The sequence below is a fragment of the Mycobacterium sp. 852002-30065_SCH5024008 genome (assembly GCF_001665645.1).
GTDB classification, from domain to species: Bacteria; Actinomycetota; Actinomycetes; order Mycobacteriales; family Mycobacteriaceae; genus Mycobacterium; species Mycobacterium paraffinicum.
Genome location: NZ_LZSZ01000057.1, coordinates 1 through 47,410 on the forward strand (window position 1 = coordinate 1; position 47,410 = coordinate 47,410).

Genomic DNA, 47,410 nt, shown 5'->3' on the forward strand with positions numbered 1-47,410 from the left:
ATGCGATCGTCGGCAGCGTCAGATGTGTATAAGAGACAGCTCTCGCATTGATTCTGTGCGAATCGCGGACCGCTTACTCTTTCGCGCAAGTGGCCTGCCTCACAAACCGAGCGCAGACCGAGCTATTTCACTTCGCACTAGCTCCTGTTCTGCTCGCGTGTCCTATATGCGTCAAATAGTGCCGCGAAAGATCGAGACTTTCGCGAATTGATTTCGTTAAGGATTCGCAATTCCCGGGTCGCCGGCCGGCGGCATTTCGGGCGCCGGCGGGGCCGGGGGTGCGGGCGGCGCGGGAGCCGTAGCGTCGACCAGCACGGGCGAAGCCTCCGGCGGTGGCGGCCGCGGTCGGGCGAGGCGCAGTATCCAGGAGCGAGCAAGGCGGGGACCGCAATGATCTTCATCGTCGTGAAGTTCGAGACGAAGCCCGAATGGACGGATCGCTGGCCAGAACTCGTCGCATCCTTCACGGCCGCCACTCGTGCCGAGGAAGGCAACCTCTGGTTCGAGTGGTCGCGCAGCCTGGACAACCCGGCGGAGTACGTCTTGGTGGAGGCCTTCCGTGACGGTGAGGCGGGCGGTGTCCACGTCAACAGCGACCACTTCCAGCGGGCGATGCAAGAACTCCCGCAGGCACTGACGTCCACCCCGAAAATCATCAACCAGACCATCGAGGCGACGGGATGGTCCGAACTGGGTGAGATGTCGGTCGACTAGCCGGCTCCGCTTACCGCGACGGCGATTTCCTCGCCCAGCTGATAGCCCGGCGCCAGCGGAAGCGTGTCGCCGCTCCAGAACTTGCCCGGGTCAAACCAATTGGTGTCCTTGTCCGTGTTCAGCAATCCCATTTCCTCGTAGGTGATCGCCACCGTCTCCGCGCAATAGGCCGTGGCGAGGCTCATCGTGCGCTGTTCCCGACGGCGCCGGGTCTGCTCGCGAACTTTGGTGTCCACCACGGGGATTCCACGCACCCAGTCATTGATGGTCGGGAGCCGGCCGCGGAACCAGCGACCGGTCAGCCGCGCGGTGGTGGGAAACGCGGTGCCGTCCATCCGGGCGATCACCCGCAGGAGCTTGTTCTCCTGCTCGCGGGTGGGGTGGGGTGTCAGCTGACGTAGCCAACACCGCTGGTCGTAACGCTGCGTCCACTGCAAGACCGCCTGGTGCAGGTCATTGAGCTGCACGCCGCGGTGGTTGGTTCCGGTCCACAAGTCTTCGAGCTTGTCGCCCAGTTCGGCATGCCAGATCAATGGCGGCAGGTCGTCGATGGCCACCGTCATGCCGACATGATTCACCGGCGCGTTCGTCAACGTCTGAATCGCGCGGTCGGGCCGGGAACGGCCGCGAAACAGCCAGAGATCGCCCGTGCGAGTTTCGTTCAGCGCTTGATCGAGGGTGAGCATTATGAGGAGAGTACTTCGCGTCTGTCGTGTACACGTCCAGCCCTTGGGCTTCGGAGCTGCAAGAGCACACAAGTTAATCGCAGCGCGAATACCCTGGGGTCATGCGGAATGTGTGGAAATGGCTTGGGCTGGCCGGCGTCGCCGGTGTCGTCGCTGGAGGCGCGCTGGTGGTTCGCGACCAACGCAAACGACGCGCCTACACGGCCGACGAGGTCCGGTCCCGCCTGCACCAGCGGCTGGCCGAATACGACGGCGAGGGCTTTCAGTCCGAATCGGGATCGGCCGGGGCCTCGACGGCGAACAAGCGATAGTCGCCCGAAAATCCCTTCAGCTCGACGTCACGGCCCTCGTCGAAGCGGATGTCGTCACAGTCGGAAAGGGCATCTCGCACCGGCTGACTCACCAAGATCTGGCCACCGACGGCCTGCGCTGCCACCCGTGCCGCCATCGCGACGTTGCGGCCGAACAGATCTTCGCCGCGCCGCACCGAGCGGCCCATGTGGATGCCGATCCGAACGCGAATTTCCTCGTGCCGCTTGCGCTTTGCGTCCCTGCGTAGCGCGCGCTGCAGGTCGATGCCGCACCGCACCGCTTGGTCGGCGCGGGCGAAGGCGACCATGAAACCATCGCCCTGGCTCTTCACCACGTGACCGGACCGCCGCTGCACGAGGTCGGACACCAGCTTGTCGTGTGCTGCAATGAGCTTCACGAAGGCCCGGTCACCGATGCGCTCGTTGAGCGCGGTGGATTCCTCGATGTCGGAGAACAGGATGACCACCCGGCCGTCCGGCGTGACGCGCGCCAGGTCGGGACGCTCCACCTCCGCCCAGTCGGCAAGGTCTTCGATGGAACTGCGTATGGCGCCACCGAAACCTTCTTTGCGCACCAGGTTTGCGGTTTGCCACACGGTCTTGACGGCCTCGCGCCCGCCCGACAGCAACCAATTGCGGGTGTCGGCGCGGTGCCGCAACTCGTCGATTTCCTGACGGCCGCGGACCAGTAGCCGCGCCAGCACGGCGAGCGCGATGGCCTCGATCGCGGCTACGCCGGCCAGGACGTAGACCGTGATATGCAGCGCGTCACCCACGCAAGCATCCTGTCAAAGGTCGCCATGGCTTGAGGTTGTCGGGTCTGTGTGCGGTGTCTAGTGTTAGGTCCGACCGCCGCGGGTAGTGAGTCTGGAAGAGCCGATGACTTTCGGAGGTGCGGGCTTGGCTGACGGCGGGGACAACTCTTCGAACAAGCTGGTGATTTTCGGCATCACCGGGGACCTGGCGCGCAAGATGACGTACCGGGCCTTGTACCGGCTCGAGGCGCGCGGCATGTTGGACATCCCGATCGTCGGCGTGGCCAGCGACGACATCCCCCTCGAGAAGCTGGTCGAGCGCGCCCGCGACGCCATCAAGGCGTCGGGTGAGAAGTTCGACGACGCGGTGTTCGACCGGCTCGCGGGCCGGCTCTCCTATCTGCACGGCGACGTCACCGACGACAAGCTCTACGGCCAGCTCGCCGAGAAGATCGGCAAAGACTGTCGGCCGCTGTACTACCTGGAAATGCCGCCGTCCCTGTTCGCGCCGATCGTGGAAAACCTCGCCAAGGCCGACCTGTTGGAGTGCGCACGCGTCGCGGTGGAGAAGCCGTTCGGCCACGACCTGGCCTCGGCGCGCGACCTGAACGCCCGGCTGCGCGCGGTGCTCGACGAGGATCAGATCCTGCGGGTGGACCACTTCCTGGGCAAGCAACCCGTCGAAGAGCTGCAGTACCTGCGCTTCGCCAACAACGCCCTGGCCAAGCTGTGGGACCGCGACAGCATTTCCGAAATCCACATCACCATGGCCGAGGATTTCGGCATCGAGGACCGCGGCAAGTTCTACGACGCGGTGGGCGCCCTGCGCGACGTCGTGCAGAACCACCTGCTCCAGGTGCTCGCGCTGGTCGCGATGGAGCCCCCGGTCGGTCCCAGCGCCGATGACCTGAACGACAAGAAGGCCGAGGTGTTCCGCGCGATGCCGGCGCTGGATCCCGAGCGCTGCGTGCGTGGCCAGTACCGCGGCTATACCGACGTGGACGGGGTGGCCAAGGATTCCCAAACCGAGACCTATATCGCGCTGCGGACCGAGATCGACAACTGGCGCTGGGCGGGTGTCCCGATCTTCTTGCGCGCAGGAAAAGCGTTGCCAGAGAAGGTCACCGAGGTACGGATGTTCCTCCACCACGTTCCCGGATTTTCGTTCCTGCCCAACCGTCGGCCGCCCGCGCCCAACCAGATCGTGCTCCGCATCGATCCCGATCCGGGGATGCGGCTGCAGTTGTCCGCCCAAGTCGGCGACGAATGGCACGACGTACACATGGACTCGTCGTTCGCCGAGGATCTCGGGGAAGCGGTGCGTCCCTACGAACGGCTCCTTTACGCCGCGCTCACCGGGGACCGCCAGTTGTTCGCCCGGGAAGACGCGATCGAGGAGACATGGCGGATCGTGCAGCCCGTGCTGGACAAGCCGGGCCGGATCCATCATTACGACCAGGGCTCCTGGGGACCCGATGCCGCGCAGTCGCTGCTGCACGGTCACCGCAGCTGGCACGAGCCGTGGCTGCCAAAGCAGACGTCACAGTAAGGAGAACACGAAGAGATGCAGCTCGGGATGATCGGCCTCGGCCGGATGGGCGCGAACATCGTCCGCCGCGTCGCCAAGGACGGACACGAATGCGTGGTCTACGACCACAACCCCGACGCGGTCAAGGCGATGGCGGGGGAGGAGCGGACCACCGGGGCGTCGTCCCTGCAGGAGCTCGCAGAAAAGCTAAACGCTCCGCGGGTCGTCTGGGTGATGGTGCCGGCTGGAACCATCACGACGGGCGTCATCGAGGAGCTTGCCGAGACACTGGACTCCGGCGACATCGTCATCGACGGCGGCAACTCGTACTACCGCGACGACATCAGACACGCGAAGACGCTGTCGGAGAAGGGCATTCACCTACTCGACTGCGGCACCAGCGGCGGCGTGTGGGGCCGGGAACGCGGCTACTGCCTGATGATCGGCGGCGACGACGAGGCTTTCCTGCACGCCGAGCCGATCTTCGCCAGCGTCGCGCCCGGCGTCGACGCGGCGCCGCGCACTCCCGGCCGCGACGGCGAGGTCGCGCGGTCGGAAAAGGGTTACCTGCACTGCGGGCCGTCCGGCGCCGGGCACTTCGTCAAGATGGTGCACAACGGCATCGAGTACGGGATGATGGCCTCGCTCGCCGAGGGGCTGAACATCCTGCGCGGTGCCGACATCGGCAAGCAGGTGCAAGAGGGCGACGCCGAAACGGCGCCGCTGTCGAATCCGGAGTTCTACCAATACGACTTCGACATCCCCGAGGTCGCCGAGGTCTGGCGCCGCGGCAGCGTCATCGGCTCCTGGCTGTTGGACCTGACCGCGATCGCGCTGCACGATTCGCCCGATCTGACGGAGTTCTCCGGGCGGGTCTCCGACTCCGGGGAGGGCCGGTGGACCGCGATCGCGGCGATCGACGAGGGCGTCCCTTCGCCGGTGCTGACGACCGCGCTGCAGTCCCGCTTCGCCTCGCGCTCACTCGATGACTTCGCCAACAAGGCGCTGTCGGCGATGCGCAAGCAGTTCGGCGGGCACGCCGAGAAGCCGGCTAACTAGCGGCGATCGCAAGCGCGGCGTAGCCGGGACGAGCGGGTCGCCGCCAATCAGTGCCGCTTGACGAACTTCACCACGGCGTCGCTGAACGCGTCGTTGTCGTCGCCGGCCGCGGTGTGCCCGGCGTTGGACAGCTCGACGAACTCCGCGCGGGGCACGCTGGCCAGGAAATGCCGGACGCCTTCGGGGCTTACCACGTCGGACAGCTTTCCGCGGATCAGCAGGACAGGAATCGAGAGGCTCTTCGCGGCCTGCTCGAACTTCTCGGTGCGCAACTCGGGATCGTCGCCGGGCTTGGTCATGAAAGCCGGGTCCCAGTGCCAGTACCAGCGGCCGTTGTCACGCAGGCGCAGGTTCTTCTTCAGGCCCTCGGGGCTGCGCGGCTTGTCCCGGTACGGGAGATAGTCGGCAACGGCGTCGGCGGCCTCCTCCAGCGAGTCGAAACCGTCGAGGCCGCTGATCATGAAATCGCGAATACGGGCGCTGCCGCCCTTCTCGAATCGGGGCACCACGTCGACGAGGACCAGCCGGGTCACCACCGCGGGCCCCGCCCGGTGGGCGGCGAGGATGCCGGTCAGCCCGCCCATGCTCGCACCGATGATCATCACCGGCCGGCCGATCGCCTCGATCACCTTCAAGACATCGGCGGTCAGGGTCTCGACGTCGTAGTCGGCATTGGGTGCGCGATCGCTGTCACCGTGTCCGCGGCTGTCGAGCGCGACGACGTGCAAGCCCTGGTCGGCAAGCGTTTGGCCGGTGTTTTTCCAGGAATGCCGGTTTTGGCCGCCACCGTGCAGCATGAGGACGCTCGGCCGTCCCGCGCCGTCGGTCCCGCCATTCCATTCGTCGGCGACCAGGGTGATGCCGCCGACGCCGGAAAACTCGACCGTCTGGGGGATGCTGCTGACGGTGCTCATGCGACCTGACGTTACATAGGGGGCTTAAGCACCGTCTCGCGGGTCGACGACGCGATGAGTTTTCACCCTGGCCGCGGTCTATCCAGTGACAACACCAACCAGCCCATGAGGAGCGGCCAATGCCATCGATCACCCCGTCGCTGTGGTTCGACCACGATCTGGAGGAGGCGGCCAGGTTCTACACCTCGATTTTCCCGAACTCGCACATCGAGGGCCTCAACCGAACCACGGAGGCCGGGCCGGGCGAGCCGGGTACCGTCCTGTCCGGCAGCTTCGTGCTGGACGGCACCCGGTTCATCGGCATCAACGGTGGCCCGCACTTCCACTTCACCGAAGCGGTGTCCTTCACCATCCACTGCAAGGACCAGGACGAGGTCGACTACTACTGGGAGCGGTTGACCGACGGCGGCGAGGAATCGCAGTGCGGTTGGTGTAAGGACCGCTTCGGCCTGAGCTGGCAGATCGTCCCGGACCGGCTCTACGAGCTGATCAGCGACCCCGACCGGGTACGCGCGGCGGCAGCCACCCAAGCGATGTATGGCATGCGAAAGATCATCATCGCCGACCTGGATCGGGCCGCCGCGCGGGTGTAACGAAACTCCCTGTCGCAGCACCGCTTTGACCGCTTAGGGCATGTGGTCTGTGCGTCTTCGGCCCGCACGCGTTAGGTTGGTCCGTGCGGACGCGCCGAGCAGGGAGTCGATATGGGTGAACCAGGCTGGATCGACGTGCCCAGCCCTGCGGGGGACCTGAAGGCACTCACCTGGGGACCGCGCGGTGGCCCCATCGCCTTGTGCCTGCACGGCTTCCCCGACACCCCCTACGGGTTTCGCAAGATCGCTCCGCGGCTCGTCGAGTCCGGCTGGCGGGTGGTGGCGCCCTTCATGCGCGGATACGCGCCGTCGTCGATCCCGGCCGACGGCAGCTATCACGTCGGCGCGATGATGGACGATGCCTTGCGGGTGCGCTCGGCAGCGGGCGGCACCGACGGTGACGTGGTGATCGGCCACGACTGGGGTGCGATCGCCACCACCGGTCTGGCCGCCATGCCCGACAGCCCATTCACCAAGGCCGTGATCATGTCCGTGCCGCCGTCGTCGGCCTTCCGTCGCAAGGCTGGCGCGGCGGAGCGAGGGCGGCTGGCCGGCCATCTGGCGCGCCAACTGCTGCGCAGCTGGTACATCATGTATTTCCAATTGCCCTTGCTGCCAGAACATTCCGCGTCCTGGGTGCTGCCGCTGCTGTGGCGGCGGTGGTCACCGGGCTATCGCGCCGACGAGGATCTACGCCACGTCGACGCGGCGATCGGGACGCCGGAGAGCTGGCGTGCGGCACTGGGACCGTACCGCGCCACGATCCGCAACACCCGGCCGCCGGCGCAGTATGCCGAACTGAACGAGCTGTGGACCGAAGAGCCGGTGTGGCCGTGCCTGTACCTGCATGGCCGCGACGACGGCTGCATGACACCGGCTTTCGCCCGCTGGGCGGAGAAGGTGTTGCCGCCGGGCAGCGAGATGGCCATCGTGGATCACGCGGGGCACTTCCTGCAGCTCGAGCAGCCCGACAAGGTCGCCGACCTGATCCTCGGGTTCATCGGCTCGCCCGGCTGAATGGCCCCGCAGCGGTTGGCCGCTGTCGATGCGCAGTTCTACTGGATGTCGGCCAAGATTCCCAACGACGAGTTCTTGCTCTATGCGTTCGACGGCGAGCCCGCCGACTACGCCCATGTCATCGAGCAACTCCGCCGGCGGGCCAACCAGGACCCGGAGCTTGCGCTGCGAGTGCGGGATCGCGGACCGCTGGTCTACCCGCAGTGGGTTCCGGCGGCCGTCACGGCCGACCAGGTCGTCCGCCACGACCTCGACGACCACAGCTGGGCCGGCTGCCTGGCCGCCGTCGTCGCCCTTGCCGGTGACCAGCTGGACGTGTGCCGGATGCCCTGGCGGCTGCACGTCTTCAGCGCGGTGCTGGGCATCCCGGGCGTGACCGGGCCGGGGAGCGTGGCGGTGATGCAGGTCGCGCACGCGTTGGCCGACGGGGCCCGTGCATCCGCGATGGCGGGTTGGCTGTTCGGCCGGCCGGATCCCGTGCCCGGGGTGCGACGGCTACGGGCCGGGTTCTTGCCGTGGCGAGCCGCGCAGGCCGCTCGCGCCCATCGTCAGCTGGAGCGCGACACCCGCGCGGGGCTGCTGGCCCCTAGGGCCGGTCCCCGGCCCCTACTGCCGACGAATGCGCGCCCCGGCGCGTCCCGCTCGGTGCGCACGCTGGTGCGACACCGCTCGCAGCTGCGCGGCCCTACCGTCACAGTGGGAGTGCTGACCGCGATCTCCGCGGCGCTCTCCGAGTTACTGGGCGACGCCGCCGATACGCTGGGCGCCGAGGTTCCGATGGCTAAACCCGGTGTCGCGCATGCCTATAACCACTTCGGCAACGTCACCGTGGGTCTGTATCCAAAGCTGGGGTGGGACGCCCGCGCCGAACGGATCGCGGCGGAGCTGGCCGGCGGCCGGCGCCGCTTCGCGCATCCGGCTACGCGCTACGCCGACCGAGCTTTTGCGGCGGTGCCCGCAGTCCTATTGCGTTGGGGAGTAGCCCAATTCGATTTCGATGTTCGCCCCGAGCAGGTGTCCGGCAACACCGTGGTGTCCAGCGTTTACCGCGGGCCGGCCGACCTCAGCTTCGGGGGGGCCCGGGTGGTCCTGACAGCCGGCTACCCGGGGCTGTCGCCGGTGATGGGGCTGACGCACGGCGTGCACGGCATCGGGGACACCATCGCGGTCAGCGTGTACGCGGCCGAGTCGGCCGTTCCTGACATCGACGCTTATGTGCGGCTCCTCGACGCGGTGTTGTAGCTACTGCGCATCGCCGGATCGGGCCGCTTCCTCCCGCGTGAGACCGACGGCCAAGATCAGCTCCTCGTGCAGCTCGAACCACACCGTATGGTAGGAGTCGATGAGCGGCCTGGTCAGCCACGCGGTCTCGCCTGCCCGCACTTTGCCCAGGGCCGCAACCAATTTCGCCGGGTACGCGTTCAGCCTCGGCAGCTGCGCCGCGACCGACTCGATGATGGGCAGCACCCGCGCATGCACATTTGCGAGGCGGGCCAGCACCGCGGCGTCGTATTCCGCGTCATCGTGCGCGTTCGGGGTGCCGCCGGGGCCGCCCTTCAGCTGCCAATCCGTGACCAGGGATTTGAATTCGGTGTTGACGGGCCGAAAGTCGTCGTAGGCGGCGGCCAGCGCCGCCCGGTCCGCGCCGCTACGCTCCTCGTCGAGCAGCGCCGCGAGCCGCTCGCGCCCGGCGGGGGTGATCCGCACGGTCGCACCGTCGACCAGTAGGCCTGCCGCGGTCAGCCGTCCGACGATAGTCGTCACGTCGGCAATGTCCTCGTTCAGTGTCCCGGCAAGCTCGGCGGGACGCAGCCGGCCCTTCAGCCGAACCGCTTGCAACACTGCCAATTCGGTCATGACGTGGTCTCACCCGCGAGCCGCAGTGCGGTCAGCATGACGATAAGAGGGGTGGCCGAGACGACGTCGGTGTGTCCGCGTTTCATCGCCTCCGCCACCGCGTCCTCCGTGGCGTCGTCCAGCCGCAGGTGGCCGCCGGAGGTGTGTGCACGCAGCGGGCTGAGCCTTCGCGCGATGTCGGCCAGCTCCCGCAGTTCGGGTGTATCGCTCTCCGACCATGCGGACAGGCTCAGGTTGCCCTCGCGCACTTCGCCTTCGGCGCCGTCGACGGTGATCAGCTTGCCGGCCAGGGATGCGGCGACTCCGTGTCCGCACCCCACTACGGCCACGCGGCCGAGTTCGCGGCTGACTACTGCCGCGTGGCTGGCCGCCCCTCCGACCTCGGTGACGATGCCTTGCGCGGCAAGCATGCCGGAGACGTCTTCCGGCCGGGTGTGATCGCGCACCAGGATCACCGACTCGCCTCGCTCCGCGGCATCGAGCGCCTCGTCGACGTCGGTGTATGCCCTACCCGATGCGACGCCCGGGCATGCCGGCAATCCCTTGGCCAGAAGATTTGCCGCCAAACGTATTTCGGGCTGCAACGCCGGTAACAGTAGGGTCTGTACGTGCGCCGGGGTCACCCGTCGCAGCGTCTCGGCGTCGTCGATGAGCCCCTCGTGCCGCAGCTGTAACGCGAGGCGCACCGCTGCCTGCGCCGACCGCTCCGCGCCCCGTGTCTGCAGCAGCCAGAGTTTGCCGTGTTCGACGGTGAACTCGATCTCTTGAACGTCGGACCCGAGGCGCTCCAATTTGTGGGCGGTGTCCATCAACTCGTCGTAGACGGCCGGCTGCTCGTCGCGCAGGGCGGTGACCGGCTCGACGTCGACCGATCCGGATACCACGTCGTCCCCCTGTCCTCCGGGCAGCCATTCGCCGAACGGTGCGCGGTCGCCGGTGACGGGATTGCGCGAAACAAGAACGCCCGCACCCGAATCGGGGCCGTGGTTGCCGAACACCATCGCCTGCACGACGACCGCCGTGCCGCTCTGATCGTCGGCGCCGCCGGAATGGGCGCGGTAGGCGACCGCGCGGGGTGAGTTCCACGAGGCGAACACCGCCTCGATGCCGGCGCGTAGCTGCGCATGGGGGTCGGCGGGCGGCGATTCGTGGTCGTCCAACCCAACGATGCGCCGGTACATGCGGTCGAACCGCTGGCGCGTGTCGCGGGCGAACGCCGTGTCGGCCGCGGCCAGCGCTTGCTCGACATCAGGGTTCATACCGAGGTCCAAGATCGTGTCCATCATCCCCGGCATCGACTGGGTGGCCCCCGAGCGCACGCTGACCAGCAGGGGACGCGGACCCCGACCGAACGTGCGCGAAGTCTGCACCTCCAGCCAGCTCATCCGGTCCAGCACGTCGTCCCAGATCGCGTCGATCGTTGACCCGGGGTCGGCGAGGTACCGCAGCCCCACCTCGGTGGTGATGCAGAAGGCGGGCGGCACCGGCAGGCCGTGACGGCGCATCATCTCGATGCCGTGGCCCTTGTTGCCCAGCAGCGCCCGCGGATGACTCGCCGTGCCGTCGAGTAACACCACGCAATGCCCGTCAGGCGAGGCCCCGGACGCGCTACAGGGAGCGCCGCTGCCTCGTGCGATACGAGCCGTGGTGCACCCCCTTCTGGTCAGCGGCTGATTGGCCAACGTCGGAACGTCCGCAATGTTCCCACACGCGCCACGGGAGTTAGCTGCTCGGCGGTCCTGTTATCCGGTCCGCCCGATGATCTAGGTTTGCAGGTATGACTCCCTACGACGTCGGGTTACTGATCTTGCGGCTGGTGTTGGGCGTGACGTTGGCCGCGCATGGCTATAACAAGTTCTTCGGCGGCGGCCGCATCCCGGGCACCGCGCGGTGGTTCGAAAGCATCGGGATGAAGCCGGGCAAGTTCCACGCCACCGTGGCCGCGACGACTGAGATGGCCGCCGGGCTCGGCTTGGCCGCCGGTCTGCTGACCCCAATCCCCGCCGCCGGCTTCGTGTCGTTGATGCTGGTCGCGGCCTGGACCGTGCATCGCGCCAACGGCTTCTTCATCGTCAAGGAGGGCTGGGAGTACAACCTGGTCCTGGCGGTCAGCGCCATCGCCGTGGCCACCCTGGGCGCCGGGAAGCTGAGCCTGGACTACGTGGTGTTCGGGCACAACTGGATGGACGGCTGGCGCGGCTTGTTGATCTCGGTGGTGCTCGGGATCGCCGGCGCGATCGGTCAGCTGGTGATCTTCTACCGGCCTCCCGTTAAGCAGACTGGTTAGCTGGGGTCGTCGTCCTACTCCGCCGTCTCTTCGCTCTGGCGACGGTAAGCGCGGCGCACACCACCAGCACGCCAGTGGACACGGCTTCGGCGATCAACACACGGGAGTTCAGCACTTCCCGGTCCGATACCAGAGATATGCCCAACTCGTGCTTGGCATCGCCGGCCAGTACCGCCGGATACACCAAACACAAGACAGCGCTGACGAATGCGACGACAGCGAATCCGCACGCGACGAGTCCGAGCACCCGCACTCGGCTCGCGCCAAGCAGCGCGCCGCCGGCGGCAATCGAGGCAATCAGCACGACCCAGCCCGGCGTGCTGTTGACCAGTCCGGTGAACAGACCACCATAGTGTTCGCCGTGCTCGCCGATGTAGATGCCCAGACCGTTCCAGCGAATGGGCAAGCCCAACGGGCTCAGATCGATCCACGGTAGAAGAGTCAATGCGGCTGACGCGATGGTCGCCACGACGGTCACTACTCCGATTGCCCTGGCGCGCACCCGGTTTCCTCTCGATCCGTTCGTCAGCCAAGGAGCTCGGCTAACGCAACACACATGTACCTGCCTGCCGGGTTTATGACGATTCCGCCGTGCCCCTGTTCGCGTGCCATGTCCACCACCCGCTTGATCGTTAGCGACAACGCCGCATCGGCAGGGCTAGAGGCCAAGACCTCTGGCGCGCGGCGGTGTGCTGGTCTGCCGGCCAGCACGACGTTACATCCAAACTCATGGTCTGCGGCTATCCGGCTTAAGCCGCTAAAGGCCGGTAGGAGTTTTGTGCCGGATTCGCTAACGCTGCAGGGCGGGCTCGCGGCCGACACCAAAGCCGCGCACAAGGGATTTGATCAGGCGACCGCGGCGGTCTCGGCCTCCCGCACTTCGGTCGCCGCGCGCTCACCGGAGCGGATCGCTCCGTCGATCCACCCGCACATCTCGGCCGAGCTTTCCGTCCCCGCCCAGTGGATGCGACCGCAGGGCTCGCGCAGGGTGTAACCGAACTCGGTCAGCACGCCGGTCGGGGCGTGGCTGATCATCCCGCCGCCGGAGTAGCGCTCGATGGTCCAGTTCTGCTCGTGGTATTCCTGCGGCGTTCTGGCCTTCTCGCCAAACCGGTCGACCAGCTCGCCGACGAGCGCCGCCCTGCGTTCGGCCTCGTTGAGCCTCGTCAGCCGACGCGCCGCGGGTCCTTCGGTGATGACGCACATGACGCCGGGGTCGCCGGTGTCCGTGCAGGCGTCGATCGTCAGGGTGGCCGGGGTTCCCGGTGCGGCCGATTGGCCGGACAGCCCGTCGGCGCGCCAGAACGGCTCGTCGTAGATGATCGACGTCTTGATGGCCGCGCCGCTCGGCATGCGCTGGTGCAGCATCGCCCGATCCACCGGCAGCAATGGCTCGTAGACGATCGACGCGGCGATCGCCAGCGGGATCGCCACGATGACCCGCCGGGCGCGCACCGTCAGGTCGGCGGCGCTCACCGTCACACCGTCGGCGTCCTGGGCGATTTGCCTGACTGGTTGCGAAAGGTGCACGGAATCAGCCAGTTCGGCCGTGATGGGACCGTAAATGGCGCCCATCCCCCCGACCGGCCGGGCATCCTGCGAGCCGCCCTGGCCCGAAATCGCGAACGTCAGTCCGCCTGCCGACGCCGTCTGCAACAACCCCCACAGCAACGACGTCTCTGACGCCGCCGAGGTGTAGAGGCCGGCAAAGGCCATGTCCAGCATTTCGCGGGCCTGCTTGGACATGGTGTTCTGCTCGATCCATTCGCCCACGCTGATGCGGTCCCATTCGTCGGCGTGTTTGGCGTCCCACGGCGCTTCGCGCGGAAGCGATTTCGCCATTTTCTCGATCGACAGCAAACCGACGCCGAGGTTGGCGACCGCCCATGGGCTCATCGTCCAGGGGATGGTGCCGCCATAGCGGTGCTTCCTGCCGTCGACGATCATCATGGCGTCGCCGTCGTTGTGCTGCTTGTACTCGGGGACACCGAACTCGTCCATCATCGCGTAGATCCGGTCCTGGCCCGGTCCGATCCACGCACCGCCGCGATCGATCCATGTCCCGTCGGGTCGGTACTCGGTGAAGGTCCGGCCGCCGACCCTGTCACGCGCCTCCAGCAAGGCCACCGAATGACCCGCCTGTTTCAACCGCAGGGCGGCCGTCAAACCCGCGAATCCTGCTCCGACCACGCAATAGTCGACCTCTGACATGGCTGGCTCCTCAACCTAGGCACCGCCCCAGCAGCAAACTACACCTCGGCCGGTACCGGTGGCGGTGGGTTAACGGACATTTCTGCACGCGTTGGTCATAGGGTGCGGATTGTGTTGATGCATACGGTTCGGGCGCGGCGCAGCTCCGACGACTTTCCCCGTCGCGAACACCTGGCCGCCAAGGTCGCCGAAGTCGCCGCCGACCCGGTTGCCGTCGAAGCGGAAACCGCGGAGATGGTGGCGAACCGGATCATCGACAACGCGGCGGTAAGTGCCGCCGCCGTGCTGCGCCGGCCGGTCACGGTGGCGCGGCAACAGGCGCTGGCCCATCCCGCGCGGCGCGGGGCCAGGGTTTTCGGCGTCGACGGGACCTATTCGGCTGAGTGGGTGGCCTGGGCGAACTGCGTCGCGGTGCGCGAACTCGACTTCCACGACACATATTTGGCCGCCGAGTACTCCCACCCGGGTGACAACATCCCCCCGCTGGTCGCGGTCGCCCAGCAGCTGGGCCTGCCGGGGTCCGACCTGATCCGCGGCCTGGCCACCGCCTACGAGATCCAAATCGATCTGGCCCGCGGAATCTGCCTGCACGAGTATAAGATTGACCATGTCGCGCATCTGGGGCCGTCCGTGGCGGCCGGCATCGGGACCATGCTGAGGTTGGACACCGAGACGATCTACCAGGCGGTCGGGCAGGCGCTGCACCTGACCACCAGCACCCGCCAATCCCGCAAGGGGCTGATCTCCAGTTGGAAGGCCTTCGCCCCGGCGCACGCTGGCAAGGTCGCCGTCGAGGCGGTCGATCGGGCGATGCGCGGCGAAAGATCTCCGGCGCCCATCTGGGAGGGCGAGGACGGGGTGATCGCCTGGCTGCTGGGCGGGCCCGAGCGCGAATACCGCGTGCCGCTGCCCGCTCCCGGCGAGCCGAAGCGCGCGATTCTGGACAGCTACACCAAGGAGCACTCGGCCGAATACCAGAGCCAGGCGCCGATCGACCTGGCCCGGCGGCTACGCGAGCGCATCGGCGACCTCGGTGAGATCGCGACCGTCGTGCTGCACACCAGCCACCACACCCACGTCGTCATCGGAACGGGCTCCGGGGATCCGCAGAAGTTCGACCCCGACGCGTCGCGGGAAACGCTCGACCACTCGCTGCCCTACATTTTCGCCGTTGCGCTGCAGGACGGCAGCTGGCACCACGAACGCTCCTACGCTCCCGAGCGGGCCCACCGGCCCGACACCGTCGAACTGTGGCACAAGATCTCGACGGTGGAGGATCCGGAGTGGACCCGCCGCTACCACTCGACGGATCCGGCCGAGAAGGCGTTTGGGGCGCGCGCCGAGGTCACGCTGAAGAGCGGGGAACTGATCGTCGACGAGCTGGCCGTCGCAGACGCGCATCCCTTGGGCGCCCGGCCCTTCCGGCGTCCGCAATACGTCGAAAAGTTCACCGAGCTCGCCGGCGACGTCGTGGAACCGGCTGAGCGGGAACGGTTTCTCTCCGCCGTGGACGCGCTCGCCGATCTGCGGGCGGGCCGCCTCGACGCACTCAACGTGATGGTTGACCCGCGGGCACTCGAGCGGGCGCCGGTGATTCCGCCGGGAATCTGGCCGTGAGTGAAATTGCGTGTGCGCTCACGGCTTTGAGTGTGCATCCAGGGCGGAAATTTTCCGGATCTCTCGCCCGCAGCTCACACTGAAAGCCCTCAGCTCACACTTGGACGCGTGCGACCGCGGCTTAGCCGGGCCCGCCGTATTGCCACACCAGGTCGTGGGTGCCCGTCATTGTGGGGTTGCACCACATCGTCCTGTTGTTGGCATCCTGGGTGGTCGCATGCAAGACCTTGCAGGCATCGCCCGGCGCGGGCGCGTCGGCCCTGGCGACGGGCGAGGCAGTGGCGAACGCCGCCAGCGCCGCGGCCGATATGAGAATTTGAAACCTGTTCATGGTGGACGCCTCCTAGGGACCGCGCCGATCCGGTTTCACGCTATCCGGCGGCGTGGTCGCAGGCAAAGCTTTCTTGCCGGGCTTAAGCCCCGTGCGCCTAGAACACGTTCTAATCTGACCACCATGGGATTTCTCAAGCCCGAGCTGCCGCAGCTCGACATGGCCGAGTGGAACAAGGGCACCCGTAGCGAAAAGATCCGTCCGATGGCCAAGCACTGGGCCGAGGTGGGCTTCGGCACGCCGGTCGTGCTGCACCTGTTCTATGTCGTCAAAATCCTGCTCTACATCCTGGGCGCGTGGCTGTTCGCCTCGGCCACCAGTGGCCTCGGTGGGTTCACCCACGTCGCGTCGTGGTGGTCGGAGCCGATCGTGTTCGAGAAGGTCGTGCTCTACACGATGCTGTTCGAGGTGATCGGGCTGGGTTGCGGCTTCGGGCCGCTGAACAACCGGTTCTTCCCGCCGATGGGTTCGATCCTGTACTGGATGCGGTTCGGCACGATCCGGCTGCCACCCTGGCCGGACCGGGTCCCGCTCGCCCGGGGCACCAAGCGCAAGCCGGTCGACGTCGCGCTGTACGCGCTGTTCCTGCTGGTGACGTTCGCGGCGCTGTTCGCCGACGGCACCGGACCGATGCCCGACTTGGGCACCAGGATCGGGCTGCTGCCCGAGTGGAAGATCGTGTTCATCTTGCTGTTGCTCGGCGTGCTCGGGCTGCGCGACAAGGTGATCTTCCTGGCCGCCCGCGGCGAGGTGTACGCGACCATGGCGGTCACGTTCCTCTTCGGTGCGCCAGACATGATCGTCGGGTCCAAGGTGGTGTTCCTGGTCATCTGGATGGGCGCCGCCACGTCGAAGCTCAACAAGCATTTCCCGTTCGTGATCTCGACGATGATGTCCAACAACCCGCTGGTGCGGCCGCGGTGGCTGAAGCGGCAGTTCTTCGAGAAGTTCCCGGAGGACCTGCGGCCCGGCCGGCTGTCGCGGTGGCTGGCGCATATCAGTACCGCCATCGAGATGCTGGTGCCGCTGCCGCTGTTCTTCTGCCACAGCGGCTGGCCCATCACGGTTGCCGCCATCGTCATGGTCTGCTTCCACCTGGGCATCCTCGTGTCGATCCCCATGGGCGTGCCGCTGGAGTGGAACGTCTTCATGATATTCGGGGTGCTGTCCTTGTTCGTCGCGCACGCCCGCATCGGTCTCCGTGACCTGAGGCATCCGGTGGTGGTGGCGATCTTGTTCGTCGTCATCGCGGGAATCGTCTTGCTGGGCAACATGTTTCCGCGCAAGATTTCCTTCCTGCCGGGGATGCGGTATTACGCCGGCAACTGGGACACCACGCTGTGGTGCATCAAGCCCTCGGCCACCGACAAGATCACCCGGGGCATCGTGGCGATCGCGAGCATGCCGCAGGCCCAGTTGGAGCGGTTCTACGGCAGCCCGGAGGCCGCGCAGATCCCGCTCTACATGGGATATGCGTTCCGCGGGTTCAACACTCACGGCCGGGCGTTGTTCACGCTCGCGCACCGCGCGATGGCGGGCCAGAACGAGGATGACTATGTCCTCACCGACGGCGAGCGCATCTGCAGCACCGCCATCGGCTGGAATTTCGGCGACGGCCACATGCACAACGAGCAGCTGATCGCCGCCCTGCAGGAGCGCTGCCACTTCGAGCCGGGGGAGGTGCGGGTGGTCCTGCTCGACGCGCAGCCCATCCACAAGCAGACTCAGGCCTATCGGCTGGTGGACGCGGCGACGGGCGAGTTCGAGCGCGGCATCGTCCGGGTCGCCGACATGGTGACCCGGCAGCCGTGGGCCGACGACGTCCCCGTCGAGGTGCTGTCCGAGAACGCGCCGAATGTGACGCCAGAGTGACGGCCAGCCGCGCCACCTAGGCGCTCGCCCGCACCTCCTGCGCCGCGGCGACCATGTTCTTCAGCGACGCGGTGACCTCGTCGGAGTTGCGAGTCTTCAGCCCACAGTCGGGGTTGACCCAAAGCCGTTCCGCTGGAACGGCTCTCAGCGCCGCGCGCAAGGACTCCGCCATCTCGGTCGTGCTCGGCACCCGCGGCGAGTGGATGTCGTAGACGCCGGGGCCGACGCTGTTGGAAAAGCCGATCGAGTTGAGGTCGTCCAGCACCTCCATGTGTGAACGTGCCGCCTCGATGGACGTCACGTCCGCGTCCAAGTCGGCGATCGCCCCGATCACCTCACCGAACTCCGAATAGCACAGGTGGGTGTGGATTTGCGTGGAGTCGGCCACGCCGGAGGTAGCCAACCGGAAAGACCCTACGGCCCAACGCAAGTAATCCTCCTGATCGGCGCGGCGCAGCGGTAGCAGCTCGCGCAGCGCCGGCTCGTCGACCTGGATGACCGCGATGCCGGCGGACTCCAGGTCCACGGTCTCGTCCCGGATGGCGAGCGCAACCTGGTTGGCGGTGTCGGCCAGCGGCTGATCGTCGCGGACGAACGACCAAGCGAGGATGGTGACCGGGCCGGTCAGCATGCCCTTAACCGGCTTGTCGGTCAACGACTGCGCGTACTTGATCCACTCGACGGTCATCGGGTGGGTGCGAATCACGTCGCCGTACAGGATCGGTGGGCGCACGCAGCGGCTGCCGTAGGACTGCACCCATCCGTTCTGCGTGGCGAAGAAGCCCTCGAGCTGCTCGGCGAAGTACTGCACCATGTCGTTGCGCTCCGGCTCGCCGTGCACCAGCACGTCGAGCCCGAGCTCCTCCTGCAGCTTGATGACGTCGGCGATTTCCTTCTTCATCCGGTTCTCGTATTCCGCCTGATCGATCTCGCCGGCCCGGAGTGCGGCGCGCGCCTTGCGGATCGCGGAGGTCTGCGGGTAGGAGCCGATCGTCGTGGTGGGCAGCGGCGGCAGGTGCAGCCGCTCCTCCTGGCTGGCGCGGCGCCCCGCGGCGTCACCACGATGGGTGCCCGACGCGACGATCGAGGCGATGCGGTCGCGTAGCCGGTCGTTGTGCAGCCGCGGATCGCTTTTGCGGGAGGCCACCGCGGCATTGGACGCCGCGATCGCGTCGGCGACGGCATCGCGTCCGTCGCGCAGTGCGCGCGCGAGCGTCACCACCTCGGCGACCTTCTCCTGGCCGAACGCCAGCCAGCTGCGCAGCGCGTCGTCCAGATCGGTTTCCGGTTCCAGGGAGTACGGCACGTGCATCGTGGAGCAGGAGGTCGAGACCGCCACTGTCGCAGCGGAATTCCGAAGCGTGGCCAACTTGCCGAGCGTCGACTCCAGATCGGTGCGCCAGATGTTGCGCCCGTCGACGACGCCGGCCACCAGGGTCTTGTCGGCCAACTCCGGAATGCCCGCCAGCGCGGTGTCGGCGCCGTACACCAGGTCGACGCCGATCGCCTCGACCGGCGTGCGGGCCAGCCCGGCCAGGGAGGCGCCGGGATCACCGAAATAGGTGGCGACGTAGATGGCCGGCCGGTTGCTGACCTTGCCCAGCACGTTGTAGACGGCCTCGGCCAGCGCCGGGGCGTCGGGGGAGATGTCGGTCACCAGCGCCGGCTCGTCGAACTGCACCCACTGCGCGCCGTTATCGGCGAGCTGGCACAACAACTCCGAGTAGATTCCCACCAGCTCCTGGAGCCGCTCGATCGGCGCACCACCGCCGTTCACCGCCTTGCTCAACAGCAGGAAGGTGATCGGTCCGATCACGACCGGGCGGGCGGGAATCCCTTGCCCGAGCGCCTCTTTGAGTTCGGAGAGCACCTTGTCGGGGTTGAGCGAGAACGTGGTCGCGGGCTCGATCTCGGGAACCAGGTAGTGGTAGTTGGTGTCGAACCACTTGGTCATCTCCAGCGGCGCGACGTCGGAGTTGCCCCGCGCGGCGGCGAAGTAGCGATCCAGGTCGTCGGGGACCTGCGCGGCGCGCGCGGGCAGGGCGCCCAGCAGCACCGCGGTGTCCAGCATCTGGTCGTAATAGGAGAACGTGTTCACGGGTACCGAGTCCAGACCGGCGGCGGCGAGGCCCGCCCACATGTCTCGGCGCAGCGTGGCGGCAACGGATTCCAGCTCCGATCGGCTGGTGCGCCCGGCCCAGTAGCCCTCGGTGGCGCGCTTGAGTTCGCGTTTTGGCCCGATACGGGGGGAGCCGGTGACGGTGGCGGTGAATGGTTGAGCGGTCACTGTCTGGTCCTATCAATCAGCGGGGTGGTCACCGCCGGAGGACGTTTAGCCGATCCGCCGCGGCATGCACCTTGCGCACAACCGCAACGCGTTCAGCCAAGCGCCCATTCCACGAGGCGATGAGCCGCCGGACGCGGCGCGCCCGGCACAGCTGGCAGGTCTTCGGACTCGCAGGCACGCACCCGGTGGTGCTCCTAATGGCCGTCGCTTCCCAGTCTTGCGACCAGTGCTTGTGTGACGGCGGTCGTTCCTGCATACCGCTGCGGGACAGTCCCGGGCTCTCACCGGGTTCCCTCTCGCGAAGCGTTACTAACCCGCCTCGCTCGATGCCGAAGTCGCGTGGTGCGGCGACGGCAGACCAGCTGCGTAGTGGACTTTACCCTCGGCCGGCCAGGGCGTCGGCGATGGGGACATCGCCGTTGTTGAAGTCGATGGTTCGGCGGATCGTGGCATCTTCCGCTAGTGCGGCGGCTATGACGAGTGCGACGTCCGCACGTGAGACTTCCCCTTTGCCCTGCCCGAGCGTGATGTGGCCGGTGGCCGGATCGAGGGTGAGCCGGCCCGGTCCCAGCACGGTCCAGTCCAGATCGCTGGCGCGCAGGTGGGCGTCCGCCGCCGCCTTGGACTCCGCGTAGGGGAAGAACGAATTATCCTGCGATACACCGTGATCCGGCCCCGCGCCGAAGTAGGAGACCATCACGAACCGCTTGACACCCGCCCGCGCGGCGGCATCGATCACGCGGATGGCGGCGTCGCGGTCGACGGCGTAGCTCCGCGCCGGGTTGCCGCCGCCGGCTCCCGCCGAGAAGACGACCGCGTCGTGCCCGGCCACCAACCCGGCCAGCGCATCGATGTCGAGCTGTTCGATATCGGCCACCACCGGCTTGGCCCCGGTGGCCGCGACGTCATCGAAGTGGTCGGGGTTGCGGAACACCGAACTCACCTGGTCGCCGCGTTCGGTCAGGATGCGGGCCAGTTGCAGCGCGACCTTGCCGTGGCCGCCGATGACGATGATCCGTGCCATGCCCCCGACGGTAGCTTCCGAGCCGAGCGCCCGGCCAGCCGGGCGGTGGCGGCCCGGCGCCCGGCCAGCCGGGCGGTGGCGACCCGCTAGAGCTTTACCCGCCCCATGATGATGTCGATGATCGGCTTGCCGGGCGGATAGGCGTTGGTGAGCGAGGCCATCGTGTGTCCGTAATCCACCAGCAACGTGATCCCGCTGATGCCGAAGGCGGCGGCGCTGTTCAGGAACGCCATCACGTCGCCCATCTGCTCCGGGGTGTGCACCTTCGAACCGGTCTCTTCGCGATAGTCCTGCGCGAAGGTGAGCCAGAGGTCGGCGTTGGCCTGCGCCAGCGGGGTGTCGGTGGGACCGGGGCAGATCGCGTTGATCCGAATGCCCTTCTTCAGCAGCGGATAGCCCTGGGTCGCGACGTAGGCGTTGACGACCTTCTTGGAAAAGCCGTAATGGATGATGCCTTCCGACTCGTGGGCCTTGACCCACTCTTGCGCCGAGGCGAAGTCCGGCGTGGCGAGGAACTCCGTCAGCAGCTCCAGGTCGTTTTCCCAGCCCATGCCGGCGACCGAGGAGATGAAGCAGATCGCCGAGCCCGACGGCAGCTGATTCTTCTCGAGCAGCCGGTCGATGAGATGGCGGTGGCCGATGAAGTTGATCGCCATCAGGTCGGTTGTGCCGTCGGCGATGCCGGCTGCCGAGAACAGGGCGTGGACCGGACCGTCCAACTGCTCGAGCGCGGCGTCGATCGACTCGGGATCGCGCAGGTCCACCTGGATGGACTTGGCGACGTCGTAGTTGACCGGCGCGTAATCCATCACGATCACTTCGGCGCCCAGCTCGGCGGCCGACTTGGCCGCCGCCGCACCCATGCCGGTGGCGCCGCCAACGACGAGAGCCCGCTTGCCGTCGTAACGCAACCGATCGACAACAGTCATGGAAATCCCCTTCTCATTCACCGCCAACGCGATTCTAATCGCCCAACTGTATGGGTAACAGTTTTTTGGTTCAACACCTACCCGGCGCGAACCGCGACACCACGCAAAACCGTGTCCCGCACGTGCACCAACGCGGCGCGCTTGCCGACCTCGGCAAGGATGTTCTCCGGTATCCACTGCAAGCCGATGACGCAGCGCGCAAGCATCGCGGTGGACGCGCCGTCCACACTGATCTCGCCCGATCGGATGCCCTCGGAAAGGAGCGTTTTCATCTGCCGGAGTCGGGTCGCGTACAACCACCCCGGGTTGGGGGTGTCCGGCGGCGATTGACGCATCCAGGCGAGCTGAATCCGGAACTCGTCGGAAAACCGATCGAGCGCATTGACGTTGACCCAGCTCAGTGCGTCCAGCTTCTCGACGGGCGTGGCATCCGAGCGCAGGACGTTGACCCAGCCCGCCTCGACCTTCCGGCCGAACGATTCCATGATCGATGCGAGTAGCTCGTCCTTCGACCCGATCATCCGGTAGACGGTCCCGGTGCCAAGACCGGCAGCGGACGCGATGTCCCTGATGGTGGTGGCCTCGTAGCCTTTTCGGCCGAATTCGGTTCGCGCCACCGCACGAACGTGCGCCGCTTTGTCGCTGGGATCGGCGTCGCTGTCGTCCGACCAGGTCTCGATGACGTCCCTGGCGGCCGCGAAGGCGTTGGACCCGTCGAGCTCTGAGTCGGTAGGTGGCCGGGTTGCCAATCCCTCCAACATGATTCGGCATAGCAGCGCGGCCACCTGGTCGGCGGGCGACTTATGGCGCATGACGTCGAGGCCAACCTGCAGCATGGTCTGGCAAATCCGGTCGGCCAACGTGGGCAGATCGATATCGGGTTTGATGTAGCCGCTCCACCTGCCCGCGCGCAGGGTTTGCAGCATCGCCTCCTGAATCGCCACGGGCCGCTGCTGCGTCAGCTTCATCAGCTCCGGATCCGTGCTCGGCCCCTCGTAGAACGACATCTGCAGCGCCGCCCGATGCCGCACGGCGCAGTCCGCGATCGCCGAGCCCAGTTCGACGACCTGCTCGGGAACCGGTCGGGGGTCGGGCTTGTCCAACTTCGCTTGCGCGGCTTGCCCGATCCGATCCAGATCGTCCTGATAGCGGCGGATCAACTCGATGAGGATCGCCTCTTTGGACTCGAAATGGTGGTAGAGGCTGCCGGGAAGGATCCCCGCCGCGTCGGCGATCTCCTGCAACGAGGTCCGCAATCCCGACTGCGCGATCAACGAGGCGGCGGTGGTGAGGATCTCGGTTCGCCGGGTACCCAATTCAACTGGGGCGCTGGCTCGCAATGGCTCCGCTCTCGGCATGATCAGCGGTGCGCACATCCGGACGACTGCGGACCGGCAAACATACGCATTCGTCCCTCTCGCGAACCAAATCTTTGTTAGAGGCTATCAGACCCGAGCCCGCGAATGCGCTGCATAACAGGGGTGACGGGACCCATTCTAGGCGTCTGGACACCGATGCGCAGGCACTCCCGAGCGTCTTGCGCACCGATCGGATCGCGGCGGCGGGTCGTCGGTACCATCATCTCTTCGCAAGGCGCGCACCGAGTTCGGTGAGGTAGTGGTCGGGACCACCGAGGAACGCGCTCCAGCTCAGCAGACGCTTGAGGTACAGGTGCGCGTCGTGCTCCCAGGTGTAACCGATCCCGCCGAACACCTGGATGGCCGTATCACCCACGGTGGCCAGCCGCCCAGCGAACGCTTTTGCGCGCAGCGCGGCAAGATGCCGCTCGTCGGGGTCGGCGTTGTCGGCGGCCCACAGGGCGTGGATCACCCCGCTCCGGGCCAACTCGACGGTCTCGAACATGTCGACGCACAGATGCTGGACCGCCTGGAACGAGCCGATCGGCTGACCGAATTGCGTTCGGGTTTTGGCATATTCGACGGCGATATGCATGACCGCGCGCGCGGCGCCGAGAGCGTCCGCGGCAGTAGCGATCAGCACGTCGTCGAACACCGCCGCCACGTCCTCGGGAGACGCCGCGGCCAGTCGCTGCGCGGGCGCCGCCTCGAAAGAGACACGGAACTGCTTGCGGGTCTGGTCGATACCGCGCTCGGGCGTGACCGAAACGCCCGGCGCGTCGGTCCGCACCGCGAAAAGCCCTGGGCCGCGGTCATCCTCGGCGAACGCCAACAACACGTCCGCCGCGGCGGCGTCGGGCACCGCGCCGATCTCGCCCCGCAGCTCGACGTCGGGGCCCCGTGGGCTCGCGGCAACCTCGGCATCCGGGAAGCAGACCGTGGCGACCGTGGTGCCATCGGCGATTCCGCTCAACAGCCCGGCCGCGGTGTCGGTGGCGCCGAGCCGCGTCAGCGCTCGCGCGGCGGCGACCGCGGTCGACAACCACGGCCCCGGATGCAGGGCGGCGCCTAGCTCTTCGGCCACGATGCCGGCCTCGACCATGGTCATGCCGGCGCCGCCGTAGCCCTCCGGTACCAGCAGACCGGTCGTTCCCAGATCGGCAAGGCCAAGCCACACCGGTTCATTGGTGCCAATCGGATCGTCGAGCAGCGGCCGAACGTGACCCGAGATCGGGGCCTTCTCGGCCAGAAAGCGCCGGGTGGTGTCGCGCAGTGCGACCTGCTCGTCGGTGAACTCGAGATTCATTTGCGCGGCAACCCGAGTACCCGTTGGGCGGTGATGTTCTTGTTGATCTGCGTCGTCCCTCCCGCGATGGTGAGCGAGCGCGACGTCAGCCGGTAGTTCGCCCATTGCGCACCGGCGCCGCGGGTGCCCAGCACGTCGAACGCCAGGGCGGCCATATCCTGCCCGAGCTCGCCCCACACGGTCTTGGCGAGGCTTGCCGAGGCGAACGCTGTAGTTTCGGAGCCGCCGTGCAGCGTCGCCGAGATCGACCGCTGGCACAGGACCTCGAGATACTTGATGCGGAGCGCGATTTCGCCGAGGCGCCGCAGCGTGACCGGGTCCTCGAGCGCGTCGGTGTACGCGGCGATGTCGTCGACCAGTTCTTCGAGCCGTACCTGCATTTCGGCGTATAGCCGGGCGGCGCCGGCGCGCTCGTGGCTGAGCGTCGTGGTGGCCACTTGCCAGCCCGCATTCAACGGTCCGAGCAACGCGTCCGCCGGGACCCGCACGTCGTGGAAGAACACCTCGGCGAAATCGGCGTCGCCGTTGAGCGTCACCAGCGGGCGGACGTCGATGCCCGGCAGCGTCATGTCGACAATCAGGCAGGAGATGCCCTTGTGCTTGGGCGCGTCGGGATCGGTGCGCACGTACAGCTGGCACCAGTCCGCCCGATGTCCCAGCGAGGTCCAGATCTTTTGGCCGTTGACGACGAAGTCGTCACCGTCACGCACCGCGCGGGTTCGCAGTGCCGCGAGATCGGACCCCGCTTCGGGTTCCGACATCCCTTGGCACCAGATGTCGTCGGCCCGCATCATGCGGGGGAGCAGCGTGAGCTTCTGCTCTTCGGTGCCATACTGCATGATGGCGGGGGCGATATTGTTGAGCCCAATAACGTTGAGCGGCATCGGGGCTCGAGCGCGCGTGGTTTCCTCGGTGTAGACCAGCTGCTCGAGAACCGTCGCGCCGCGGCCGCCGTACTCACGAGGCCAGGAGACCGCGGCCCAACCCGCGTCGGCCATCGTCGCGCTCCACGCGCGCAGCATCTCGATGGCGGCGTCGTCGCGTCCGGCGGGTCGACGGGCGGCCACCAACTCGTCGGTCAGGTTCTGCGACAGCCAGTCGCGCAGCTCGATGCGGAACTGTTCCACTTCCGCCGGGTATGAGAAGTCCACGTTTGCTTGTCTTAAACCCTTCAACTGCGACCAAGCCGGACTTTACGGTTGGGCAGATCTTTGGTCAATGTTCAGGGAAGGCGACCTCGGCGTTGCCCGGCATCGCGCTGACGCCGCGTCGCTCACACACTTCCAGCACCTCGTCCACGATCGAGGTGGGCACGATGAACTCTTCCGTCGACGAGATCGCGGGGTTGTCGACCGAATCGTAGGAGGCGATGGCGGTGCCGCCGCCCTTCCTGATCTCGTCGACCACGTCGTCGGCCACGTCGGAGCCCGCGCCCTCACCGTGCATCGAGCCGCCGACGTCGTTGACCACCACTGCGACCCGGCCGGTGAAGTCAATCACTGCTCCTTGCCAACGTGCATCGTGTCGATTGACTGGGGTGGCACCGGACTTTACGGTGGAACAGATATTTGGTCAACGAAGTCCAAACGGTTCGGAGAGTGAGCGTGTCCACCGACGTTCGCGGTGACCGGCTGCCGGGCCTCGGCATGCTTGCGTCCGCGCTTGCGGGCCGCGCCGTGGCGGTGGTCGAGCTGCCACCGGGTGAACGTTCCTGGACCGACGGCCAGACCAGTGTCACGTCATTGGGCCCGTCGGTGATAGGGGTCGATGCGGGATGGGGCCTGGCCATTGACGGGCGGTCAGAAGGCGATGGTGTTTGCGGCACGTGTCCTGCCGCAGCCGCTACTACAGCGCTTGGCCGCGCTGGCGGCGAAGCGCCGCAAGGGAAAGGAATTCACCTTCGACTATCCGAGTCAGATCATCGCGGGCCTGCTGGGCCTTCCGGAGGAGGACTATCCCCAGTTCCAGCGGTGGTCCATCTCGTTGCTGAGCTGGATCCTGAATCCCGAACGCGGGCTTGCCGCATCGGCCGCGCTGTGCGACTACTTCGCGCCGATCCTCGCATCCCGCCGCGCCGAACCCAAGGACGATCTGATCAGCGCGCTGGCCGAGGCGGAGATCGACGGGGAGAAGCTCGCAGACGAGGAGATCTACTCGTTCCTCCGCCTGCTGCTCCCGGCCGGGGTGGAAACGACGTACCGGTCCCTCGGCAGCCTGCTGCTCGCGCTGCTGTCCGATCCCGCGCAGCTGGATGCCATCCGCGCGGACCGGTCGCTGCTGCCGCAAGCCATCGAGGAGGGCGTGCGGTGGGAACCGCCCCTGCTGACCATCACCCGGGTGGCCACCCGGGACACCGAACTCGGCGGGGTGCCGATACCCGCAGGCTCGACGGTGATGCCGATGCTGGGATCCGCCAACCGGCAGGAAGACCGCTACCCCGATCCGGACACGTTCGACATCTTCCGGCAAGCCAGGGCACACCTGGGCTGGGGGCACGGCGTGCACGTCTGCCTCGGCATGCACCTGGCCCGGCTGGAAATGCGCACCGCCATCAACCTTTTGCTCGACCGGCTACCGAACCTGCGGCTGGACCCCGACGCGGACGACCCGCATATCCGCGGGCAGATTTTCCGCTCACCGACGTCGGTACCGGTGCTGTTCGACCCCCAATAACCAGCCCCGAAAAGGTTGCGCCTTGCCAATCGGCTAGTTTCCGGTAAGGCTCTCCATAGCCCCTCCGCGATTCAAAAGAGAGTGACAGATATGACTGAGGCTGTAAAGGTTCGTTTTGAGCCGAAGATGATGATCGACGGCAAGCTCGTCGACGGGCAAGCCGGCACCTTCACGAACATCAACCCGGCGACCGAGGAGCCGCTCGGGGAGGTCGCCGACGCATCCAAGGAGGACATGCACCGGGCCATCGACGCCGCCCGGCGCGCCTTCGACGAGAGCGACTGGTCGACCAACCGGGAGCTGCGGAAGCGCTGCCTATTGCAGCTGCACGAGGCGATCGAATCGGAAAAGGAAGAGCTGCGCGAGGAGCTCATCCTGGAGGTGGGCTCGCCCCGGGCGATCACGTTCGGCCCGCAGCTGGACGCCCCACTGGAAGACGGCTTGAAGTACCCCGCCAGGCTGATCGACGAGTACGCCTGGGAAACCGACCTGGGTGACAAGGTGATCAGCCTGACCGGCACGCTGACCACCCGCAAGGTCTGGCGCGAACCGGTGGGCGTGGTCGGCGCCATCGTGCCGTGGAACTTCCCCTTCGAGGTCACCCTCAACAAGCTCGGTCAGGCGCTCGGCACCGGTAACACCGTGGTGCTCAAGCCCGCGCCGAACACCCCGTTCAACGCCACCCGGCTGGGACGGCTGATCGCCGAGAAAACCGACATTCCCGCTGGCGTCGTGAACGTCGTCACCGCGTCGGATCACTTTGTGGGCGAGGAGCTCACGCTGTCGCCGAAGGTGGACCTGATCTCGTTCACCGGGTCGACCGTGGTCGGACAGCGGATCATGGAAAAGGGCGCGGCCACCATGAAGCGGCTTTTCCTGGAGCTCGGCGGTAAGTCGGCCACCATCGTCTTGGAGGACGCCGATTTCGGGATGGCGTGCGCAATCGGCATCGCGCCGTGCATGCACGCCGGGCAGGGCTGCGCGAATCCCACCCGGATGCTGTTGCCGCGCTCGCGCTACGACGAGGGTGTGGAGATCCTGAAGAGCATCTACGAGAACGTCACGTGTGGCGACCCGCAGGACCCCGGAACGCTGTGCGGGCCGGTGATTTCGGAGGTGCAGCGCAACCGCGTGATGGGCTACATCCGGAAGGGCGTCGAGGAGGGCGCCACCGCGCTGGTCGGCGGGCCCGACGCGCCCACCGGGTTCGACAAGGGATTCTTCGTTCGGCCAACGCTTTTCACCGACGTCGACAACTCGATGACCATCGCCCAGGAGGAAATCTTCGGTCCGGTGCTGGCGGTCATTCCGTTCGACGACGAGGAGGACGCGATCCGGATCGCCAACGACAGCAAGTACGGGCTGGCGGGCAACGTGATGTCGGGCTCGCTGGAACATTCGCTGGCGGTGGCCCGCCGGATTCGGGCCGGCTTCATGGGCGTCAACGGCGGCGCGCCCTATGGTGCCGACACCCCGTTCGGCGGCTACAAGTACAGCGGGGTGGGACGCCAGAACGGCGTCGCCGGGTTCGACCAGTACACCGAGATCAAATCGGTCGGCTATCCCGCCGGCTAACGGGACCACTGTTCTGCGAGATTGCCGTCATGGCTGTGGTTTTCGCTCGGCCGCGACCATGGCGGCAATCTCGGCGTGCGTGGGTGGTCAGCGGGGCCCGACAGGCCGTTTCAAGGTGCAGACGATGCTCCACTCGAAATAGTGTTCCCCGCCTTTGTCATAGTCCTTGAAACCGTGGGCAACTTGGGTGCGTTGCACCGACGACCCGACGATCTCCCAGCCCTGTTCTCCGTAGGCCTGCGTTAGCCGGTTCGCCTCCTCCAGCACCGCTTGCAGGGACTCGTTCGTGTACGCAACGAAGGTGCTTTCCCACTGCCGGGGATACCACTTGTCGTCCGATGCCAGCCACCAGCCGGGGCCGGGTGAAGGGGTGCTCACGTCCGGGCACCCTACGGCGCCGAAGTCTCCGGAAACATGAACTGAACATGACCGTCGCGATATGCACCGCCGAAGAGCTGTCATCGGAAGACCGCCAAACCCACCCCGCCCCGCGCCCTCCCAACGCGTTGGTTGACAATCGACGCAAAGACTCACCAATACCTGAGGTCCTAGCGTCAAAGGAGACACAACCATGGCTGAAGCCGTCATCGTCGAGGCCGTCCGCTCACCGCTCGGGAAGCGCAACGGAGGCCTGTCGGGGGTGCACCCGGCCGACCTGTCCGCGCAGGTCCTCAACGGGCTGGTCGACAAGGCCGGTATCGACCCGGGAATCGTCGACGACGTCATCTGGGGCTGCGTCATGCAGGCAGGTGAGCAGGCCCTCGACATCGGCCGCACCGCGCTGCTGGCCGCCGGTTGGCCCGAGACCGTGCCGGGCGTGACTGTCGACCGCCAATGCGGGTCGAGCCAGCAGTCCATCCACTTCGCCGCGGCGGGCGTGGTCGCCGGACACTACGACGTCGTCGTCGCCGGCGGTGTCGAGTCGATGTCGCGCACCCCCATGGGTTCGTCGCTGGCCGGTGGCGGCAACCCCTACCCGCAGGCCTTCAAGGACCGCTACCACAAGACGCCCAACCAGGGCCTCGGTGCCGAAATGATCGCCGAGCAGTGGGGCTTCGACCGCACCGCGCTCGACGAATTCTCGCTGGGATCACACGAAAAGGCCGCTGCCGCACAGGATTCCGGCGCGTTCGACGACCAGATCGTCGGCATCAAGGATCAGGATGGCAACGTCGTCCTCAAGGACGAGGGTATCCGCCGCGGCACCCCGATGGAGAAGATGGCGTCGCTGAAGCCGGCGTTCAAGGAGGACGGGGTGATCCATGCCGGCAACTCCTCGCAAATCACCGACGGTTCGGCCGCACTCCTGTTCATGTCGGCAGAGAAGGCCAAGGAACTGGGCCTTACACCGATCGCCAAGGTGCACACCGCGGTACTGGCCGGCGCCGACCCGGTGATCATGCTGACCGCGCCCATCCCGGCGACGCAGAAGGCGCTCAAGAAGTCCGGCCTCTCGATCGGCGACATCGGGGCCTACGAGGTCAACGAGGCGTTCGCGCCCGTCCCGCTGGCGTGGCTGAAAGACATTGGGGCCGATGAGAAGAAACTCAACCCCAACGGCGGCGCCATCGCGCTGGGCCACCCGCTGGGCGGCTCGGGTGCGCGGTTGATGACCACGCTGCTCTACCACATGCGCGACAAGGGAATTCGCTACGGCCTGCAGACGATGTGCGAAGGTGGTGGCCAGGCCAACGCCACCATCGTGGAGCTGTTGTGACGGACGCTGCCAGCGACCAACCGGCGGTGCTGGCCGAACGACGCGGCAACGTCATGGTGATCACCATCAACCGGCCCGAGGCCCGCAACGCGGTCAACGGAGCCGTCAGCATCGGTGTCGGGGACGCGCTCGATGCGGCGCAACACGACCCCGAGGTGCGGGCCGTGGTGATCACCGGCGCCGGCGACAAGTCGTTCTGCGCCGGCGCCGATCTCAAGGCGATCTCGCGCCGGGAGAACCTGTATCACCCCGAGCACGGCGAGTGGGGGTTCGCGGGTTACGTACGCCACTTCATCGACAAGCCCACCATCGCGGCGGTCAACGGCACCGCCCTGGGTGGGGGCACCGAGCTGGCCCTGGCCAGTGACCTGGTGGTGGCAGACGAGCGGGCAAAATTCGGCCTGCCGGAGGTGAAACGCGGGCTGATTGCGGCCGCGGGCGGCGTGTTCAGGATCGTGCAGCAGCTGCCGCGCAAGGTGGGAATGGAGCTGCTGCTGACCGGCGAGCCGATCGCCGCCTCCGACGCCTTCGAATGGGGGCTGATCAACCAGGTGGTCGAGGAGGGCACGGTGCTGGAAGCCGCGTTGGCCCTGGCCGCCCGGGTGACCGTCAACGCGCCGCTGTCCGTGCAGGCCAGCAAGCGCATCGCCTACGGCGTCGACGACGGGGTCGTCACCGACGAGGAAGCGGGATGGCAGCGCACCATGAAAGAAATGGGCGTCCTGCTGCGGTCCGAAGACGCCAAGGAGGGGCCGCTCGCTTTCGCCGAGAAGCGCGAGCCGGTCTGGAAGGCGCGCTAGCTCAGGTCGCGAGGACATTCACCCCGCGCTGGAACGCGCCGGGCAGCAGCGTGCACGCCGGCACGATGGCACGGCGTGTGAGCGGTGGGGTGCTAGCCAACACCAGGCCGCGGGTAAGTAACCGGTAGCTTCGGGTAATCCGTTGCCACGCAAGCTCATACGATGACGGTTTCTCGTCGACGATGGCGGCGACCGCCGCCGCCGCTTGCTTGACCGCCAGGCTGATACCCTCGCCGGTCAGCGCGTCCTCGTACCCCGCCGCGTCACCGACCAGGAGCACCCGTCCCGCGACGCGGCGGGAGACCACCTGCCGCAACGGCCCGCACCCACGCGCATCGCCGCGGCCGGCGCCCTGCAACTGCCCGGCCAGCCGGGGGAACCAGGCGAGGTCGGGCCGGCCCCGCGACAAGATCGCCACGCCAACGAGGTCCGGTTCCACCGGGGTCACGTATGCCTCGCCCCAGCGCGACCAGTGCACTTCGACGAATTCCGACCACGCCGGCACCCGGTAATGCCAACGGACGCCGTAGCGCCGCGGCGTCCCCGCCGTCGCCGTGATTCCGACGGACCGCCTGACCTGAGAATGCAGTCCGTCGGCCGCCACCAACCATTTCGCGCGGACACCGGCGGCCGTCACCCCGTGGGCGTCCTGCTGCACGGTGGTCACCCGCGTCCGAATCCATTCGGCGTCTTGCTCTTTGGCGCGCGCGGCCAGTGCCGCGTGCAACGTCGTGCGCCGCACCCCCCGTCCCGGCCCGTTGCGAAACCGCGCCTGCGCCCGGCGGTGTTCGCTGACGTACGCGATGCCATGGAAGGGCATGCCGACCGGGTCGACCCCGAGGGACTTCAGCTCGGCCAGCCCGCCGGGCATCAGGCCCTCGCCGCACGCCTTGTCGATGGGACCCTCGCGCGGGTCGGCGACGATCACCGAAAGTCCTTGGCGGCGTGCGTGTAACGCCGTGGCCAGGCCGCCCGGGCCGCCGCCGACAATCAACAGGTCGGTGTCGTAGTCGGTCACGTGTAGCCCAGCGCGGAGTTCTCGACCTGCAGCCGCACCCTCAGCAGCGCCGCGTTCGCCAGGGTGAAAACGGCCGCGGTCAGCCACGCCGTGTGCACCAACGGCAGCGCCAACCCCTCAGCCACCACTGCAACATAGTTCGGATGGTGCAGCCACCGGTAGGGACCCTGGCGCACCAGCGGGGCCTGCGGCAGCACGATCACGCGGGTGTTCCACCGCCGCCCCAGCGTGGCGATGCACCACCAGCGCAGGCCCTGGCTGAGCGCCACCACCGCCAGCATCGGCCAACCAAGCCAGGCGATGAACGGCCGGTGCAGCGCCCACGGCTCGAGAACGCAGCCGACCAGCAGCCCGGTGTGGATGAGCACCATCACCGGATAGTGCGGTCGGCCAAATTCCTTGGCGCCCTGGGCAAACGACCACTGCGCGTTCCGCTTGGACAGCACCAGCTCGACGACGCGCTCGATGCCGACCGCCAGGACCAGCAGGTAATACATGTCTCCACTATCTATTGACGACTACCGGGTCTACGGTGCCGCCGCCGCGCGGGTTCAACCTAGCGAGCGTAATGCCAGTGCAAAATTCCGGGCCGAAAGCCACCGAGGCGTGACGCCCGCCACCCCCGGGCGGTCTCCGCCCGCTAGTGTCGACGGTATGCGGATCCTGGTCACCGGTGCCACGGGCTACGTCGGATCTCGGCTGGTCACGGCGCTGCTGGCGGACGGGCACCAGGTCCTGGCGGCCACCCGAGAACCCGAGCGCCTCAGGCGGTTCGGATGGCACGGTGAAGTCACACCGGTGACCCTCGACGCCGCGGACCCCGCGTCGACCCGAGCCGCGTTTGCCGACGCCGGACCCGTTGACGTGGTGTATTACCTGGTGCACGCCATCGGGCAGCCGGGCTTCCGCGACGCCGACAAGGCCGCGGCCGCCAACCTGGCCGCGGCGGCTCGGGACGCCGGTGTGCGCCGGATCGTCTACCTGGGCGGATTCGTGCCCGCCGGCGAGGTGTTGTCCGAGCACCTGACGAGCCGGGCCGAAGTGGCCGAGGCCCTTACCGTCCCGGGCGGCCCGGGGCTGGTGTGGCTGGGCGCGGCGATGATCATCGGTGCCGGCTCGACCTCGTTCGAGATGATGCGCTACGTGGGCGACCGTTTTCCGCTCATTCCCATGCCGAGCTGGATGGACAACCCGATCGACCCGATCTCGATCCGTGACGTCCTGCATTACCTCGTCGCCGCCGCCGACTCCGACCTGGTGCCGGCCGGGGCGTATGACATCTGCGGCCCGGACACCGTGTCCTACCGCGAGTTGCTCAAGACGTATACGCGCATCTCCGGCAGGTGGCACGCCGGGTTGCCGGTCGGCAGGGTCGACACGGGCCTGGCGTCGCTGATCACCGGCGTCGCCCTGCCGGTGCCGCCCGGGTTGGCCGGTGATCTGGTCGAATCGCTGGACCACCCGATGGTGGCGTCGAAGGGCGACGTACGCGGTCGGGTGCCGGACCCGCCCGGTGGCCTGCTCGGTGTCGACGACGCCATTGCCCTAACCTTGGCCGATCAGTCGAATCGTCCATCCCCGGTCAACGCCCTGGCCGATCCCCATCACCTCGCCGACACCGATCCCGCGTGGGCCGGTGGTGACGTGCGGCGCATCCGCCACGTCGCCCGGCGGGTCACCCCGCCCATCGTGCGGCCGGCTCTGGGGCTGGTGAGCATGGTCCCCGGCCCGCTCGCCGGAGCGCTTCGCACCGGCCTTGATCTGCTGATCGCCCTGACCCCGAAGGTGCATCCCGCATGAGTCAGTCAACCGCCCAGTCCAGCACAGGCACGCTGTCCGAGTGGTGGCGCGCCCTCACCAACGTCGCTGTGCCCCATCACGAATCGCCGGCCGTCGTTCGACGCCGGCGCGTCATCGTCGCCATCACGGTGGTTGTCGGCGCCGGGGTACTCGGGTTTTCGCTACGGCGCCATCCGGGGGATTCGAGCTTCTACTGGCTGACCCTGGCGCTGGCGGGGGTGTGGCTCGCCGGCGGGTTCATCTCCGGCCCGCTGCACCTGGGCGGCATCTGCTGGCGCGGCCGCAATCAAAGGCCGGTCATCACCGGGACGACCATCGGTCTCCTGCTGGGCGGCGTGTTCGTCATCGGCGGACTGATCGCTCGCGAGATCACGCCGGTGGCGGAGTTGATAACCCGGGTACTGGAATACGCCCACCACGGGTGGTATCCGGTGATCGTGGCGATCACGCTTGTCAACGGCGTCGCCGAGGAGGTGTTCTTCCGCGGCGCGCTCTACACCGCACTGGGTCGCTACCATCCCATCGTGATTTCGACCGTCCTCTACACGGCCGCGACGCTGGCCAGCGGCAACCCCATGCTCGGTTTCGCCGCGGTCATCTTGGGCACGGTGTGCGCGTTCGAGCGCCGGGCGACCGGGGGTGTCCTGGCGCCGATGCTCACCCACTTGGTGTGGGGGCTGATCATGGTGCTCGTGCTGCCCCCGATGTTCGGCGTCTGACGCCGTTATCGGACCGAACCGACCACTTCGCGGGCCAGCGCGCGCATGGCGGCCGCGTGCGCCGGCCGCACGAAGAACCAGTACACCCGGCCCGGGATGCCTCTCGGCAGGAAGATGGACCGCTGGGTGTAGCGACTGCCGTGGCCCTCTTGCGGCATGACCGTGATCTCGAGCCATTCCCGTCCCGGCGCTCGCTTGGTTGAGCGCAGCCGCAACAGCGTGCCCGCCGCGCGTTCCTCGACCTTCCAGCCGGCCGCCCGCGCGTTCACGGCATCCTCCGCCGCCGCCCAGACGTCGGCGGGTTCAGCGGCAGTTTCCTCGGTGCGCGCGTCGGTGTAGACGATCTCGCCCGCCCAATCGGGATCCGTGGGCAGCGCCTCGGCCGGTTCGGTCCGCAACGACGACCACGAGGGTTCCGGGACGCCGCGCGCGGCACGGCTCAGCGCCAACTCGACGGCCCGGTGGTAGGCGGTCAGGCCGCCCGGCGGGGGCCCGATGACACTGTCGATGTCGTGGTTGCGCATCACCGCGTCGCACTCCAGCGACTCGATCAGGGGGCGCGCCAGACCGGGCGGGATCGGCGTCACCGTCCCGACCCAGAGGCTGGCGATCGTGGGCGTCAAGAACGGCAGCACAATCAGATACCGCTTGCCCAGGCCCGCGACCTCGGCGTAGACCCGCATCATGTCGCCGTACTCCAACACGTCGGGCCCGCCGATGTCCCAGGTACGCGACGAGGGCACCGCCGCCGTAGCCGCGGCGACCAGGTAATACAGCACGTCGCGCACGGCGATTGGCTGGATCTTGTTGTGCACCCACTTCGGAGTGGTCATCACCGGCAGCCGGTCGGTGAGGTGCCGGATCATTTCGAATGAGGCCGATCCCGAGCCGACGACGACACCCGCCTGCAGCACGACGGTTTCGATGCCCGAGGCGATGAGCGCGTCGCCCACGGCCGTCCGCGACTCGAGGTGTGGCGAGAGCTTGCGACCCTCGGGATGCAGCCCGCTCAGATACACGATCCGCCGCACGCCGGTTTGCCGGGCCGCGGTCACGACATTGCGGACCGCCCGCGTCTCCTCGTCCGTGAAATCCTTCGCCGTTCCCATCGAATGAACGAGGTAGTAGACGACGTCGATCCCGTCGAACGCCGCGACCAGCGAATCGACGTCGCCCAGGTCGCCGCGCGCGACCTCAGCCTGCTGCCGCCACGGCACGTCCGCCAACTTGGCAGGGTTGCGCGCCAGGGCGCGCACCTGGTGGCCCTCGTCGAGCAGTCGCGGCACCAGCCGGGCGCCGATGTAGCCGGTCGCCCCGGTTACCAGGCAGCTCACCTGTCCAGCCATGGGTTCTCCGTTCGTCGTCTTCGAATTATTCGGACCCGACGCGGGGGAGGATTACCGGCTTGGGCCACCGGTAAGCACCACAGGCTCAGCGGTCGGTGAAGTCCGGCGTGCGGCGCTGCTGGAAAGCGGTTGCGCCCTCGACGAAGTCGTGCGATCGCAGCAGCACGGCCTGCCCCTCGTACTCACGCTGCAAAGCCGGATCCAACTGGGGGAGCGTGGCCGCGTTGATGGCGAGCTTGGTCTTGCCGAACGCCGCGACCGGTCCCGCCAACAGCCGGGCGATCACCTTGTCCACCTCGGCCTCGAATTGGTCGGCGGGGTAGACGGCGCTGACCAGCCCCCAGGACAGCGCCTCGGCGGCAGGCAGCCGTTCGGGCAGCAGCGCCATCTGCATCGCCCGGATGCGGCCGACGGCCGCGGCGATCAGCGCGGAAGCACCGCCGTCGGGCATCAGGCCGATCTTGGTGAAGGCGAGCATGAAAAAGGCGCTCTCCGAAGCCAATACGATGTCGCACGCCAGCGCCAGCGAAACCCCGACGCCGGCCGCCGGTCCCTGGACCACGGCGACCACCGGGTGCGGAACCGCGGCGATCGCCCGGATCAGCCGGTTGATCTCCAGGACGATCTCGTCGGGCGAGAGCCCGGTGTCGGACACGTCGTCGGCGCTGATCCCAGCTCCGGAGCAGAAGCCGCGGCCCGCGCCGCCGAGGCGCACTACCTTCACCTCCGGGTTGCTCGCCGCGCGTTCCATCGCGTCGGCGATGCCGGTAATCACCGGCACGGTCAGCGAATTGAGGCTGTCCGGGCGGTCGATGGTCACCGCCAACACGCCGTCGGACAGCGTGACGGAAAGGCCTGCGACGGGGGTCAGGGTGTCGATCGCGGATTGCGCCATGGGCTCACCCTAAGTGACCGGGCTGCGCGCCCGCCGCGGGCGGCTGCGAAGATGCCAACAACAACGGGCGTCAGAGCAGACGAAAGGTCGGTGGGTCGTGGCTGGACCGCTGAAGGGACTTCGGGTCGTCGAGTTGGCCGGCATCGGGCCGGGTCCGCACGCGGCGATGATCTTGGGGGATCTGGGCGCCGACGTGGTGCGCATCGATCGGCCATCGACCGGTCCCGGCGGTGTCGCCAAGGACGCCATGCTGCGCAACCGGCGCGTGGTGACCGTCGACCTCAAGTCCGACGAGGGACGTGCCGTCGTGTTCAAGCTCGTCGCCAAAGCCGACGTGTTGATCGAGGGCTTCCGCCCCGGCGTCACCGAGCGGCTCGGCCTCGGGCCCGAGCAGTGCGCCGAGGTGAACGAGCGGCTGATCTACGCCCGCATGACGGGCTGGGGACAGTCCGGCCCGCGCAGTCAGCAAGCGGGCCACGACATCAACTACATCTCCCTCAACGGGATCCTGCACGCCATCGGGCGGGCGGACGAGCGGCCGGTGCCGCCGCTGAACCTGGTCGGCGACTTCGGCGGCGGCTCGATGTTCTTGTTGGTCGGCATCCTGTCCGCGCTGTGGGAGCGGCAGAACTCCGGCAAGGGTCAGGTGATCGACGCCGCGATGGTCGACGGTTCCAGCGTGCTGATCCAGATGATGTGGGCGATGCGGGGGCTGGGCATGTGGTCGGACGTGCGCGGCACCAACATGCTCGACGGCGGCGCGCCCTATTACGACACCTACGAGTGCGCCGACGGGCGCTACGTCGCCGTGGGCGCCATCGAGCCGCAGTTCTACGCGGCCATGCTCGCCGGGCTGGGCCTGGACGCCGCCAGCCTGCCGGCGCAGAACGACGTGAGTCGCTGGCCCGAGCTGCGCGCGGCGCTGACGGCGGCCTTCGCCGCTCACGACCGTGACCACTGGGCGAAGGTGTTCGCCGATTCCGACGCGTGCGTGACACCGGTGCTGGCGTTCGGAGAGGTGCACACCGAGCCGCACATCACCGAGCGGAACACGTTCTACGAAGTTGAGGGTGGTTTGCAGCCGTTGCCTGCCCCGCGGTTCTCCCGCACCACGCCCGACGTGCCCCGCCCTCCGGCCGCCCCGCTGGCCGACGTCGAAGCCGTGCTTAACGACTGGGTATAGTCGCCAACCAACTGGTTGGCTGGACTCAAGGAAGGACTCGAATGGAAATCAAGGACGCCGTAGCCGTCGTCACCGGGGGCGCCTCGGGCCTGGGCTTGGCCACCACCAAGCGGCTGCTGGACGCCGGGGCGCAGGTGGTTGTGATCGACCTGCGGGGCGAAGAGGCGGTCCAAGAGCTCGGCGAGCGCGCCCGCTTCGTGCAGGCCGACGTCACCGACGAGGACGCTGTCGGCAAGGCGCTGGACACCGCCGAGTCGCTGGGCCCGGTGCGCATCAACGTCAACTGCGCCGGCATCGGCAACGCGGTCAAGACGCTGTCCAAGGACGGCCCGTTTCCGCTGGACGCGTTCAAGAAGGTGGTCGGGGTCAACCTGATCGGGACGTTCAACGTGCTGCGGCTGGCCGCCGAGCGCATCGCGAAAACGGAACCGGTCGGGGAAGAGCGTGGCGTGATCATCAACACCGCCTCGGTCGCCGCGTTTGAGGGCCAGATCGGCCAGGCCGCCTACTCGGCGTCCAAGGGCGGCGTGGTCGGGATGACGCTGCCGATCGCGCGCGACCTGTCGCGCGAGCTCATCCGCGTGGTGACCATCGCGCCGGGGTTGTTCAAGACCCCGTTGCTGGGTTCGCTGCCCGAGGAGGCGCAGAAGTCGCTGGGCAAGCAGGTTCCGCACCCGGCCCGGCTCGGCGATCCCGACGAGTACGGCGCGCTCGCGGTGCACATCATCGAAAACCCGATGCTCAACGGCGAGGTCATCCGCCTGGACGGCGCCATCCGCATGGCGCCTCGCTGAGGTCTCCAAACACGAAAGCCCCCCGCGACGAGCGGGGGGCTTTCGTAACGGAGCAAGAACTTATCGACGGAACCATCGACTGACGGCGGGTTCGGCCATTAACAGGCGTGCGAGCATGCTCATGGTCGGACCTCAGCTCGCCGCTTGCAGTTCGTCGAACTGCTCCGAGGTCTCGCCTTCCACCAGGACGTCGCCGTGGTAGAGGGCTTCGAAGTCAACCTTGATGACGTCGGCACTTGTGTCGTCGATCCACATGACACTGAGCGTATGGGCCACCATTAAGGAATCTTTGAGTCACGATTCGGAAAACCGTGGCAATTTACCGCTCGGTAGGTTGTAAGCGGCCGACCGCGGCGTTTAGGCCGGTGACCTGCTTAGTTGGCACACATTTTTCTGGCCGGACTCTTACTGTCGCGGCGGTTTAAAAACGCCCGCATTGAACCGCGCGGCCGCCGCCGTCGTCCGTGCTTAAAAGGAATCTGTTTGACGCGTGGAAACTAGCGTTTGTTACGTTGTCGCGGGTACGCCAGCGGCCAGCGCGATCAGCACCGGCGGCGGAAGGGCTCGACATGCTGCAGGGGATCGCCCGATTGGCCATCGCGGCGCCACGCCGCATCATTGCAATAGGTGTCCTGGTCTTCATCGCCGCCGCGATCTTCGGCATCCCCGTCGCCAAGAGCCTGTCGCCCGGGGGCTTCCAGGATCCGCACTCGGAGTCCGCCCACGCGATCGAGGTGTTGACCGACAAGTTCGGGCAGAGCGGTCAGCAGATGCTGATCCTGGTGACAGCGCCCGGGGGCACCAACAGCGAACAGGCCCGCACCGTGGGGACCGACCTGGCCAACCAGCTGCAGAAGTCACCGTTGGTTTACAACGTGTCGTCGCCGTGGACGGTCCCGCCTGAGGCGGCCGGCGACCTGATCAGCCGCGACGGCAAGTCGGGCCTGCTCGTGGTCAACCTCAAGGGCGGCGAGAACTACGCGCAGACCAACGCCCAGACCATCGCGGACCAGTTCATCCACGACCGTGACGGCGTGACCGTCAGCGCCGGCGGCGCGGCGATGCAGTACGCCCAGATCAACACGCAGAACCAGGCCGATCTGCTGGTGATGGAGATGATCGCGCTCCCGCTGAGCTTCCTGATCCTTATCTGGGTGTTCGGCGGGCTGCTGGCGGCGGCGTTGCCGATGGCGCTGGGCGCGCTGGCCGTCGTCGGTTCGATGACGGTGTTGCGGCTGATCACGTTCAGCACCGAAGTGTCGATCTTCGCGCTCAACCTGAGCACCGCGCTGGGCCTGGCGCTGGCCATCGACTACACACTGCTGATCGTCAGCCGCTACCGCGACGAGCTGGCCGAGGGCAGCGACCGGGAAGAGGCGCTGATCCGGACCATGGCGACCTCCGGGCGCACGGTGCTGTTCTCCGCGGTCACCGTGGCGTTGTCCATGTCGGCGACGGTGGCGTTCCCGATGTACTTCCTCAAGTCGTTCGCCTACGCCGGCGTGGCCACCGTGGCCTTCGTCGCGACCGCCTCGATCGTGCTGACGCCGGCCGCCATCGTCCTGCTCGGTCCCCGGCTGGACACGCTGGACGTGCGCCGGCTGTTGCGCCGGGTGTTCCGGCGCCCCGAGCCGATGCACAAGCCCGTCGAGCAGCTGTTCTGGTACCGGTCGAGCAAGCTGGTGATGCGCCGGTGGGCGCCGATCGGCCTGACCGTCGTTGCGTTGCTGCTCCTGCTCGGGCTGCCGTTCCTCGGCGTGAAATGGGGCTTCCCGGACGACCGCGTGCTGCCGCGTTCGACGTCGTCGCACCAGGTCGGTGACCGACTGCGCAACGATTTCGCGGACGACTCCGCCACGTCCGTGCCGGTCGTCGTTCCCGACGCGCGTGGCCTGAATCCGGCGGACCTTGACCGGTACGCCGCCGACTTGTCGCGGGTTCCCGACGTGTCGGACGTGTCGGCTCCGGGCGGGACGTTTGTCGGCGGGAACCGGACGGGACCGCCCGCGGGGGCCACCGGTCTGGCCGACGGCAGCGCCTTCCTGACCGTCAGCAGCGCGGCGCCGCTGTTCTCGCCGGCCAACGACGCGCAGCTCAAGCGGTTGCATGAGGTGCCCGGGCCGGCCGGCCGAGCCGTCGCGATGGGCGGTGTCGCCCAGGTCAACCGCGACAGCGTGGACGCGGTCACCGATCGGCTTCCGCTGGTGCTCGGGTTGATGGCCGCCGTGACGTTCGTCCTGCTGTTCTTGCTCACCGGCAGCGTGGTGCTGCCTGCGAAGGCGCTGGCCTGCAACATCCTTTCGCTGACTGCGGCCTTCGGTGCGCTGGTGTGGATCTTCCAGGACGGGCATCTCGGCGCGCTCGGAACCACGCCGAGCGGGACGCTGGTCGCCAACATGCCGGTGCTGCTGTTCTGCATCGCCTTCGGGTTGTCGATGGACTACGAGGTGTTCCTGCTCTCGCGGATCCGCGAGTACTGGCTCGCGTCCGGGGCCGCTCGACCCGGACGGCCGACCCCGAAGGAGGCGCACGCCGCCAACGACGAGAGCGTCGCGCTCGGCGTCGCCCGTACCGGCCGGGTGATCACCGCGGCCGCCCTGGTGATGTCGATGTCGTTCGCGGCGCTGATCGCCGCCCACGTTTCGTTCATGCGGATGTTCGGCCTGGGCTTGACGCTCGCCGTGTTCGCCGACGCCACCCTGGTGCGCATGGTCGTGGTGCCGGCGTTCATGCATGTGATGGGCCGGTGGAATTGGTGGGCGCCCAGGCCGCTGGCCTGGCTGCATGATCGGTTCGGCATCAGCGAGGGAGGGGCCCACGGATACGTCGAGCCGGTGCCGCTAGACAGCGGCCCGCTGGCGGAACCCGTGTCCAACATCGGCTGACGCGCCGATCGGTTCGTCGGCAAGACCCTATTGTGAGGCTCATCCGAGTCGGAAGGTTGACGTGTATGACAACGGCGGTGGACAACCCGTTCTTCGCGCGCATCTGGCCCGTCGTCGCCACCCATGAAACCGAGGTGATCCGGGCCCTTCGCCGGGAGAACCTTTCGGGGTTGTCGGGGCGGGTGCTGGAGGTCGGCGCGGGCATCGGGACGAACTTTCCGCACTACCCGGAGTCGGTCCACGAGGTGGTCGCGGTCGAGCCCGAGCCGCGGCTGGCCGCCCAGGCACGGGCGGCGGCGGACGTGGTGCCCGCCCGCGTCGTCGTGACGGGTGAGACGGCCGAAGGATTCAGCGGCGGCGAGCCGTTCGACGCCGTGGTTTGCTCGCTGGTGTTGTGCTCCGTGCGGGATCCCGGCGGCGTGTTGCGACGCCTGTATTCGCTGCTGCGCCCGGGCGGAGAGCTGCGCTACCTCGAGCACGTGGCGAGCGCCGGAGCGCGGGGCAGTTTCCAGCGGATCGCCGACGCGACGCTGTGGCCCCGGTTGTTCGGCAACTGCCACACCCACCGCGACACCGAGCGCTCGATCATCGACGCCGGATTCGAAGTCGACGTCTCCCGGCGCGAGTTCACATTGCCGGCATGGGCGCCGATGCCGGTGTCGGAAATCCTGCTGGGCCGCGCCCGCAGGCCGTAATCCCGCGCGGCTACTTCAACAGCGCGGGCAGCCGCTGCAGCAACCCCGGCAACGCCTGGCCGGCCGTCTCGCGGATGCTGATCGTCGCGTGCCTGGACAGCGGCGTGACCTCGGGATTGACCTCGATGACGGCGGTGCCGCGGGAGAGCGCCAGCTCGGCCAGCCCGGCCGCCGGATAGACGATCGCCGAGGTTCCGACGACCACCATCACGTCGGCGGCCTCGGTCGCCTCGACGGCGGACTGCCACGGCGCGTCGGGCAACGGCTCACCGAACCACACGATGTCGGGCCGGATCAGGCCGCCGCAATGACACACCGGCGGCTCCACTTCCAGCATCGGTTCGGGCATCGCGGGCAGCTCGCCCGTGAAAGGCATACCGCAACGGTCACAACGGAATTCGAACAGGCTGCCGTGCAGGTGATGAACCGGCAGGCTGCCGGCCCGCTCGTGCAGGTCGTCGACGTTCTGGGTGATGACGCTGACCTCGGCGCCGTCTTGCCACGCGGCGATCGCGCGGTGCCCGGCGTTGGGCTGGACGTCGGCCACCAGATAGTGACGCCACAAGTACCAGCCCCACACCCGCTCGGGATTGTCGCGCCACCCCTGTGTGCTGGACAGCTCGTAGGGATCGAAGCGGGCCCACAACCCGTTCTTGTCGTCGCGGAAGGTCGGCACCCCGCTCTCCGCGGAAATCCCCGCGCCGCTCAGCACCGCTACTCGCATCCCACAAAGATAGCGGTGCTTGGGACATACTGAAGAGGTGGAGCTGCGGGATTTGCTGAAGGTCGACATGAAGGCGGGCAGGCCGCTGTTCGACCAGCTCAGGACCCAAGTCATCGACGGCGTTCGGGGCGGTGCGCTGCCGCCCGGAACCCGGCTCCCGACGGTGCGCGACCTCGCCGGCCAGCTGGGCGTCGCGGCCAACACCGTGGCCCGCGCCTATCGGGAACTCGAGTCGGCGGCGATTGTCGAAACCCGTGGGCGCTTCGGCACTTTCATCTCCCGCTTCGACCCGACCGACGCCGCGATGGCGGCCGCCGCCAAGGAGTACGTCGAGGTGGCCCGGGCGCTGGGGCTGACGAAGTCCGACGCGATGCGCTACCTGACCAACGTGCCGGACGACTGAGCGCGCTGTCCTAACGCAACACCTTCGCCAGCGTGCGCAGGTTGCGCGTCGTCGTCGACGACTTGTAGCGCGGCTTGCCCATCGTCTTGCCGATCGTGCTGTCCAGGGTGGCGCCCTTGGGTACCTGCCAATAGATGACGCCCGCGCCGCGGCCGATCCGCTCGTCCGGTCCGGTGGCCTCGCCGAGCGCGGCGAGTTCGTCGAGCGCCGCTTTGTCGGCGACGAACGTGACGTAGGACTGGTAGCCGTCGACCTCGGGTTCGAACGGGTAGGCGTCGACGATGGCGCGCACTGTCTTGAGGTCGTAGACCAGCACCCAGGCGTCGTAGCCGAATTTCTCGCGCAGCGCGGCTTCGGCCTTCTTGCGCACCGCCGCCGCACCGGCGGACGACTCCAGCAGGACGTTGCCGCTGGCCAGGATGGTGCGCACGTCAGTGAATCCGGCGTCGGTCAAAGCGCGCGCCACCTCGGCCATTTTGAGGTTGACGCCGCCGACGTTGACGCCCCGCAGGAACGCCGCGTACTTGGTCATCATCCGATTTCACCAGGGCGGCCCGTGCTGACGCGATCCGGGACCGGTTGCTGGACGCGCAACGTAGGCTTTGCGGCATGGGACGCCAAGTCTTCGACGACAAGCTGCTGGCCGTGATCAGTGGAAACTCTCTCGGAGTGCTGGCCACCATCAAACGCGACGGGCGCCCGCAGTTGTCGAACGTGAGTTACCACTTCGACCCGCGCGACTTGGCCGTGCGGGTGTCGATCACCGAGCCGCGGGCCAAAACGCGCAACCTGCGCCGCGATCCGCGGGCGTCCATCCTGGTCGACGCGGACGACGGGTGGTCGTACGCGGTGGCCGAGGGCACGGCGATGCTGACGCCGCCCGCGGCCGCCCCCGGCGACGACACCGTCGAGGCGTTGATTGCCTTGTACCGCAACATCGCCGGCGAACACCCGGATTGGGACGAGTTCCGCGAGGCGATGGTCACCGATCGGCGGGTGCTGCTGACCCTGCCGATCTCGCACGTGTACGGCATGCCGCCCGGAGTGCGGTAGCCGCCCGAATGCGGCAATCCCGGCTAGGCTGCCGGTATGGCTGAATCGAAGTCATCCGAGGCGCCCGAATCGGACGACGACAACAAGCGCAAGTTCCGTGAAGCCCTCGACCGCAAGATGGCCAAGTCGTCGGGCGGGTCCGACCACAAGAGTGGCGGCGGTAAGCAGACTCGCACGCATGGCCCGGTGGAGAACCGCCGCGAATTCCGCCGCAAGAGCGGCTGACCGTCGCCCGTTGCGCGGCAGGCACTTTGGCGGGTCAGCCTTCGGGCGGTGTGAAATGGCTGACCGAAGGGTCGGCCTGACCGGGCTCGCCGCGCAGGCTGCCCCGGGTGCTGGGGTGTCCGAAGTTCACTTGGGACGGGTCGTTTTGGTAGGCCCAGTCCGCCACGATGGTGCGTTCACGGAACTTCCAGCGGCCGTCGTCTTTGGTGTAGGTGTCCAGGTACCGGCCGCCGATGATGACGTCTAAGTCGTGGTCGGGCCCGGCGAAGGTGTGAAACACCAGGCAATAGATCTCACCGCGGGCCGTGTTGCCGTCGATCACGAAGTTCGTTGTGGTGATGTTGTGTTGGGAGACACGCACGTACGGTTCCGCGGCCTGTAGCTGGGCGATGAACTGTTCGACGCCGCCCGCGGAGAACGAGCCGTGCGAGTCGATCGCCTCCGGGTGGTACAGGCCGCGAAGCGCGTCATAGTCGGCGCGGTCGACGGCCCGGCAGTAGGCAGTGACGAGTTGATGCAGTTCGTCGCGGTCCAGCATCAGTGCCAAGCGGGCCTCATCCACCACCACGTCACCCAACTCCCTGGTTATTCGCTGGTCGTAAGCGCCTTTCTGATAGGTAGTCTCTCAACACATAGGTCATCGGTTTTAGGGTGTTCAGCGGAAAGGTTGGTCGTTGACGGTGAAACTTTGGCTCGCTCAAGATCCTGAGGCCGACGCGCTGCTGGACGACAATCCGTTGGCCCTGCTCATCGGGATGGTTCTTGATCAGCAGGTGCCTTTCGAGACGGCCTTCTCGGGGCCGAAGAAGATCGCGGACCGGATGGGCAGCTTTGGTGCTCATGAGATCGCCGAGTACGACCCCGACAAGTTCGCGGCGCTGTGTTCGGAAAAGCCTGCGATACATCGCTTTCCGGGGTCGATGGCCAAACGCATCCAGACGCTGGCCCAGATCATCGTGGACCGTTATGACGGCGATGCCACCGGCTTGTGGACCGCCGGGGACCCCGACGGCGAGGAGCTGCTGCGGCGAATCAAGGGGCTACCCGGCTTTGGCGAGGTCAAGGCGCAGATTTTCCTGGCTTTGTTGGGCAAGCAGTACGGCGTCACGGTCAAGGGCTGGCGCGCGGCGGCCGGGCAGTTCGGCAAGGCCGGCACGCACATCTCCGTCGCCGATATCGTCGACGCCCAATCGATGGGCAAAGTGCGTTCCTATAAGAAGCAGATGAAGGCGGCAGCCAAGGCGGCCAAGTAGTAGGTCACCAGAAGGGAAGGGCGGCAACGTGAAGACACACATAACGTGTCCGTGCGGGGAAGCCATCGTCGGCAAGGATGAGGACGAGCTGGTCGAGCTGACCCAGGCTCATCTCGCCAGCGATCATCCGGGTCTCGAATACGATCGCGACGCGATCTTGTTCATGGCGTACTAACTGTCTGGCTAAACGCCGAGCGCGCGTGCCCCCGGTGGGGACACGCGCGCTCAGGGCAGGGAACAGTGCTGGCCCTACGGCACCACCGTGGAGCCGATCGTGGGCATGAACTGGCACTGTTTTTCCTTAGTCGTGACCTGCCCGAAAATGGTCGACATGATGCTGCCCGACCCGGTGTCGGCGATCGCGGTCAGCGTCGTCGGCCCGTCGCCGTTGATGTCGGTGCGCGGCTTGAGCCCGACCGTTCCCGATTTGCCCGTGGTCAGGTTCACCCACGTGACGTTCAGCGGCAGCTTCTGCACCTCGGCCGGCCCGGGGGTGCCGACGGCGGTGAACACATAGGCGGTCTGCCCGGGGCCCGGCCCGGGAGTCGGGATCTTCGCCGGGCCCGCCACCGACAGCGCGGTGGCGATCGCGCTGGTGCCATCCGCCAGGCAATTGGTGCCGATCGAGGGATACATGAAGTCCTGCGTGGGCGGAGCGTCCGGGCCGAAGCCCGGAGCCGCGACCGGCGCGGCGGCGGGTGCGGGAGCGGCGGCCGGTGCAGCTTCGGCCGGCGCGGGAGGCGCCGGCACGGGTGCCGCGACGGGTGCGACGGTGCCCGGCCCCGGCGCGGAAGCCGGCGGCGCGGCGACCGGCGGAGCCGCCACCGGTCCCGGACCGGCGGCGTGTACCGGGTCGATTCCGGCCGGCAGGTGTGACTGAGCGCCCGGTTCGGCGCCCGCGGCCGGCGGGGCCGCGGCCGGTCCCGGACCGGCGGCGTGTGCCGGGTCGATTCCGGCCGGCAGGTGTGACTGGGCGCCCGGTTCGACGCCCGCCGC

Annotated in this window: 48 protein-coding genes, 2 pseudogenes and 1 riboswitch; of the genes and pseudogenes, 25 read left to right on the forward strand and 25 right to left on the reverse strand. The window is 67.5% G+C overall.

The features are described from left to right. The first annotated feature begins 390 nt into the window (after window positions 1-390). Window positions 391-714 (forward strand): putative quinol monooxygenase, encoded by a 324-nt coding sequence (locus A5781_RS06135; RefSeq protein WP_067202739.1) that lies wholly within the window; start codon window positions 391-393, stop codon window positions 712-714. On the opposite strand, the gene A5781_RS06140 is transcribed toward A5781_RS06135, so the two are convergent. Next, on the reverse strand, window positions 711-1,400 hold the full coding sequence (locus A5781_RS06140) for a guanylate cyclase (RefSeq protein WP_067202742.1): 690 nt from the start codon (window positions 1,398-1,400) through the stop codon (window positions 711-713). The genes A5781_RS06135 and A5781_RS06140 overlap by 4 nt on opposite strands. Before the next feature lie 101 nt (window positions 1,401-1,501). Between A5781_RS06140 and A5781_RS06145 the strand changes: the two genes are divergently transcribed. Then, window positions 1,502-1,711: a hypothetical protein gene (locus tag A5781_RS06145; protein ID WP_067202745.1), complete on the forward strand. Its 210-nt coding sequence runs from the start codon at window positions 1,502-1,504 to the stop codon at window positions 1,709-1,711. On the opposite strand, the gene A5781_RS06150 is transcribed toward A5781_RS06145, so the two are convergent. Further along, entirely contained in the window at window positions 1,663-2,487 is an 825-nt protein-coding gene (locus A5781_RS06150; protein WP_067202747.1) for an adenylate/guanylate cyclase domain-containing protein, read from the reverse strand. The two genes, A5781_RS06145 and A5781_RS06150, sit on opposite strands and share 49 nt — an antisense overlap. A gap of 124 nt (window positions 2,488-2,611) precedes the next feature. On the opposite strand from A5781_RS06150, the gene A5781_RS06155 reads away from it, so the two are divergent. Further along, window positions 2,612-4,015 carry a glucose-6-phosphate dehydrogenase gene (locus tag A5781_RS06155; protein WP_067202869.1) on the forward strand — a complete coding sequence of 468 codons (1,404 nt, stop codon included), beginning with the start codon at window positions 2,612-2,614 and terminating at the stop codon, window positions 4,013-4,015. A gap of 15 nt (window positions 4,016-4,030) precedes the next feature. Continuing rightward, window positions 4,031-5,053, forward strand: coding sequence for a phosphogluconate dehydrogenase (NAD(+)-dependent, decarboxylating) (gnd, locus tag A5781_RS06160; RefSeq protein WP_067202751.1), 1,023 nt, complete (start codon window positions 4,031-4,033; stop codon window positions 5,051-5,053). 47 nt (window positions 5,054-5,100) lie between these two features. On the opposite strand, the gene A5781_RS06165 is transcribed toward gnd, so the two are convergent. After that, window positions 5,101-5,967: an alpha/beta fold hydrolase gene (locus A5781_RS06165; RefSeq protein WP_067202754.1), complete on the reverse strand. Its 867-nt coding sequence runs from the start codon at window positions 5,965-5,967 to the stop codon at window positions 5,101-5,103. 119 nt (window positions 5,968-6,086) lie between these two features. Between A5781_RS06165 and A5781_RS06170 the strand changes: the two genes are divergently transcribed. From A5781_RS06170 to A5781_RS06180, 3 genes are all read left to right on the forward strand, one after another. Next, window positions 6,087-6,560, forward strand: a complete 474-nt coding sequence (locus A5781_RS06170) for a VOC family protein (protein ID WP_067202758.1) — start codon at window positions 6,087-6,089, stop codon at window positions 6,558-6,560. 111 nt (window positions 6,561-6,671) lie between these two features. Then, a complete protein-coding gene (locus tag A5781_RS06175; RefSeq protein ID WP_067202763.1) occupies window positions 6,672-7,577 on the forward strand; it encodes an alpha/beta fold hydrolase in 906 nt (301 codons plus the stop codon). Beyond that, entirely contained in the window at window positions 7,578-8,819 is a 1,242-nt protein-coding gene (locus A5781_RS06180; protein WP_067202766.1) for a WS/DGAT domain-containing protein, read from the forward strand. Here A5781_RS06180 and A5781_RS06185 read toward each other — a convergent pair whose 3' ends face one another. Then, window positions 8,820-9,434 (reverse strand): hypothetical protein, encoded by a 615-nt coding sequence (locus A5781_RS06185; RefSeq protein WP_067202769.1) that lies wholly within the window; start codon window positions 9,432-9,434, stop codon window positions 8,820-8,822. Next, entirely contained in the window at window positions 9,431-11,101 is a 1,671-nt protein-coding gene (locus tag A5781_RS06190) for a pyruvate, phosphate dikinase (protein ID WP_369817685.1), read from the reverse strand. The genes A5781_RS06185 and A5781_RS06190 overlap by 4 nt, the downstream gene beginning before the upstream one ends. A 110-nt stretch (window positions 11,102-11,211) precedes the next feature. Here A5781_RS06190 and A5781_RS06195 point away from each other — a divergent pair, with 110 nt between their 5' ends. Continuing rightward, window positions 11,212-11,721, forward strand: coding sequence for a DoxX family protein (locus tag A5781_RS06195; RefSeq protein WP_067202775.1), 510 nt, complete (start codon window positions 11,212-11,214; stop codon window positions 11,719-11,721). Here the strand turns inward: A5781_RS06195 and A5781_RS06200 are convergent. Next, a complete protein-coding gene (locus A5781_RS06200) occupies window positions 11,705-12,199 on the reverse strand; it encodes a hypothetical protein (protein ID WP_231990647.1) in 495 nt (164 codons plus the stop codon). The two genes, A5781_RS06195 and A5781_RS06200, sit on opposite strands and share 17 nt — an antisense overlap. Window positions 12,200-12,567: 368 nt before the next feature. After that, window positions 12,568-13,932, reverse strand: a complete 1,365-nt coding sequence (locus A5781_RS06205) for a flavin monoamine oxidase family protein (protein ID WP_067202780.1) — start codon at window positions 13,930-13,932, stop codon at window positions 12,568-12,570. Between the two features lie 111 nt (window positions 13,933-14,043). Here A5781_RS06205 and prpD point away from each other — a divergent pair, with 111 nt between their 5' ends. Next, window positions 14,044-15,549: a 2-methylcitrate dehydratase PrpD gene (gene prpD, locus A5781_RS06210; protein ID WP_067202872.1), complete on the forward strand. Its 1,506-nt coding sequence runs from the start codon at window positions 14,044-14,046 to the stop codon at window positions 15,547-15,549. Window positions 15,550-15,670: 121 nt separating this feature from the next. Here the strand turns inward: prpD and A5781_RS06215 are convergent, their stop codons facing one another. After that, window positions 15,671-15,880: a hypothetical protein gene (locus A5781_RS06215; RefSeq protein WP_067202783.1), complete on the reverse strand. Its 210-nt coding sequence runs from the start codon at window positions 15,878-15,880 to the stop codon at window positions 15,671-15,673. A 123-nt stretch (window positions 15,881-16,003) separates the two neighbouring features. Between A5781_RS06215 and A5781_RS06220 the strand changes: the two genes are divergently transcribed. Then, entirely contained in the window at window positions 16,004-17,752 is a 1,749-nt protein-coding gene (locus A5781_RS06220) for a DUF3556 domain-containing protein (RefSeq protein WP_067202787.1), read from the forward strand. 16 nt (window positions 17,753-17,768) lie between these two features. Here A5781_RS06220 and metE read toward each other — a convergent pair whose 3' ends face one another. From metE to A5781_RS26505, 7 genes and pseudogenes are all read right to left on the reverse strand, one after another. Then, window positions 17,769-20,039, reverse strand: coding sequence for a 5-methyltetrahydropteroyltriglutamate--homocysteine S-methyltransferase (metE, locus tag A5781_RS06225; protein WP_067202790.1), 2,271 nt, complete (start codon window positions 20,037-20,039; stop codon window positions 17,769-17,771). 135 nt (window positions 20,040-20,174) lie between these two features. Next, window positions 20,175-20,372, reverse strand: a riboswitch (cobalamin riboswitch). 43 nt (window positions 20,373-20,415) lie between these two features. Then, the gene (locus tag A5781_RS06230; protein WP_067202793.1) at window positions 20,416-21,063 is read right to left on the reverse strand and encodes an SDR family oxidoreductase; all 648 of its coding nucleotides are present in this window, start codon (window positions 21,061-21,063) and stop codon (window positions 20,416-20,418) included. 86 nt (window positions 21,064-21,149) lie between these two features. Beyond that, a complete protein-coding gene (locus A5781_RS06235; protein ID WP_067202796.1) occupies window positions 21,150-21,992 on the reverse strand; it encodes an SDR family oxidoreductase in 843 nt (280 codons plus the stop codon). A 77-nt stretch (window positions 21,993-22,069) separates the two neighbouring features. Further along, window positions 22,070-23,350 carry a TetR/AcrR family transcriptional regulator gene (locus A5781_RS06240; RefSeq protein WP_067202875.1) on the reverse strand — a complete coding sequence of 427 codons (1,281 nt, stop codon included), beginning with the start codon at window positions 23,348-23,350 and terminating at the stop codon, window positions 22,070-22,072. Between the two features lie 220 nt (window positions 23,351-23,570). Next, window positions 23,571-24,656: an acyl-CoA dehydrogenase family protein gene (locus A5781_RS06245; RefSeq protein ID WP_067202799.1), complete on the reverse strand. Its 1,086-nt coding sequence runs from the start codon at window positions 24,654-24,656 to the stop codon at window positions 23,571-23,573. After that, a complete protein-coding gene (locus tag A5781_RS06250; protein WP_067202801.1) occupies window positions 24,653-25,807 on the reverse strand; it encodes an acyl-CoA dehydrogenase family protein in 1,155 nt (384 codons plus the stop codon). The genes A5781_RS06245 and A5781_RS06250 overlap by 4 nt, the downstream gene beginning before the upstream one ends. Before the next feature lie 64 nt (window positions 25,808-25,871). Further along, a pseudogene (locus A5781_RS26505) lies at window positions 25,872-25,994 on the reverse strand (short-chain dehydrogenase); the annotation flags it as partial. Window positions 25,995-26,543: 549 nt separating this feature from the next. On the opposite strand from A5781_RS26505, the pseudogene A5781_RS06260 reads away from it, so the two are divergent. Beyond that, a pseudogene (locus A5781_RS06260) lies at window positions 26,544-27,329 on the forward strand (cytochrome P450); the annotation flags it as partial. Window positions 27,330-27,419: 90 nt separating this feature from the next. After that, a complete protein-coding gene (locus A5781_RS06265; protein WP_067202805.1) occupies window positions 27,420-28,904 on the forward strand; it encodes an aldehyde dehydrogenase family protein in 1,485 nt (494 codons plus the stop codon). 87 nt (window positions 28,905-28,991) lie between these two features. On the opposite strand, the gene A5781_RS06270 is transcribed toward A5781_RS06265, so the two are convergent. Then, complete coding sequence (locus A5781_RS06270) at window positions 28,992-29,282, reverse strand: hypothetical protein (RefSeq protein ID WP_067202809.1); 291 nt, start codon at window positions 29,280-29,282, stop codon at window positions 28,992-28,994. A gap of 193 nt (window positions 29,283-29,475) precedes the next feature. Here A5781_RS06270 and A5781_RS06275 point away from each other — a divergent pair, with 193 nt between their 5' ends. Both A5781_RS06275 and A5781_RS06280 read left to right on the forward strand, forming a co-directional pair. After that, window positions 29,476-30,621 (forward strand): thiolase family protein, encoded by a 1,146-nt coding sequence (locus A5781_RS06275; RefSeq protein WP_067202812.1) that lies wholly within the window; start codon window positions 29,476-29,478, stop codon window positions 30,619-30,621. Beyond that, a complete protein-coding gene (locus A5781_RS06280; RefSeq protein WP_082939228.1) occupies window positions 30,618-31,421 on the forward strand; it encodes a crotonase/enoyl-CoA hydratase family protein in 804 nt (267 codons plus the stop codon). The genes A5781_RS06275 and A5781_RS06280 overlap by 4 nt, the downstream gene beginning before the upstream one ends. 1 nt (window position 31,422) lies before the next feature. Here the strand turns inward: A5781_RS06280 and A5781_RS06285 are convergent, their stop codons facing one another. Further along, window positions 31,423-32,439 carry an NAD(P)/FAD-dependent oxidoreductase gene (locus A5781_RS06285; RefSeq protein WP_067202818.1) on the reverse strand — a complete coding sequence of 339 codons (1,017 nt, stop codon included), beginning with the start codon at window positions 32,437-32,439 and terminating at the stop codon, window positions 31,423-31,425. Then, window positions 32,436-32,936: an isoprenylcysteine carboxyl methyltransferase family protein gene (locus A5781_RS06290; RefSeq protein ID WP_067202821.1), complete on the reverse strand. Its 501-nt coding sequence runs from the start codon at window positions 32,934-32,936 to the stop codon at window positions 32,436-32,438. Before A5781_RS06290 ends, A5781_RS06285 begins: the two co-directional genes overlap by 4 nt. A gap of 157 nt (window positions 32,937-33,093) precedes the next feature. On the opposite strand from A5781_RS06290, the gene A5781_RS06295 reads away from it, so the two are divergent. Together A5781_RS06295 and A5781_RS06300 are read left to right on the forward strand one after the other, a co-directional pair. Continuing rightward, window positions 33,094-34,239 (forward strand): NAD(P)H-binding protein, encoded by a 1,146-nt coding sequence (locus A5781_RS06295; protein ID WP_067202824.1) that lies wholly within the window; start codon window positions 33,094-33,096, stop codon window positions 34,237-34,239. After that, window positions 34,236-34,958, forward strand: coding sequence for a CPBP family intramembrane glutamic endopeptidase (locus tag A5781_RS06300; protein WP_067202827.1), 723 nt, complete (start codon window positions 34,236-34,238; stop codon window positions 34,956-34,958). Before A5781_RS06295 ends, A5781_RS06300 begins: the two co-directional genes overlap by 4 nt. Before the next feature lie 5 nt (window positions 34,959-34,963). Here A5781_RS06300 and A5781_RS06305 read toward each other — a convergent pair whose 3' ends face one another. Both A5781_RS06305 and A5781_RS06310 read right to left on the reverse strand, forming a co-directional pair. Then, window positions 34,964-36,304, reverse strand: coding sequence for a DUF2867 domain-containing protein (locus A5781_RS06305; RefSeq protein WP_067202830.1), 1,341 nt, complete (start codon window positions 36,302-36,304; stop codon window positions 34,964-34,966). An 85-nt stretch (window positions 36,305-36,389) separates the two neighbouring features. Further along, a complete protein-coding gene (locus A5781_RS06310) occupies window positions 36,390-37,199 on the reverse strand; it encodes an enoyl-CoA hydratase (RefSeq protein WP_067202833.1) in 810 nt (269 codons plus the stop codon). A gap of 97 nt (window positions 37,200-37,296) precedes the next feature. Here A5781_RS06310 and A5781_RS06315 point away from each other — a divergent pair, with 97 nt between their 5' ends. Then, a complete protein-coding gene (locus A5781_RS06315) occupies window positions 37,297-38,382 on the forward strand; it encodes a CaiB/BaiF CoA-transferase family protein (RefSeq protein ID WP_067202836.1) in 1,086 nt (361 codons plus the stop codon). Between the two features lie 41 nt (window positions 38,383-38,423). Further along, window positions 38,424-39,176, forward strand: a complete 753-nt coding sequence (locus tag A5781_RS06320; protein ID WP_067202839.1) for a 3-hydroxyacyl-CoA dehydrogenase — start codon at window positions 38,424-38,426, stop codon at window positions 39,174-39,176. 132 nt (window positions 39,177-39,308) lie between these two features. Here the strand turns inward: A5781_RS06320 and A5781_RS26420 are convergent, their stop codons facing one another. Then, a complete protein-coding gene (locus A5781_RS26420; RefSeq protein ID WP_003878506.1) occupies window positions 39,309-39,431 on the reverse strand; it encodes a hypothetical protein in 123 nt (40 codons plus the stop codon). A gap of 314 nt (window positions 39,432-39,745) precedes the next feature. Here A5781_RS26420 and A5781_RS06325 point away from each other — a divergent pair, with 314 nt between their 5' ends. Both A5781_RS06325 and A5781_RS06330 read left to right on the forward strand, forming a co-directional pair. After that, on the forward strand, window positions 39,746-42,061 hold the full coding sequence (locus A5781_RS06325; protein WP_067202842.1) for an MMPL family transporter: 2,316 nt from the start codon (window positions 39,746-39,748) through the stop codon (window positions 42,059-42,061). Window positions 42,062-42,126: 65 nt separating this feature from the next. Continuing rightward, window positions 42,127-42,756, forward strand: a complete 630-nt coding sequence (locus tag A5781_RS06330; RefSeq protein ID WP_067202845.1) for a class I SAM-dependent methyltransferase — start codon at window positions 42,127-42,129, stop codon at window positions 42,754-42,756. Between the two features lie 10 nt (window positions 42,757-42,766). Here the strand turns inward: A5781_RS06330 and A5781_RS06335 are convergent, their stop codons facing one another. After that, on the reverse strand, window positions 42,767-43,480 hold the full coding sequence (locus A5781_RS06335) for an NAD-dependent deacylase (protein WP_067202848.1): 714 nt from the start codon (window positions 43,478-43,480) through the stop codon (window positions 42,767-42,769). Window positions 43,481-43,517: 37 nt separating this feature from the next. Between A5781_RS06335 and A5781_RS06340 the strand changes: the two genes are divergently transcribed. Then, window positions 43,518-43,883: a GntR family transcriptional regulator gene (locus A5781_RS06340; protein WP_067202851.1), complete on the forward strand. Its 366-nt coding sequence runs from the start codon at window positions 43,518-43,520 to the stop codon at window positions 43,881-43,883. A gap of 10 nt (window positions 43,884-43,893) precedes the next feature. Here the strand turns inward: A5781_RS06340 and A5781_RS06345 are convergent, their stop codons facing one another. Next, a complete protein-coding gene (locus A5781_RS06345; protein ID WP_067202882.1) occupies window positions 43,894-44,415 on the reverse strand; it encodes a DUF1697 domain-containing protein in 522 nt (173 codons plus the stop codon). A 77-nt stretch (window positions 44,416-44,492) separates the two neighbouring features. On the opposite strand from A5781_RS06345, the gene A5781_RS06350 reads away from it, so the two are divergent. Together A5781_RS06350 and A5781_RS06355 are read left to right on the forward strand one after the other, a co-directional pair. Continuing rightward, window positions 44,493-44,936, forward strand: a complete 444-nt coding sequence (locus A5781_RS06350; RefSeq protein WP_067202854.1) for a PPOX class F420-dependent oxidoreductase — start codon at window positions 44,493-44,495, stop codon at window positions 44,934-44,936. A gap of 36 nt (window positions 44,937-44,972) precedes the next feature. Continuing rightward, the gene (locus A5781_RS06355) at window positions 44,973-45,161 is read left to right on the forward strand and encodes a DUF5302 domain-containing protein (protein ID WP_067202857.1); all 189 of its coding nucleotides are present in this window, start codon (window positions 44,973-44,975) and stop codon (window positions 45,159-45,161) included. Between the two features lie 34 nt (window positions 45,162-45,195). On the opposite strand, the gene A5781_RS06360 is transcribed toward A5781_RS06355, so the two are convergent. Continuing rightward, complete coding sequence (locus tag A5781_RS06360; RefSeq protein ID WP_067202860.1) at window positions 45,196-45,729, reverse strand: nuclear transport factor 2 family protein; 534 nt, start codon at window positions 45,727-45,729, stop codon at window positions 45,196-45,198. 112 nt (window positions 45,730-45,841) lie between these two features. On the opposite strand from A5781_RS06360, the gene A5781_RS06365 reads away from it, so the two are divergent. Both A5781_RS06365 and A5781_RS06370 read left to right on the forward strand, forming a co-directional pair. After that, window positions 45,842-46,414 carry an HhH-GPD-type base excision DNA repair protein gene (locus tag A5781_RS06365; RefSeq protein ID WP_067202863.1) on the forward strand — a complete coding sequence of 191 codons (573 nt, stop codon included), beginning with the start codon at window positions 45,842-45,844 and terminating at the stop codon, window positions 46,412-46,414. Window positions 46,415-46,442: 28 nt separating this feature from the next. Then, entirely contained in the window at window positions 46,443-46,589 is a 147-nt protein-coding gene (locus A5781_RS06370) for a DUF1059 domain-containing protein (RefSeq protein WP_066951537.1), read from the forward strand. Window positions 46,590-46,663: 74 nt separating this feature from the next. Here A5781_RS06370 and A5781_RS06375 read toward each other — a convergent pair. After that, window positions 46,664-47,410 (reverse strand): hypothetical protein (locus tag A5781_RS06375; protein WP_067202866.1); only part of this gene is annotated, 747 nt, incomplete at its 5' end.

Excerpts from the sequence above, each read along its gene's own strand:
- A5781_RS06135 (WP_067202739.1), top strand. The coding sequence starts at position 391 with ATGATCTTCATCGTCGTGAAGTTCGAGACGAAGCCCGAATGGACGGAT.
- A5781_RS06140 (WP_067202742.1), bottom strand. The coding sequence starts at position 1,400 with ATGCTCACCCTCGATCAAGCGCTGAACGAAACTCGCACGGGCGATCTC.
- A5781_RS06145 (WP_067202745.1), top strand. The coding sequence starts at position 1,502 with ATGCGGAATGTGTGGAAATGGCTTGGGCTGGCCGGCGTCGCCGGTGTC.
- gnd (WP_067202751.1), top strand. The coding sequence starts at position 4,031 with ATGCAGCTCGGGATGATCGGCCTCGGCCGGATGGGCGCGAACATCGTC.
- A5781_RS06165 (WP_067202754.1), bottom strand. The coding sequence starts at position 5,967 with ATGAGCACCGTCAGCAGCATCCCCCAGACGGTCGAGTTTTCCGGCGTC.
- A5781_RS06170 (WP_067202758.1), top strand. The coding sequence starts at position 6,087 with ATGCCATCGATCACCCCGTCGCTGTGGTTCGACCACGATCTGGAGGAG.
- A5781_RS06175 (WP_067202763.1), top strand. The coding sequence starts at position 6,672 with ATGGGTGAACCAGGCTGGATCGACGTGCCCAGCCCTGCGGGGGACCTG.
- A5781_RS06180 (WP_067202766.1), top strand. The coding sequence starts at position 7,578 with ATGGCCCCGCAGCGGTTGGCCGCTGTCGATGCGCAGTTCTACTGGATG.
- A5781_RS06185 (WP_067202769.1), bottom strand. The coding sequence starts at position 9,434 with ATGACCGAATTGGCAGTGTTGCAAGCGGTTCGGCTGAAGGGCCGGCTG.
- A5781_RS06195 (WP_067202775.1), top strand. The coding sequence starts at position 11,212 with ATGACTCCCTACGACGTCGGGTTACTGATCTTGCGGCTGGTGTTGGGC.
- A5781_RS06205 (WP_067202780.1), bottom strand. The coding sequence starts at position 13,932 with ATGTCAGAGGTCGACTATTGCGTGGTCGGAGCAGGATTCGCGGGTTTG.
- A5781_RS06215 (WP_067202783.1), bottom strand. The coding sequence starts at position 15,880 with ATGAACAGGTTTCAAATTCTCATATCGGCCGCGGCGCTGGCGGCGTTC.
- A5781_RS06220 (WP_067202787.1), top strand. The coding sequence starts at position 16,004 with ATGGGATTTCTCAAGCCCGAGCTGCCGCAGCTCGACATGGCCGAGTGG.
- A5781_RS06230 (WP_067202793.1), bottom strand. The coding sequence starts at position 21,063 with ATGGCACGGATCATCGTCATCGGCGGCCACGGCAAGGTCGCGCTGCAA.
- A5781_RS06235 (WP_067202796.1), bottom strand. The coding sequence starts at position 21,992 with ATGACTGTTGTCGATCGGTTGCGTTACGACGGCAAGCGGGCTCTCGTC.
- A5781_RS06240 (WP_067202875.1), bottom strand. The coding sequence starts at position 23,350 with ATGCCGAGAGCGGAGCCATTGCGAGCCAGCGCCCCAGTTGAATTGGGT.
- A5781_RS06245 (WP_067202799.1), bottom strand. The coding sequence starts at position 24,656 with ATGAATCTCGAGTTCACCGACGAGCAGGTCGCACTGCGCGACACCACC.
- A5781_RS06265 (WP_067202805.1), top strand. The coding sequence starts at position 27,420 with ATGACTGAGGCTGTAAAGGTTCGTTTTGAGCCGAAGATGATGATCGAC.
- A5781_RS06275 (WP_067202812.1), top strand. The coding sequence starts at position 29,476 with ATGGCTGAAGCCGTCATCGTCGAGGCCGTCCGCTCACCGCTCGGGAAG.
- A5781_RS06290 (WP_067202821.1), bottom strand. The coding sequence starts at position 32,936 with ATGTATTACCTGCTGGTCCTGGCGGTCGGCATCGAGCGCGTCGTCGAG.
- A5781_RS06295 (WP_067202824.1), top strand. The coding sequence starts at position 33,094 with ATGCGGATCCTGGTCACCGGTGCCACGGGCTACGTCGGATCTCGGCTG.
- A5781_RS06300 (WP_067202827.1), top strand. The coding sequence starts at position 34,236 with ATGAGTCAGTCAACCGCCCAGTCCAGCACAGGCACGCTGTCCGAGTGG.
- A5781_RS06305 (WP_067202830.1), bottom strand. The coding sequence starts at position 36,304 with ATGGCTGGACAGGTGAGCTGCCTGGTAACCGGGGCGACCGGCTACATC.
- A5781_RS06310 (WP_067202833.1), bottom strand. The coding sequence starts at position 37,199 with ATGGCGCAATCCGCGATCGACACCCTGACCCCCGTCGCAGGCCTTTCC.
- A5781_RS06320 (WP_067202839.1), top strand. The coding sequence starts at position 38,424 with ATGGAAATCAAGGACGCCGTAGCCGTCGTCACCGGGGGCGCCTCGGGC.
- A5781_RS26420 (WP_003878506.1), bottom strand. The coding sequence starts at position 39,431 with ATGTGGATCGACGACACAAGTGCCGACGTCATCAAGGTTGACTTCGAA.
- A5781_RS06325 (WP_067202842.1), top strand. The coding sequence starts at position 39,746 with ATGCTGCAGGGGATCGCCCGATTGGCCATCGCGGCGCCACGCCGCATC.
- A5781_RS06330 (WP_067202845.1), top strand. The coding sequence starts at position 42,127 with ATGACAACGGCGGTGGACAACCCGTTCTTCGCGCGCATCTGGCCCGTC.
- A5781_RS06335 (WP_067202848.1), bottom strand. The coding sequence starts at position 43,480 with ATGCGAGTAGCGGTGCTGAGCGGCGCGGGGATTTCCGCGGAGAGCGGG.
- A5781_RS06345 (WP_067202882.1), bottom strand. The coding sequence starts at position 44,415 with ATGACCAAGTACGCGGCGTTCCTGCGGGGCGTCAACGTCGGCGGCGTC.
- A5781_RS06350 (WP_067202854.1), top strand. The coding sequence starts at position 44,493 with ATGGGACGCCAAGTCTTCGACGACAAGCTGCTGGCCGTGATCAGTGGA.
- A5781_RS06355 (WP_067202857.1), top strand. The coding sequence starts at position 44,973 with ATGGCTGAATCGAAGTCATCCGAGGCGCCCGAATCGGACGACGACAAC.